The organism is Novosphingobium sp. 18050 (assembly GCF_902706195.1).
In the GTDB taxonomy this organism is placed as follows: domain Bacteria; phylum Pseudomonadota; class Alphaproteobacteria; order Sphingomonadales; family Sphingomonadaceae; genus Novosphingobium.
This window is the reverse complement of record NZ_CACSJO010000021.1, coordinates 1-56379: the sequence shown is the minus strand read 5'-3', so window position 1 is coordinate 56379 and position 56379 is coordinate 1. Positions and strand designations below refer to the sequence as shown.

55 protein-coding genes and 2 pseudogenes (1 of these 57 only partly in view) are annotated in these 56379 nt (G+C 63.4%); 36 read left to right on the top strand and 21 right to left on the bottom strand.

Annotation, left to right across the window (positions count from 1 at the left end; all coding sequences use genetic code 11):
- The 3 genes from GVL61_RS18420 to GVL61_RS18410 form a co-directional block, all read right to left on the bottom strand.
- Nucleotides 1-482: the beginning of a DUF2279 domain-containing protein gene (locus GVL61_RS18420; RefSeq protein ID WP_159982115.1), read on the bottom strand. The gene continues 652 nt to the left of window position 1, outside the view; only the first 482 of its 1134 coding nucleotides appear in the window; its start codon is at nucleotides 480-482; the stop codon falls past the left edge of the window.
- A 219-nt stretch (nucleotides 483-701) separates the two neighbouring features.
- Nucleotides 702-1481, bottom strand: coding sequence for an aspartyl/asparaginyl beta-hydroxylase domain-containing protein (locus GVL61_RS18415; RefSeq protein WP_159982114.1), 780 nt, complete (start codon nucleotides 1479-1481; stop codon nucleotides 702-704).
- A gap of 27 nt (nucleotides 1482-1508) precedes the next feature.
- Entirely contained in the window at nucleotides 1509-2012 is a 504-nt protein-coding gene (locus GVL61_RS18410; RefSeq protein WP_235037785.1) for a sterol desaturase family protein, read from the bottom strand.
- A gap of 202 nt (nucleotides 2013-2214) precedes the next feature.
- Here GVL61_RS18410 and GVL61_RS18405 point away from each other — a divergent pair, with 202 nt between their 5' ends.
- Nucleotides 2215-3012 carry an SDR family oxidoreductase gene (locus tag GVL61_RS18405; RefSeq protein WP_235037784.1) on the top strand — a complete coding sequence of 266 codons (798 nt, stop codon included), beginning with the start codon at nucleotides 2215-2217 and terminating at the stop codon, nucleotides 3010-3012.
- Nucleotides 3013-3022: 10 nt separating this feature from the next.
- Here the strand turns inward: GVL61_RS18405 and GVL61_RS18400 are convergent, their stop codons facing one another.
- Nucleotides 3023-4564: an LTA synthase family protein gene (locus GVL61_RS18400; RefSeq protein WP_235037783.1), complete on the bottom strand. Its 1542-nt coding sequence runs from the start codon at nucleotides 4562-4564 to the stop codon at nucleotides 3023-3025.
- Between the two features lie 272 nt (nucleotides 4565-4836).
- Here GVL61_RS18400 and GVL61_RS18395 point away from each other — a divergent pair, with 272 nt between their 5' ends.
- From GVL61_RS18395 to GVL61_RS18385, 3 genes are all read left to right on the top strand, one after another.
- A complete protein-coding gene (locus GVL61_RS18395) occupies nucleotides 4837-6099 on the top strand; it encodes a capsule biosynthesis protein (protein ID WP_159982112.1) in 1263 nt (420 codons plus the stop codon).
- 654 nt (nucleotides 6100-6753) lie between these two features.
- The gene (locus GVL61_RS18390) at nucleotides 6754-7587 is read left to right on the top strand and encodes a helix-turn-helix domain-containing protein (protein WP_159982111.1); all 834 of its coding nucleotides are present in this window, start codon (nucleotides 6754-6756) and stop codon (nucleotides 7585-7587) included.
- Nucleotides 7588-7834: 247 nt separating this feature from the next.
- Nucleotides 7835-8125 (top strand): hypothetical protein, encoded by a 291-nt coding sequence (locus GVL61_RS18385; protein ID WP_159982110.1) that lies wholly within the window; start codon nucleotides 7835-7837, stop codon nucleotides 8123-8125.
- An 89-nt stretch (nucleotides 8126-8214) separates the two neighbouring features.
- Here the strand turns inward: GVL61_RS18385 and GVL61_RS18380 are convergent, their stop codons facing one another.
- From GVL61_RS18380 to GVL61_RS18370, 3 genes are all read right to left on the bottom strand, one after another.
- The gene (locus GVL61_RS18380) at nucleotides 8215-8850 is read right to left on the bottom strand and encodes an outer membrane protein (protein WP_159982109.1); all 636 of its coding nucleotides are present in this window, start codon (nucleotides 8848-8850) and stop codon (nucleotides 8215-8217) included.
- 344 nt (nucleotides 8851-9194) lie between these two features.
- Nucleotides 9195-9572, bottom strand: a complete 378-nt coding sequence (locus tag GVL61_RS18375; protein ID WP_159982108.1) for a stability/partitioning determinant — start codon at nucleotides 9570-9572, stop codon at nucleotides 9195-9197.
- The gene (locus GVL61_RS18370; protein ID WP_159982107.1) at nucleotides 9569-10270 is read right to left on the bottom strand and encodes a ParA family protein; all 702 of its coding nucleotides are present in this window, start codon (nucleotides 10268-10270) and stop codon (nucleotides 9569-9571) included. The genes GVL61_RS18375 and GVL61_RS18370 overlap by 4 nt, the downstream gene beginning before the upstream one ends.
- Nucleotides 10271-10405: 135 nt before the next feature.
- Here GVL61_RS18370 and GVL61_RS18365 point away from each other — a divergent pair, with 135 nt between their 5' ends.
- The 3 genes from GVL61_RS18365 (at nucleotide 10406) to GVL61_RS18355 (ending at nucleotide 13838) form a co-directional block, all read left to right on the top strand.
- Nucleotides 10406-11749 (top strand): glycosyltransferase family 1 protein, encoded by a 1344-nt coding sequence (locus tag GVL61_RS18365; RefSeq protein ID WP_235037782.1) that lies wholly within the window; start codon nucleotides 10406-10408, stop codon nucleotides 11747-11749.
- Between the two features lie 61 nt (nucleotides 11750-11810).
- Nucleotides 11811-12632, top strand: a complete 822-nt coding sequence (locus tag GVL61_RS18360; RefSeq protein ID WP_159982106.1) for an ABC transporter permease — start codon at nucleotides 11811-11813, stop codon at nucleotides 12630-12632.
- Nucleotides 12633-12956: 324 nt separating this feature from the next.
- Nucleotides 12957-13838 (top strand): lipopolysaccharide biosynthesis protein, encoded by an 882-nt coding sequence (locus GVL61_RS18355; protein WP_200844923.1) that lies wholly within the window; start codon nucleotides 12957-12959, stop codon nucleotides 13836-13838.
- 53 nt (nucleotides 13839-13891) lie between these two features.
- Here GVL61_RS18355 and GVL61_RS18350 read toward each other — a convergent pair whose 3' ends face one another.
- Nucleotides 13892-15169, bottom strand: a complete 1278-nt coding sequence (locus tag GVL61_RS18350) for a hypothetical protein (protein ID WP_159982104.1) — start codon at nucleotides 15167-15169, stop codon at nucleotides 13892-13894.
- Nucleotides 15170-15341: 172 nt separating this feature from the next.
- On the opposite strand from GVL61_RS18350, the gene GVL61_RS18345 reads away from it, so the two are divergent.
- Nucleotides 15342-16004: an ABC transporter ATP-binding protein gene (locus GVL61_RS18345; protein WP_159982103.1), complete on the top strand. Its 663-nt coding sequence runs from the start codon at nucleotides 15342-15344 to the stop codon at nucleotides 16002-16004.
- Nucleotides 16005-16134: 130 nt separating this feature from the next.
- On the top strand, nucleotides 16135-17319 hold the full coding sequence (locus tag GVL61_RS18340; protein WP_235037781.1) for a polysaccharide biosynthesis/export family protein: 1185 nt from the start codon (nucleotides 16135-16137) through the stop codon (nucleotides 17317-17319).
- 25 nt (nucleotides 17320-17344) lie between these two features.
- On the opposite strand, the gene GVL61_RS18335 is transcribed toward GVL61_RS18340, so the two are convergent.
- The gene (locus GVL61_RS18335; RefSeq protein WP_159982102.1) at nucleotides 17345-19303 is read right to left on the bottom strand and encodes a glycosyltransferase; all 1959 of its coding nucleotides are present in this window, start codon (nucleotides 19301-19303) and stop codon (nucleotides 17345-17347) included.
- Between the two features lie 106 nt (nucleotides 19304-19409).
- On the opposite strand from GVL61_RS18335, the gene GVL61_RS18330 reads away from it, so the two are divergent.
- Nucleotides 19410-22115, top strand: coding sequence for a glycosyltransferase (locus GVL61_RS18330; RefSeq protein ID WP_159982101.1), 2706 nt, complete (start codon nucleotides 19410-19412; stop codon nucleotides 22113-22115).
- 11 nt (nucleotides 22116-22126) lie between these two features.
- Here GVL61_RS18330 and GVL61_RS18325 read toward each other — a convergent pair whose 3' ends face one another.
- Together GVL61_RS18325 and GVL61_RS18320 are read right to left on the bottom strand one after the other, a co-directional pair.
- Nucleotides 22127-23311, bottom strand: coding sequence for a DUF563 domain-containing protein (locus tag GVL61_RS18325; RefSeq protein WP_159982100.1), 1185 nt, complete (start codon nucleotides 23309-23311; stop codon nucleotides 22127-22129).
- A 102-nt stretch (nucleotides 23312-23413) separates the two neighbouring features.
- Nucleotides 23414-23626 (bottom strand): hypothetical protein, encoded by a 213-nt coding sequence (locus GVL61_RS18320; RefSeq protein WP_159982099.1) that lies wholly within the window; start codon nucleotides 23624-23626, stop codon nucleotides 23414-23416.
- A 91-nt stretch (nucleotides 23627-23717) separates the two neighbouring features.
- On the opposite strand from GVL61_RS18320, the gene GVL61_RS18315 reads away from it, so the two are divergent.
- Entirely contained in the window at nucleotides 23718-24920 is a 1203-nt protein-coding gene (locus GVL61_RS18315; protein WP_159982098.1) for a glycosyl hydrolase family 28-related protein, read from the top strand.
- Between the two features lie 9 nt (nucleotides 24921-24929).
- Here GVL61_RS18315 and GVL61_RS18310 read toward each other — a convergent pair whose 3' ends face one another.
- Nucleotides 24930-25883 (bottom strand): tyrosine-type recombinase/integrase, encoded by a 954-nt coding sequence (locus tag GVL61_RS18310; protein WP_159982097.1) that lies wholly within the window; start codon nucleotides 25881-25883, stop codon nucleotides 24930-24932.
- 161 nt (nucleotides 25884-26044) lie between these two features.
- Here GVL61_RS18310 and GVL61_RS18305 point away from each other — a divergent pair, with 161 nt between their 5' ends.
- From GVL61_RS18305 to GVL61_RS18285, 5 genes are all read left to right on the top strand, one after another.
- Nucleotides 26045-26347, top strand: a complete 303-nt coding sequence (locus GVL61_RS18305) for a type II toxin-antitoxin system HigB family toxin (protein WP_159982096.1) — start codon at nucleotides 26045-26047, stop codon at nucleotides 26345-26347.
- A gap of 17 nt (nucleotides 26348-26364) precedes the next feature.
- Complete coding sequence (locus tag GVL61_RS18300) at nucleotides 26365-26730, top strand: type II toxin-antitoxin system HigA family antitoxin (protein ID WP_159982095.1); 366 nt, start codon at nucleotides 26365-26367, stop codon at nucleotides 26728-26730.
- 53 nt (nucleotides 26731-26783) lie between these two features.
- Complete coding sequence (locus GVL61_RS18295) at nucleotides 26784-27059, top strand: type II toxin-antitoxin system ParD family antitoxin (RefSeq protein WP_368667133.1); 276 nt, start codon at nucleotides 26784-26786, stop codon at nucleotides 27057-27059.
- Nucleotides 27056-27355 carry a type II toxin-antitoxin system RelE/ParE family toxin gene (locus GVL61_RS18290; protein ID WP_159982093.1) on the top strand — a complete coding sequence of 100 codons (300 nt, stop codon included), beginning with the start codon at nucleotides 27056-27058 and terminating at the stop codon, nucleotides 27353-27355. The genes GVL61_RS18295 and GVL61_RS18290 overlap by 4 nt, the downstream gene beginning before the upstream one ends.
- 70 nt (nucleotides 27356-27425) lie before the next feature.
- Nucleotides 27426-28319, top strand: coding sequence for a replication initiator protein A (locus GVL61_RS18285; RefSeq protein ID WP_159982092.1), 894 nt, complete (start codon nucleotides 27426-27428; stop codon nucleotides 28317-28319).
- A 64-nt stretch (nucleotides 28320-28383) separates the two neighbouring features.
- Here the strand turns inward: GVL61_RS18285 and GVL61_RS18280 are convergent, their stop codons facing one another.
- Nucleotides 28384-29430: a phytanoyl-CoA dioxygenase family protein gene (locus GVL61_RS18280; protein WP_235037780.1), complete on the bottom strand. Its 1047-nt coding sequence runs from the start codon at nucleotides 29428-29430 to the stop codon at nucleotides 28384-28386.
- A gap of 60 nt (nucleotides 29431-29490) precedes the next feature.
- On the bottom strand, nucleotides 29491-30318 hold the full coding sequence (gene kdsA / locus GVL61_RS18275; protein WP_159982090.1) for a 3-deoxy-8-phosphooctulonate synthase: 828 nt from the start codon (nucleotides 30316-30318) through the stop codon (nucleotides 29491-29493).
- 225 nt (nucleotides 30319-30543) lie between these two features.
- Between kdsA and GVL61_RS18270 the strand changes: the two genes are divergently transcribed.
- From GVL61_RS18270 to GVL61_RS18250, 5 genes are all read left to right on the top strand, one after another.
- Complete coding sequence (locus GVL61_RS18270) at nucleotides 30544-31530, top strand: SIS domain-containing protein (protein ID WP_159982089.1); 987 nt, start codon at nucleotides 30544-30546, stop codon at nucleotides 31528-31530.
- 112 nt (nucleotides 31531-31642) lie between these two features.
- Nucleotides 31643-32449 carry a 3-deoxy-manno-octulosonate cytidylyltransferase gene (locus GVL61_RS18265; protein WP_159982088.1) on the top strand — a complete coding sequence of 269 codons (807 nt, stop codon included), beginning with the start codon at nucleotides 31643-31645 and terminating at the stop codon, nucleotides 32447-32449.
- Nucleotides 32450-32461: 12 nt separating this feature from the next.
- Nucleotides 32462-33061: a histidine phosphatase family protein gene (locus GVL61_RS18260; RefSeq protein ID WP_159982087.1), complete on the top strand. Its 600-nt coding sequence runs from the start codon at nucleotides 32462-32464 to the stop codon at nucleotides 33059-33061.
- Complete coding sequence (locus GVL61_RS18255) at nucleotides 33058-34752, top strand: beta-3-deoxy-D-manno-oct-2-ulosonic acid transferase (protein WP_159982086.1); 1695 nt, start codon at nucleotides 33058-33060, stop codon at nucleotides 34750-34752. The genes GVL61_RS18260 and GVL61_RS18255 overlap by 4 nt, the downstream gene beginning before the upstream one ends.
- Complete coding sequence (locus GVL61_RS18250; RefSeq protein ID WP_159982085.1) at nucleotides 34749-35963, top strand: glycosyltransferase family 1 protein; 1215 nt, start codon at nucleotides 34749-34751, stop codon at nucleotides 35961-35963. Before GVL61_RS18255 ends, GVL61_RS18250 begins: the two co-directional genes overlap by 4 nt.
- 85 nt (nucleotides 35964-36048) lie before the next feature.
- Here GVL61_RS18250 and GVL61_RS18245 read toward each other — a convergent pair whose 3' ends face one another.
- Complete coding sequence (locus GVL61_RS18245; protein ID WP_159982084.1) at nucleotides 36049-39018, bottom strand: Tn3 family transposase; 2970 nt, start codon at nucleotides 39016-39018, stop codon at nucleotides 36049-36051.
- 138 nt (nucleotides 39019-39156) lie between these two features.
- Here GVL61_RS18245 and GVL61_RS18240 point away from each other — a divergent pair, with 138 nt between their 5' ends.
- From GVL61_RS18240 to GVL61_RS18215, 6 genes are all read left to right on the top strand, one after another.
- Nucleotides 39157-39789 (top strand): recombinase family protein, encoded by a 633-nt coding sequence (locus GVL61_RS18240; protein WP_159982083.1) that lies wholly within the window; start codon nucleotides 39157-39159, stop codon nucleotides 39787-39789.
- Between the two features lie 204 nt (nucleotides 39790-39993).
- Nucleotides 39994-40953, top strand: coding sequence for a hypothetical protein (locus GVL61_RS18235; RefSeq protein ID WP_159982082.1), 960 nt, complete (start codon nucleotides 39994-39996; stop codon nucleotides 40951-40953).
- 662 nt (nucleotides 40954-41615) lie between these two features.
- Nucleotides 41616-43103, top strand: coding sequence for a catalase (locus GVL61_RS18230; protein ID WP_159982081.1), 1488 nt, complete (start codon nucleotides 41616-41618; stop codon nucleotides 43101-43103).
- 71 nt (nucleotides 43104-43174) lie between these two features.
- On the top strand, nucleotides 43175-43747 hold the full coding sequence (locus GVL61_RS18225) for an NADPH-dependent FMN reductase (protein ID WP_159982080.1): 573 nt from the start codon (nucleotides 43175-43177) through the stop codon (nucleotides 43745-43747).
- 18 nt (nucleotides 43748-43765) lie between these two features.
- Complete coding sequence (locus GVL61_RS18220) at nucleotides 43766-45037, top strand: M20 family metallopeptidase (protein WP_159982079.1); 1272 nt, start codon at nucleotides 43766-43768, stop codon at nucleotides 45035-45037.
- Between the two features lie 24 nt (nucleotides 45038-45061).
- A complete protein-coding gene (locus GVL61_RS18215) occupies nucleotides 45062-45730 on the top strand; it encodes a trimeric intracellular cation channel family protein (protein WP_159982078.1) in 669 nt (222 codons plus the stop codon).
- Nucleotides 45731-45781: 51 nt separating this feature from the next.
- Here the strand turns inward: GVL61_RS18215 and GVL61_RS25470 are convergent.
- From GVL61_RS25470 to GVL61_RS18195, 4 genes and pseudogenes are all read right to left on the bottom strand, one after another.
- Nucleotides 45782-45850, bottom strand: a pseudogene (locus tag GVL61_RS25470) (CDGSH iron-sulfur domain-containing protein); the annotation flags it as partial.
- Nucleotides 45851-46086: 236 nt separating this feature from the next.
- The gene (locus GVL61_RS18205) at nucleotides 46087-46383 is read right to left on the bottom strand and encodes a plasmid stabilization protein (protein ID WP_159982077.1); all 297 of its coding nucleotides are present in this window, start codon (nucleotides 46381-46383) and stop codon (nucleotides 46087-46089) included.
- A gap of 161 nt (nucleotides 46384-46544) precedes the next feature.
- On the bottom strand, nucleotides 46545-46985 hold the full coding sequence (locus tag GVL61_RS18200; protein WP_235037779.1) for a hypothetical protein: 441 nt from the start codon (nucleotides 46983-46985) through the stop codon (nucleotides 46545-46547).
- 42 nt (nucleotides 46986-47027) lie between these two features.
- Nucleotides 47028-47636, bottom strand: coding sequence for a flavodoxin family protein (locus tag GVL61_RS18195; protein WP_159982076.1), 609 nt, complete (start codon nucleotides 47634-47636; stop codon nucleotides 47028-47030).
- A gap of 105 nt (nucleotides 47637-47741) precedes the next feature.
- Between GVL61_RS18195 and GVL61_RS18190 the strand changes: the two genes are divergently transcribed.
- Nucleotides 47742-48593 (top strand): SDR family oxidoreductase, encoded by an 852-nt coding sequence (locus GVL61_RS18190; protein WP_159982075.1) that lies wholly within the window; start codon nucleotides 47742-47744, stop codon nucleotides 48591-48593.
- Nucleotides 48594-48706: 113 nt separating this feature from the next.
- Nucleotides 48707-48973 (top strand): DUF2171 domain-containing protein, encoded by a 267-nt coding sequence (locus tag GVL61_RS18185; protein ID WP_159982074.1) that lies wholly within the window; start codon nucleotides 48707-48709, stop codon nucleotides 48971-48973.
- 46 nt (nucleotides 48974-49019) lie between these two features.
- Here the strand turns inward: GVL61_RS18185 and GVL61_RS18180 are convergent, their stop codons facing one another.
- A complete protein-coding gene (locus GVL61_RS18180) occupies nucleotides 49020-49250 on the bottom strand; it encodes a hypothetical protein (RefSeq protein WP_368667132.1) in 231 nt (76 codons plus the stop codon).
- A 6-nt stretch (nucleotides 49251-49256) separates the two neighbouring features.
- Here GVL61_RS18180 and GVL61_RS18175 point away from each other — a divergent pair.
- Both GVL61_RS18175 and GVL61_RS25465 read left to right on the top strand, forming a co-directional pair.
- Nucleotides 49257-49729: pseudogene (locus tag GVL61_RS18175) on the top strand (DUF4158 domain-containing protein); the annotation flags it as partial.
- Nucleotides 49725-49874 (top strand): Tn3 family transposase, encoded by a 150-nt coding sequence (locus GVL61_RS25465; RefSeq protein WP_159982073.1) that lies wholly within the window; start codon nucleotides 49725-49727, stop codon nucleotides 49872-49874. The pseudogene GVL61_RS18175 and the gene GVL61_RS25465, both read left to right, overlap by 5 nt.
- Before the next feature lie 4 nt (nucleotides 49875-49878).
- Here the strand turns inward: GVL61_RS25465 and GVL61_RS18165 are convergent, their stop codons facing one another.
- The gene (locus tag GVL61_RS18165; protein ID WP_159982072.1) at nucleotides 49879-52776 is read right to left on the bottom strand and encodes a Tn3 family transposase; all 2898 of its coding nucleotides are present in this window, start codon (nucleotides 52774-52776) and stop codon (nucleotides 49879-49881) included.
- 95 nt (nucleotides 52777-52871) lie between these two features.
- On the opposite strand from GVL61_RS18165, the gene GVL61_RS18160 reads away from it, so the two are divergent.
- The 5 genes from GVL61_RS18160 (at nucleotide 52872) to GVL61_RS18140 (ending at nucleotide 56256) form a co-directional block, all read left to right on the top strand.
- Nucleotides 52872-53501, top strand: a complete 630-nt coding sequence (locus GVL61_RS18160) for a recombinase family protein (RefSeq protein WP_004213007.1) — start codon at nucleotides 52872-52874, stop codon at nucleotides 53499-53501.
- Complete coding sequence (locus GVL61_RS18155) at nucleotides 53498-54055, top strand: hypothetical protein (protein ID WP_004213004.1); 558 nt, start codon at nucleotides 53498-53500, stop codon at nucleotides 54053-54055. Before GVL61_RS18160 ends, GVL61_RS18155 begins: the two co-directional genes overlap by 4 nt.
- 230 nt (nucleotides 54056-54285) lie before the next feature.
- The gene (locus GVL61_RS18150; protein ID WP_159982071.1) at nucleotides 54286-55206 is read left to right on the top strand and encodes a flagellin; all 921 of its coding nucleotides are present in this window, start codon (nucleotides 54286-54288) and stop codon (nucleotides 55204-55206) included.
- A 168-nt stretch (nucleotides 55207-55374) separates the two neighbouring features.
- Nucleotides 55375-55800 (top strand): flagellar biosynthesis repressor FlbT, encoded by a 426-nt coding sequence (locus GVL61_RS18145; RefSeq protein WP_159982070.1) that lies wholly within the window; start codon nucleotides 55375-55377, stop codon nucleotides 55798-55800.
- Nucleotides 55801-55908: 108 nt separating this feature from the next.
- Nucleotides 55909-56256 (top strand): hypothetical protein, encoded by a 348-nt coding sequence (locus GVL61_RS18140; RefSeq protein WP_235037778.1) that lies wholly within the window; start codon nucleotides 55909-55911, stop codon nucleotides 56254-56256.
- Nucleotides 56257-56379 lie beyond the last annotated feature (123 nt).

The following is a 56379-nucleotide window of genomic DNA, read 5'->3' as shown; positions in this document are numbered from 1 at the left end:
TCGTCCTTGAAATGGAAGCCGGTGGTCGGCTTGAACAGCTTGGGGATGCCCTGGGCCAGGACGTAGCCCGATAGCAGCGCGATTTCGGTGGTGGAACTGCCCGCCTGCTCGAAGAAGCCGTGATGCGAGGCGAATTCGCGCGGGACGTGGCCCGAAGGGTCGAGCGGCGCGGGCGGTCCGGCGGCGGGTTCGGGAGATGCGGCGGGCACCGCATCGGCCGCCGGGCCGTAGCGGGCGGGATCCTGCGGCAGGGATGACGGCAGGGCGGCCAGCAAGGTCGGCTGCTCGGTGGCAGCGCCGATTTCGGCCAGGTTCCAGTCTGCCGGGATATCAGGCGCCGTACCGGGGAATGACGCGCCTAGGCCGTCCGCCGGGGCTGCCTGCACTTCCGGAAAGTCGGTTGCCGAAGCACCCCAGGCCGGCGTGCAGGGCAGGCATGTGACCAATACCAGGGCCACCTGGCAGCGATACCTGTTCCTCATCGAACTCCCTGCCGCGAACGCCTGGCGAGCTTGCGAAAGAAGGTCCGTTGCGGAACAATCCCTTCGCCTGCACCGCAGAAGAAGCGCCCGCCCCCTCGGATTAAGTATTCGTACTAATTCGCGATTAGCCGCCGGCAGGTCAAGCATTCGTCGCAAAAATGCATTTTTCTGTCATATTCAGAATCAGGGGACTGCCCTCGGATCGAGGGAGGGCGCCGCTCAGGCCGGGTTATCGCCCGTGTTGTTCCCGGCCCGCTCGATCGCCTTCCTGATGTCCGCCACGAAGCGCGAGTGGCGCACGCCGGTCAGGAAGGTGTTCTGGATCAGGTTGCCCACGAAGCGGCAGGGACGCTTGATCTGGATGAGCAGGATGTAGCGGTCCTCGTCCGTCTCGTTCCAGACCTCGTGGTTGAACATGTCGTCGAACAGGAAGGACTCCCCGTCCTGCCAGGTCATCACGTGCAGCGCGTCCGGGCCCTCGATGTGCATTCGGCACCTCTCGCGCTCTTTCGGGGCTTTCAGGGCGAGGTGGTAGGTCAGCATGCCTTTGGTCATGCCCCAGTGGCGCGGAATATGGCCGCCGGCCTCCAGGACGGAGAAGTTCGCCGTCACCAGCCCCGGCACTTTCTCGATCAGCGCGGCGGTTATCGGTGCCCGGGCGGCATTGCCCGGCATCCGGTAGCCGTAGCCCTTGAGGAAGAATGCGCGCCAGCGGCGGTCGGCGCCGATGCGGCCGTGGTCGAACGAGATTTCGCCCAGTGAGGGGATGTCCTCGGCGCGGATGCGCACCGCCTCGCCCCGGATCGCTTCCCAGTGGCGTTCCAGTTCGGCGATCCAGGGGAAGAAGGCCTTGTCCTGCACCGCCGCGTCCGGGATCAGCGAATTGCGCATGATCACCCGGTCGATCTTGGGGCGCAGTTCCTTGCCGATCTGGAACACCGATTTGCCGGTGAAAGGTACTTTCCACCCGCGAGAATTGAGAGTTTTCTGCCAGCTCATGCGTATCGGTCAGTCAGCGCCGCGCTTTTACCGCTTGAGTGTGCCGATCCTGGAACCGAACACGCGGTCCAGGAAGATCGCCGTGATCGCGAAGTTGCTGTCCTCGTCGACATAGTGGTGGCGCATGTGGTGGCGCTTGAGCGCCTTGCCAAGCCTGCCGCGCATGGGAAACTGGTGGCAGGCGAAATGGACCGCGTCGTACAAAACGTAGCCGGTCATGAAGCCCAGCAGCATCCACGTTCCGGCGGGGCCGAGCAGCGCGACGAAGGATAACCAGACCAGCGAGCCGATCGAGACGCTGACCGGCAGCGGCATCAGTCCGCGCAGGGCATCGTTCGGATTGTCGTGGTGGTTGCCGTGGATCAGGAACACCAGCCAGCGCACCACCGCCACGTCGCTTTCGAGGTGGAACAGGTAGCGGTGCATCGCATATTCGAACAGGGTCCACACCACCATACCGGCGGCAAAAAGGCCGAAGCCCTCGATCGGACTGGCCGATCCCCACCCGGTCCAGGCGATGAGCGGAAGCATGACAGCCCAACTCAACGCGAAAGTTCGCGGTGAAATCAGCGTAAGCTTTTCCAAGCGCTCGCTTTTGAACAACCTGACGCGTTGCGAACTGAAAACCGGAGCGGGCATTGACTGGAATCCTCGACAGTAGGGATGATTGGCTGTCAAGACGAAATGCCTCCAAGCGAGATGAACTTGTGACAAGAAGCGAGGAAATACGTACGTGTCGGACGAAACCAGAGTGAAGACGGAATCGTTCCGGCCCAACCGTATTCTAATAACCGGAGCATCCGGTGGGCTGGGCGGAGCATTGGCCCGCCATTATGCCGGAAACGGCGCATCCCTGAGCCTTTGGGGCCGTGATGCGGGCCGCCTTGCGGCAGTGGCCGAGGCCTGCCGGGCGGCGGGCGCGGTGGTTTCGGTGCGCTCGCTCGACCTTGCCGATGTCGGTTCGGCGCTGGCGGCGCTGGCGGCGGAGGATGAAACGGAAGCCTTCGATCTGGCTCTTTTCGCCTCGGGACGGGGCGATGTGCGGGCGGCGGGGGATCTCGTCGAGGATGCGGGCCTGGTGGCGATGCTGGGCGCGATCAACTTCACCGCCCCTGCCGCCATGGCGGCGGCGCTGGCGGCGCGCATGGCGCAAAGGGGGCGTGGGCGCATCGTGCTGGTGGGCTCTGCGGCGGGTTTCCACGCCCTGCCCTTCGCCGCTGCTTATTCCGGGACAAAGGCCGGGCTGGCGCGCTTTGCCGATGCGCTGCGCCTGTCGGTGCGGGGCCACGGGGTGCGCGTAACGCTGGTTTCGCCCGGCTTCATCGACACGGCGGCGGGGCGCAAGGTGCCCGGACCCAAGCCGATGCTGATGAAGGTGGATGCGGTGGCGCAGCGGATCGCGGCGGCCGCGGCGGCCGGCAAGGCGCACCTCGTGCTGCCCTGGCCCTTCAAGGCGCTGCGCTGGCTGGACCGTCTGCTGCCCGCCCCCTTGCGCGACCGGGTGCTGGCAGGGCTTACCCCGCCGGCCTGAGGGGCTGCTTCTACAGCGGCGCGCCCAGCACCATGTCCAGCACGGCATGGTGGAGCGCCGCCGGGGTCAGGTCGGCGCGGCGCCCCTCGCCCGGCACGATCCGGCCCTCTGCGTCCATGCGGACCATCACGTAAGGCGTATGCCTGCCGGGGGCGGCTCCGGGGGCGGGCTCGGCAGCGGGCGGCGCGGTGGCGCCCGGAATGCTGGGGCGGTGGTCACCGAAGAAGACCAGCAGCGCGGGGCGTTTCAGCGCGCTCAGCCGCTCTGTCAGCGTGGTCAGCATGGCGTCGCTGTTGCGCACGAGGCGCAGGTAGCCGTTCATCAGGTCGGTGCCGCCCGGTGTGCCGTCGGAGGCCCATGGGCCGTGGTTTTCGATCGTCACGGCGTAGAGCAGGCTCGGCTCCCGGGCGGCCTGCGCCAGCGCCGTGATCTCGTCCGCCATCGCCGCGTCGGTGACATAGCGGCCCTCTCCCGGCCCCGGCGGAGCGAAGCAGTCCTCGCCCACCAGCTCGGCGAAACCACCCTCCGGCATGATCCGGTCGCGTCCGTAGAAGCGCATGTCGTGGGGGTGGATGAACAGGCTGCGCCAGCCTTTGAGCCGCGCCGGCAGGGCATAGGAGCCCTCGCCCAGCGCGGTCAGGAACGGGTCGTAGCGGCGAAAGCCCAGCGCTTCTTCCTCGCGCCCGAACAGCACGCCGTATTCGGTGCGCATGGTATAGGCGCCGAAGCCGCTGACCTGAAGGTCGCCCCACTGGCAGGCGTTCTTGCGCGCGAAGGCAAGGCCGGGCAGCGCGGCGGCGGGATCGCCGAACAGCTCGACCGGGTCGGCGAAGCTCTCGCACTGGATGACGACGACGATTTCGGGCGCGTCCTGCGGGGGCTGCCGCGCCGGTTCGGGGCAAGGCGGCGGGTCGCGGCTCTCGCGCCAGCGCAGCCAGTAAAGCAGCAGTGTAGGGTAAAGGCCAAGGCGGCGAGTGTCGCCGTGGGCGTCGGGGACACGGGCAAGGAGCCGGTACGGCCCGCTGCGCAGCGACAGCGCCAGCACCGTCAGCGCGCCCGCCAGCAGCGCCGCTCCGGCAAGGTGCGGCGCGGGGTCTGCCACGAAAAGCCAGCCCAGCACCGCGAGGAGCCCGGCCGCCACGATCGCCGCGACGATACGCTGCCACATGGCGACGGCGGAAAGATAGAACTGGGGATGGCGGAATATCGCGCCGATCAGTGCAAGGTCGGAAAACAGCAGCGGCTCGCCCAGCATCGCATGCTTGGCATTGGAGGCGACCGCCAGCAGGGCCTGCACCGCCAGGGTAAGCGCGGCGGCCACCGGGACATTGCCGCAGAGCATCAGGAACAGGCCCAGCAGCGCCGCCGTCATTAAGGCCAGCAGCCACAGCCCGGCCGCACCGCGCATCCGGTTACCGGCAGGAATCCGGGGCCGCACCAGCGCATCGAGCGCGGCACTGGCGGCGAGCAGGGCCGCCGATGCCCCTGCGCCCGATATCAGACCGTCCACCGTCACCGCCTTGGTAAGCACCACCGCTTGCGCGCCGCGCAAGGGCTCCTGCGCGGGGATGGGCACATAGCCGGGGCGGCCAAGGCTGTCATCAGGCGTCTACGTCCTGATAACAGGTACGCCCAGGTAACAGGAGGTGCGGCATTCCAGTGCGCCGACACGAGGGTTTGCGAACAGTCTTCCCGGCGCTGCGGCTTGCCGCAAGTCTGGGGTGACACTAACGGTCTGAAATACATGTCCGGCAAGGCGGGCGGCGTAAGTATCGACGAACTTGCGCGCAGCTTGCGGACAGCATGGAGCACGTCTTTTTTCGGATGCCAGAATTGCCAACCGCCACGCATGACCGGGAACAGCCTGCCGGAACCCCGCGCACGGTGCTGCTGCTGCAGGGCCTTATGGGCCGCCTGTTCCGCCGCCTCGGCCAGGGGCTGATCGCGGCCGGGCACACGGTCCACAAGATCAACTTCAACGGCGGCGACCGCCTGTTCTGGCGCCTGCCGAACGGGATCGAGTACCGCGGCACGCTGGCCGACTGGCCGCAGTGGTTTGCGCAGGTCCTGCAGGACAAGGGCATCACCGACGTCGTCCTGTTCGGCGACTGCCGCGACCATCACATGCCCGCGATCCGCATCGCCCGCGATATGGGTGTGCCGGTCCACGTCTTCGAGGAAGGCTATATCCGGCCCGACTGGGTGACGCTGGAGCTGGGCGGGGTCAACGGCCACTCCTCGCTGCCGCGCGATCCGGTGTGGTACCGTGAGACTGCCGCCGCGCTGGCGCCGGTGGCCCCTCACGCGAAAGTCACCGCCTCGTTCCGCCGCCGCGCCGCCGAGGGCCTCGCCTACAACTTCGCCGATGTGCTGACCCGCTGGCACTATCCGGGCTGGAGCAACCACCGCCCTTGGCACCCGGTGGTCGAAGGTATGGGCTGGTGGCGCAAGCTGTCGCGCCGCAAGGTGCGCGAAGCCGCCTCGGGCCAGCTGATGGCACGGCTGGAAAGCACGGGCGATCCGTATTTCCTGTTCCCGCTCCAGCTCGATTCCGATGCGCAGATCCGCCTGCACTCGCCTTTCGCCGGGATCGCTCACGCGCTCAGGCTGGTGATCGGCTCGTTTGCCGCCCACGCCCCCGCAGGCACGCGCCTGGTGGTCAAGGAGCACCCGCTCGACAACGGCGTGCGCGACTGGCAGCAGGTGACCGCCGACACCGCCGCGCTGTTCGGCGTGGGCGACCGGGTCGACTATCTTGCCACGGGCGATATCGTGGCGGTGACGCAAGGTTCGCTGGGCGTCGTCACTATCAACAGCACCAGCGGCACTTTCGCGCTGGCGGCGGGCCTGCCGGTGGTGGTGCTGGGCCATGCGGTCTACAACGTGCCCGATATCACCTATCAGGGCGGCATCGATGCCTTCTGGCAGGACCCGGTGGCACCAGACCCGGAAACCTTCGCCGCTTTCCGCCGCGTGCTGATCGAACGCTGCCTGATCCCCGGTGGCTTCTTCTCGGATGAGGGGCTGGACAAGGTGGTACGCCACGCCGTCGCCCGGCTCGAAGGACGCCCGCTCGCACCGGAGTAAGTGGCGTCGGAGCGAGTGGCAGGGCAGCGCGGTGGGCCTCGCCGACCCGTGCATCCTGACGATCGCGGCTCCAACCTTCGCGGGGATGACGCCCCTCTGACAGGGCCGACAGACTGCGCCGTCTGGCGGCTTCATGCATCTTCGCCGCATTTTTAAAACGGCGCCGAAGGTGATTCGCGCGTGATTCGAAAAAGCGGGCAATTCCTACTCGAAAGCACGAATCCAGCGGCGCAATTTCTACTCGATAGCACGAATTGGCGGGTGAATTTCTACGTGAAAGCACGAATGCGCAGGGTAATTTCTACTCGATAGCACGAACGATTTTTCGTTTTCCTACTCGATAGCACGAACGGTATTGGGTTTCGCGGACGCACAATTGCTGCGAGTTTCATGAACCGGTGAGACCGGTCGACTGGCCCGACGATTTCGGGCCATGTTTTCGAGGAATAAGGGACCGGCCGTGACCACATAAAAGAAAGCCCGGCACGAAGGCCGGGCATCCTGATGAGGTAAGGAAGAGCGTCGCCAAACGCTCGACGAAACAACAAAACTTAGTTCGTCTTCCTTACCCCATCCCGAACCCGTTTTCAAGGATGCGCGCTTCGCGCCACGCCATCTTTTTGTCTGGATGACGGCCCTCCCATGGAGGGACGAATGGGAACGCATACCCTGGGAACGGCGCTGGCCGCCGCACTTGGCGGCGCAAAGGGCGCGCGCAAGGTTCGCTCCGGCGCACCGCACCGCACCGGTGCGCGGGTGCTGCGCGGCAGCGTCGAGGCGGGGACTTTCGAACATGTCTTCTTCGCCCCTCCCGCCAAGGGAGAGACCGACCACCTGCTGCGTGCGGCCCGCCGCATCCTCGATGCCGGGCGCCAGCTGCGCAGCGAGGCGCGCGCCGGCACCCGCAGCCTCACTCCGGCGGAAGGTCTGCTGACCACGCTGACCGCCGCCAGCGTGCGCGTGTTCGAGGAGCTGCTGACGCTTTCGCGGCTCAACAGGGGCCAGGTCTTTCCCAGCTACGACCACCTCGCGCAGGCGACCAGCCTTGGCCGCGCCACCGTGGCGCGCGCCCTGCGCATTCTGGAGGGCATCGGCTTTCTGGTGCGGCAGCGCCGCTTCAAGCGGATCGAGGACGCGGAGGGCCCCGGGCCGCGCTACGAGCAGACCTCGAACGCCTACCGCACTTTCCTGCCCCGGATCGTCGCGGACTATCTGCCGCGCTGGATGCGCCCTGCCCCGCTTCCCCAGGACGTGACCCACCGCGAGGAAACCCACGCCGAGGATATGGCGCTGATGGTGAAATCGCTGAGTTGCCGGGAGCTGGCCGAAGCCCATGTCGGCGGCGCTCTGGGCAAGGTTCTCGCTCGTCTCGGAGCTGCCCTCGACAGGCAGGAGCGCGAGTCTCAGACAGATACGCAACCGCTACCTGATTCATATATAACAAGACCATATGGAGCTGGCCTAGACGGCCAGCCGCCTTTCGCCTGACGGCGCCCATACCGAACCCACCCTTCCCTGCCGCAAAACCAGTTGAACCGGAAAGTCCGGCCGCACCGCGATGCGGTGCGGGTGCTCCCGGGAGGAGCAGGCCGCTTGTCCATCTCGCGAAACGGCCCCCGCGCCTGCGGTCTTCGCCGTGTTTCCAAAGGAATGGTACCCAACGGATATCGGATAGCTACCCAGTATCCTTCATAACCGACCGCAGCCGGTTCCGGGTCCATGCGTTGCCTGAGGCATGATCTACTTCGAGCACATCGTGCTGGCTCTTGCCATCCAGGCGGCAGTGGGTTTCCTCACCGGCAACTGGTGGGCGGGCGCGGGTCTGGCCTCGGCCTATTTCATCGGGCGCGAGGCAGCGCAGGCCGAATATCGCTGGATCGAACTCTACGGCGAAGGGCTGCGCGCCAATATGCCGTGGTGGGGGCCCTTCGACCTCAGGGTCTGGACCAAACTCGACCAGTTGGTCGACTGCCTCGGCCCGCTGGTCGTCACTTGCGCGCTTGCGCTGGGTAAGACGCGGCGCTGATACGGCAGCGGGCCGGACCAGCGCCGTAAAGCGCCGATCCGGCCCGCCCTTGTCTCGTGTGTCGCTGGCCGGTTTTTCCGACCTGCGGCTTACTTGAAGCGCACGCCGATGCCGGCCATCAGGCGCTGGCGGCCGGTGTCACCGTGGTAATTCGAGTAGACGTACTGTGCGTTCACATAGACCGGCAGGCGGCCCTGCGGCATCACGGTGTACTCGACGCCGCCGCCGACCTGGTAGCCGTCGGCACGGTAGTGGTCATAGACCAGGGTATCGCCGGTCGGACCTTCGATGCGCTTGCGCTGTTCGCCGTTGACGTAACCGGCCTTGCCGAAGACCAGCATCTGCGGGGTCACAAGATAGCCGGCACGCACCGCAGCGCCCCATTCCTCGAATGCCTTATGGTCGACGCTGTAACCGCCGCCCAGGTTGGTGGAGTTCTCGTTACCCTTGCCGGGCGTCCAGTAGCTGCCTTCAGCGCCGATCACGATACGCTCGCCAATCGTACCGTCGAAGCCGACGGTGCCGCCGTAGCCGAATTTGTCGTTATGGTTGCCTTCCGACTGGAAGCGGTCGCCGCCCAGGTTGCCCTCGACGCGGATGCCGCGGAAGCCGGTGCCATTGGAGGAGACTTCGGTACCGGTCGGCGTCGCGTCCTGCGCGAAAGCCGGCTGGGCCGCGATCCCGGCCGCAATCACGGCCGTGAGAGTGATCGCCTTGATATTCATAAAACGTCCTTTGGTGTGTTAGTCAGATGAACAAACCGCAAGAAGGGGACGGGGTTTCCGTAAAACAGGAAAGCATTAGGGATTGCGACGAGGGTGTGACCTTGGAGCAACAATGGTATCAAGATGATACCGAAGGATATCTAGTTGGTATCCTTTTTGGTATCTCAAGCGGGCGCGTGGCAGATCTTGCGCGCTTCCATGATGTATTCATCAATGGATCCCCGCGCAGATCTGGCAGAGCCGGACGTATCGGTCAGGAGGCTCGCATTTGGGAGATATCCAACGGTATCTGAAAGGTATCTTTGAGATACCAATCAGATACCCGTGCAGCTTTTCCGCTGCGGTTATCCTTCGGAAACGACTGTGCCTTTCAGCGCCTCAAGCGCGCGTTCCAGCACTGCGCCGAGCGGCAGGTCGAGGTCGTCGGCGATACGGTAGAGTTCGGCGATCGTTTCTTCGGTTGCCTTGATGTTGATCTGGCGGTTGCGCCCGGTGGTGCGGCGGCGCTGGACGCGGGCAGGCGGGGCAGGAGCTTTCGCCGGTTCGGATGCAGGAGCCTCTGCGGGTTCGGCCCGGGCCTTGCGGCTCGGGAAGCCGCTGTGCCTGGCGATCTCTTCGATTGCGGCGGCGGGAACCGGCTTGGGTGCGCCTTGGGCGGCGAAGTCATCGAGGTCGCCAAAGGGATTGGCGCGGGGCGGGGAGGGGGGGGGAGCGGCGCTCATCGTGCCGCCTCCACTTCACCGGCAGGGGCACTTTTGCGGCTTTCGCGCAGACGGGCGATCACTTCGGCGGCGAACTGCTCGGCATTGGCCTGCGCCTTGTCGAGGTTGGATACTTCGCGCGGATCGAGGTTTCCCAGCGTCTGCTGGAACGAGAACACCGCACGGAACGCCTCGCGCTCGTTGAGCTGGGCATCGAACACCGGCACCCCGGCATCAAGCAGGCCGCCCTGGATGTGGCCCATGGTGCGGGTGCGGATGATCGGGCTGGTGCGCGTCAGCAGCACGCCGAAGGGCACTGCGCGCCCAGTCATCTTCTCGTGCTGCTTCAGTACGCGGATGGCCCGGCTTGCCTGCTCGGCGTCGAGCTGCGAGCCCTGCATCGGGATCACCACCAGATCGGCCTGGCTTACCGCCAGCAGCACGATCTTGGCGGCAGTGCCCTCAAGATCGACGACGACGAAGGGCGTTTTCGCAGCGGCCTCCTCAATCCTGTCGATGATGCTATCCTCATCGACATCGGCGAGGACCGAAAGGGTTTCGGGCAGGGCGGCACCCCTGGCCCAGGCGGCGATTGGATGGTTGGGATCGGCATCGACCACGGTTACCGGCGCTGCGCGCGCCAGTTCCGAGGCGAGGAGCAGTGCAGCAGTGGTCTTGCCCACACCGCCCTTGGGACTGACGAAAACGATGGTGGGCATGGACGATTCTCCCTCTTCCACCATGTTAATAGCTATCTGGTAGCTACCATGTCAATTATAGTACCAAGTAGATACTACTGGCACTATCTTGATTTTCGGCAGCCACCTGTTGCCAGTCACAATACAGGCCCGTACTTGACCCGCAAAGGAGCCGATGTGCAGCACTTCAGGATCGGTATCGATGGTTATAATCTCGCCATGCCTAAAGGGACCGGCATTGCCACTTATGGCCTGAATCTGGCACGCACACTGCAATCGGCCGGTCACGAGGTGACGGGCGTTTTTGGTCTTCACGTAGGCCGCGATCCAGCACTACGCGAGACGCTGTTCTTCGATCGGGTGGGCCAGGTTCAGACCGGCCGCGTGGTCTTCGGTGGCCGCTGGCACCGGCGTTTCGGCATGCTGCGCGCGACGCTCGACCGCAAGCTGAGCCCCGAGGCGGTCGATGTGCCGCTGACCGTCAACGTGGATAAGGAGACTTTCGCCGAAAGCTTGCCGGCTTTTGACCGCCTTACCAGCGCGGCAGGCTTGTTTCCCGTGGCGCAGCGCCACTTCGCCACGACCGGCCGCTTCCTGACATTGCGCATGGAGCGCCCGCCGGAGATCATGCACTGGACTTATCCGGTGCCGGTGCGGATAGAAGGCGCGCGCAACATCTACACCGTGCACGATCTGGTGCCTTTGCGGCTGCCCTATACCACGCTGACCGACAAGCCGCGCTTCACACGCCTGTTGCGCCGCTGCGTGGCCGAGGCAGATCATTTGTGCACGGTGTCGGAATTCAGCCGGAAGGACATTATCGCGCAATGTGGCATCGATCCCGCACGCATCTCTAATACATACCAGACAGCATTCCTTCCCGAAGAGGTGAAGCGCGAGAGTTTTGAACAAAGCGCCCGTCAGGTAAAGGGGTTGTTCAGCCTTGATCCGCGCGGTTACTTCCTGTTTTTCGGTGCGCTGGAACCCAAGAAGAACCTTGGCCGGCTGATCGAGGCCTACCTGGGCCTGGACATTCAGACGCCGCTGGTTCTGGTCGGTGCGCGGGCCTGGATGAGCGAGGGCGAACTCAGCCTGTTGCCCGCCAATGACAGGCGGATCGTCAGGCTGGATTACCTTGGCAGGAACGCGCTGCTGCGGTTGACCCGGGCGGCCCGGGCTGTGCTGTTTCCTTCGATCTTTGAAGGCTTCGGGCTTCCAGTGCTCGAGGCCATGCAACTGGGGACGCCGGTACTCACTTCACAGCGCAGTTCGCTGCCCGAAGTGGCGGGAGATGCTGCGTTGCTGGTCGATCCGTACAACACGGCATCTATCGCGGAAGGGATCGCCCGCCTCGATGGCGATGCAGCGCTGCGCGAACACCTGAGCCTTGCCGGGGCGGAGCAGGCGGGCAAATTTTCCGAAGCGGTTTACCGCGAAAGGCTTCAGACCATGTATGCTGGCGTGCTGGCTACACCAGCGGCAGGGCAGGGTGCGGTATAATAGAAAAGCTGGGAACAAGCCGGTAGGAAACGCGCAGACAAAGTGATAAGCGGCCTGCACAATGGCACAGGTTCCTTCAGTACACTCCGCAGCTCTTGCAGGCCGGCGCCGTGCTTCTCTCGGTGAATGCTTGGCGATCCAGGCGAGAGTCATCGGCGCAGTTATCATGCGGGAACTGCATACCCGCTATGGCCGCGACAATATCGGTTACCTGTGGCTGATCGCCGAACCCCTGATGCTGGGCACGATCATTTCGGTGCTTCATTCCGGAAGCGGTGAACATGGCATCAACCCGGTTGCCTTCACGGTGACGGGTTATTGCAACTTCATCATGTTTCGGGGCATCGTTAACCGCGCGGAAGGCTCGGTGCACAACAATCTGCCACTGCTGTATCACCGCATGGTAACGGTTCTCGACATCACGCTCGGCCGTGCTTTGCTCGAGGCGGCAGGCACAATTGCCGCCTTCACGATCCTGCTGACATTTTGTGTGGCTCTCGATTACACCGATCCGCCGGCACGGCCGCTCTATCTCTTTATCGGGGTAGGATATATTTTCTGGTTCTCGTTTGCGTTGAGCATGATCATTGCCGGAGAGACCCACGAGCGCAGTTTCTGCGAGCGCCTGATCCATCCTTTTTCCTATTTTATGATCCCGTTGTCCGGGGCATTCTACATGGTTTCATGGATACCGCAGCCTTACCGGGATTATCTTCTGTATAATCCTTTCCCACATATGTTCGAAGTCATTCGATACGGCGTATTCATGGACACAAACCTCGAATATGTGGATTTCGGTTATGTGAATGCCGTATGTGCATTGTTGACCTTGTGGGGATTGACGGCAGTGCGCACGGTGAAATCCCGCATCCACCTGTCCTGATAATTACGACTTAATCCAGGCATAGAAATCCTTATGAACAGCCATTCTTGGTTCGAAGCATCGGCGCAGGAGCCCGAAACTGAGCAGAAGGGACTGCTGCGAGGTTTTTGGGACCGCGCTGCGGCATGGCGCTGGCCATTCATTTTCGTCGCTTTGCCTACGTTGCTTGTGGCAGGATATTATTACCTGGTCGCCGCGGATCAGTATGAATCCGAGGCTCATTTCATCGTCAGTTCGAACAGTTCGCCTGGAATTTCAACCGGCGGCCTCGGCTCGCTTTTCGGTATTTCCGGAATGGGCGGCTCGCAGGGGCAGGTTTCGGCGGTGACCGATTATCTGGAATCGCACGGCGCTGTTGCAGCACTGCGCAAGGAAATCGATCTCGTGGCGATATTCCGCAGGCCGGAAGCAGACGTTGTGAGCAGGCTCGGTTCGGAAACGCCGTCCCCCGAAGAACTCGTCAAATACTTCCGGGGAATGGTGAAGGTCCACAACGACCGCGACAACGGTATCACAACCCTGACCGTTCATGCGTTCCGGGCCGAGGATGCGCAGGTGATCGCCAATCGTCTGCTGGCGCTAGGTGAGGCACAGGTGAACCGGATGAACGAACGCCGCTACCGCGATGCCGTATCCGCCGCGCAGAAGCAGGTGGCTCTTGCCGAAGCGCGCGTCTCACAGGTTCAGTCCCGGATGACCGCGTTCCGCCAGTCCGTTCAGGATATTAATCCGGAAGTGACCGGCCAAGCGCAGATCGGCCTTGTCTCCAACCTGAAGGCGCAGCTTGCAGGTGCCCAGGCATCGCTTGCCAGCATGGGCGGGGTGATTTCTCCTTCCAGCCCTCAATACATCGCCACGCAGCGGCAGGTCCGTGCGCTCCAGGGGCAGATTGCAGCCCAGTCCGGTGAGCTGACCGGTAGATCGCCCAAGGCCGTCGCGTCCAATCTGGGCGATTACGAAGACTTGCGCGTGCAGCAGGAATTTGCCGGCAAAAGTTACACCGCAGCTGCGGCCTCCCTCATTTCGGCACAACAGGAAGCGACGCGGCAGCAGCTCTACGTCGATCGCGTGGTGGAACCCAATCTTGCGGTGAAGTCGCTGTTTCCCCAGCGCGCGCGGATCGTGCTGATCACGTTTCTTGCTCTCTGTGTCGCTTACGGGATCGGTTGGCTGATCCTTGCAGGTGTACGCGAACACGCAGCCTGATCGCGGCGGGGGCGGCGGTGTTCCGCAGCCCCCGCTTTGCAGGCACGCCGCATTCAGCCGCCGCCGCGGCGTATCACGATGCCAAAGGGCAGCACTTGCGCTGTGTCAGGGGTTACAAAGGACGGCGGCGTCGCCTCGCGCTGAAAGCGTAATCTGGCCACTTCGTTGAAATGCGAAAGCGCCATTGTCGTCATGCGTTCGATATTGTTGCGGGTGAGGCAATTGGTGTCCGTGGCGTTCACGTCCTCCACGTAATCGAAAACATGGATCGCAACGCCGCCCGGCTTGGCACTGCTGAGGCCGTTGACGACAAAATTAGCGAAATCATGAGGCGTCATCACCCGGTTGGCGCCGATAGACCAGATGATGTCGAACTGATCGCGAAAGCTGGGGGGTGGGTAACGGATGTCGCCTGCCGTGAAATGGGCGTGTGCGAAGAATTCGTCTTCTTCGCAAAGCTCGGGAATGAACAGGTTCAGCAATTCCGCGCCCGGATCGGGTTTTTCCGCGTCCGAAGGGCTGGAACGCATGGCAAGGACCTCGCATTGCCTTGCGGCGAAATACGAGATCAGGGGCATCGGTCCATCGCCGATATACCCCAGCATATTGCAGTCTGTCTTGCGGGGAGCGAAACGGTCGATGGCCCTCAGGAGATAGGCGAGGGACCAATTCTCGAAGCTGGGCTTCGCCGGCCGATGCAGGGCCTCCATGGCTGAAGCGAACGCTGGCTGGCGGCACTGATTGGGCGAACCGACTTGCGATGAAGGCTCCTCCAGCGTAGGTGGAATTAGGTCCTTCAGCAGCCGCTGGATCATCGCCTCGTCAGGCCCGGACGCTGACGCAGTAAGGGGGGTGGATCGCCATCCCCAGTCCTTGCCATGCTGTTCTGACGTTGCCCGCTGATCGACCGAAATGCTGATATGCGAGGCGGTTGCATCCGTTTCATCGTTGATGCTGCCGGCAATCGCATAAAGTGCGTTGCGGAAACTATCGAAGCCGACTTCCACGATGCCGCCGGTTCTGGCGAGCTCGGCGATGTCGAATACTTTCGTTTCCAGCGCTACGCTGTCGGCGCCGGGAAATGCGGAGCGCGCCAGAACCTGGACGACTAGGGTGCCATGTGTCGCTGAAAGTTCGGAAAAGCATATCGTTGCCCGAACCCGTGTGATCGCGGGCCGGCAATGCAGCGTCTGAAAGACGTAGGACGGATCGGCGGATGGCTCGTGCCCGCCCAATCCCGGGAGTCTGCTTGCCCGGCCCGGATGGCTTCCGAAAGGATCCAGGTGCAGAGGTTCGGCCAAATGGGCCGTCACGTCCAGAGTATCGTTCATCGCGGATTTTCCTACCAGTTTCCGGTAGGGAAGCAATGTTCGGAGAGCCGGCTGAAGCGCGGCTGTGCCTCAACCGGCGGAGGCTATGGAAAATCCACCCGGCTTGCTTTAAGGTGTTGTCTTTCGGGGGCGGGAGCTGTTTGCGCGTCAGACAGGCAGAGGAACGTTTCAAGTGATACGCTTCGAGAATGTCGGCAAGACCTACCACGGTCGCAAGTTCGAAAAGACGGTCTTTTCCGATCTCAATTTCACCATTTCCAAAGGCGAAGCGATCGGCATCTGCGGCGCTAATGGCGCAGGCAAATCCACTTTGATGCGCCTGATTTCGGGGGTCGAGCAACCGACCGTCGGGAAGGTTACCCGCTCGATGACGACGTCTTGGCCGATAGGTTATGCTAACGCCTTCCAGAGCAGCCTGACAGGCGCCGACAACGCGCGGTTCATCGCGCGCGTCTATAAAAAACCCGAGCAGGAACTGCTCGATTACGTGGAAGACTTCGCACAGCTCGGCGTATATTTTCGCCAGCCTGTCAAAACCTATTCCGCCGGCATGAACGCACGCCTCGCCTTCGGCATCAGTCTGGCGATCGACTTCGACTGTTACTTGGTGGACGAGATCACCGGCGCCGGCGACGAGCGGTTCCGTGCCCGTTCGGAAGCGGCGCTGGCGGCCCGGCGTGCGCGCGGCACCCTGATCATGACCTCGCACGATCCGGGCACCCTGAAAGCCTACTGCACGCGAGGAGCCGTGCTTTTCGGCGGATCGCTTGTTCATTTCGACGATGTCGCCGAGGCTTGCGACGTTCATAGCCGGCTGCAGATGCGCGGCATCTGATCGCGGCGTTTCCCACCTGAATTTTGTAGCTTGGAAATTGGACGGGCTCCTTTAATGGCTCCCTGTCCGGCTCGCTGGGCTCCTTCCCTGAGTATTGCCCATGTTGTCTTCTTTGAGTCCGGTTTTACCAATGACCATTATCACGAAGTCCCAGGATGCGTGCCGGGGGAAGATGTCCCGCAAGGCGATGCTTGCGCTCCCGCTTCTGGCCGGAATCATGCTGTCCGGCTGCGCCACGCTGCCATCCAGCGGACCTACGGCCGGACAGATCGTTAAGCGGGCGGAAGACAGGCAAAGCGAGTTTCAGTTCGATATCGTGCCGCTGGACAGCACGGCGGTCGACGCGCTGAACAGTGCGCAGAAGGCCCGCTCGGCAGCGACGATGTCGCTGGCCTTGCTGGAGGCACCGGCAGGTATGGACATACTGGGGCCGGGTGATGTCCTGAACATCAGCATCTATGAAGTCGGCGTGTCGTTGTTTGCGCGCACCGGGCCTTCGCGTGGTGACGGGTTCGACCCCTCTGCCCATAGCGAGAGGTTCCCGCAGGTGGTGGTCAACAACGAGGGCATGATTGCGCTGCCTTACGTGGGAACGCTGCAGGTGCAGGGGCTTACTCCCGGGCAGGTCGAAGCGCAGATCAACCGCAAGCTGGGCGGTCTTTCGCAGCGGCCCCAGACTATAGTCACCATCGCGCAGAACCTGTCGAACACGGTGATCATGGCGGGCAACGTGCGCAAGCCGGGTCGTTACGACCTGACGTTCAACCGTGAGCGCCTGCTCGACGTCATTGCCCTGGCGGGCGGCGCCGGCGCTTCGTCCGAGGATACGCTGGTCCGTTTCGAACGCGATGGCCGCATCATCGAGCAAAGGCTGGATGCCATTCCCGCATCGTCGCGCGATGACCTGGTGTTGAGGCCCAAGGATCATATCGAGCTGGTCCAGCGGCCCAGAAGCTTCACGGTATTCGGTGCGACGGGTAAGGTTTCGCAGGTTTCGTTCGATACCGGCTCAGTGTCGCTGGCAGAGGCGCTTGCCCGCGTGCAGGGGCCGCTGGATTCCATGGCGGACCCAACGGCGGTCTTCGTTTTTCGCTATGACGATTCAATCACGCCCGGATCGGGCGCAAAGCCCGTCATCTACCGGCTGAACCTGATGCAGCCCGCGTCCTACTTCCTGGCCCAGCGCGTCAGTATGCAGGACAAGGACGTGATCTATATTGCCAATGCTTCGGCCAATCAGCCGAGCAAGCTGGTAGGCATCATCAACCAGCTCTTCTCGCCGTTGATCACGGCACAGGCGCTAACGAAGAACTGATCGCAGCGCTGCTATCGGCATGGCGCTAACCGTCGATTGACCAAGGTTGCGGGCGGGCGCTGGCTGCGATCCATGCGTCCAGTGCCTCCTGGGTGGGCATGGAAATGCCGTCGAAGGGGGGCCCGGTCCTGACCCAGTGCGGATTGTAGGCCGGGTCCAGATCGAGCGCTCCGCCCCAGCGGTCCCTGAGCCAGGACCAGTGGGCATGTTCCCGCGCTTGTTCGGCCGGGGCCGAGGTGACGCCGCGCGTGGCGGATTCCCGGTGCACCGCCGCAATATCCGATGCCTGGACGACCAGAAGGTTCGCCGCGCGGCAGCGCAGGCAGAAATCGATGTCGTTGAAGGCGACCGGCAGACGTTCCTCGAAACCGCCGACGGCATCGAACAGGCTGCGGGTCGTCGCCAGCACGGCGCCGGTCACGGCTGCGGCAAGGCGTGGTCTGCTCCACCTGTCGCAAGGACCGCTCGGCGGCGGGCCGAGGCCTTTGCCCACCCCTTCATGAACTGGCCCGCCCGGTTCTCCTGCGGCGGAGCTCATGCCGAAGATCACGCCGCCGTGCTGGATGAGCCGGTCGGGATAGAGCAGCTGCGCGCCCACGATACCCACGTCGGTCCGGGCCAGGTAGCGGCGAAGCGCATCGTCCCAGTTCGGCGTTTCCATTTCTACATCGTTGTTCAGGAATAGGATGATGGGGGCACTTCCCATCTGGACTGCAAGATTGTTGGCGCGCGCCCAGTTGAAATCCTCGTCGTGCGGCAGGGTGCGGGCGATGCCTTGGTCTGCCCATCTGGCCAGCAGGGCGGCGGTTTCAGGCAGGACACTGCGATTGTTCACGATCAGCACGTCGAGCAGATCAGGCCGAGAGGCTGTGCGCCACAGACTGTTGACGCAGCGATCCAGCATGCTGGGCGCGTCGCGGGTCTGGATGATTACCTGGATCGAAGGATGCTCGGTTTCAGGCAGCCGTACGGTGGTCGCCGTAGCAGCGGGAGCGGGTGTGAGGCCCGCCTGCCGACTGGCGAGAACCAGTGGAACGTGGGAGCAGGGGCCGGGGAGGGCCGTGGGAGCGACAAATATGTCGTCCCAGTGATCACGGCTCAGCGCGGTGTCGCGCGTGACGATCATGCAGGGCGGACGGACGTCCTCATGCGCGAACCAGAAGGGATCCGACATCGGCTGAAAGCAGGGGGTGTGCCGAACCGGAACCTGCTTTCCGGCACTGTCTTCCCGAAGGGTCCAGTGGTCATGATCGCCATAGGCCACTTTCGCGCCGGTACGATCGAGCGCATTGGCCAGCCGGGTAACGGCGTCATGCTCGATCCGGGTGCCGGCTTCGACCAGGAGTAGACAGGTAACGGTGGAACCGAGCGTTTCGCGGATCCGCTTGCTGCCGTCATGGACGATATGGCAAGCCCGATCTCCAAGGCTTGCGCAGGTAGCCGCGATAGACGCTTCGGACGCGGCGCGGGCATCGATCACTGCCAGAACCTCATCGCCCGCGGGAAGGCAATGAGGTCTTTCGGATGCGGCGAGGAAGGCCCCGTAACGGGCGAGGGCATAAGTGCCGGTGCGCGTTTCCAGGGCCGTCTGTATATCGAGAGGGAGGAGATCACGCCCGCCCATTCCCAGCATTGTCTCGATCAACGCATCGCCGGCAATGCCAATAACGTCGATTCCTTGCTTTAAGACCATGATGGCAGCCGGCAAGCCGCTGAGCCGCCGTTCGAGATGGGCTGCATGTATCCATGCGTCTTCATCCGCCGGGTTTTCGCGGGTAGCGCGGTGGTAGGCTTCGGCAGCCTCTTTCAGCCTGCCAAGTTCTTTGAGGCTGTGTCCCGACTGGACCCAGCTTGGCGCATCGTGTGGATGCCGGCGCAGGTGCCTGGCATAGGCTGTCGCAGCTTCGGCCCATTTTTGTGATCGTGCGGCGCGGCGGGCCCGCTTCAGCGGCAATCCCCAAAAATCGGCAAGTAAACGCTTCAAGGATTCCTCGGTCCGCTTGGGGAGATTTGGCATATGGGGCTGGCCCAAGACGTCAATCAGGTTTAACGAAGATTGCCCCGATGGCATGTGCCGGAGAATAGCTTCCTTGTTCCGAATTCCAACGCCTTCGAAAGCGTCGCGTCGCTTTCGTACCCGGTTCAGCGCCGAAGGCAATAAGGCGAGAGATCAACGGGCATGGAACGAAGCGGCGGATCACTACCGCAGCCACCTGCTGCTGGTTCCGGGTGATGCCGCGATCTGGGTGCAACTTGGTCACATGCTGAAAGAGGCCGGCGACAAAGCCGATGCGCTGGCGGCCTATCGCAATGCCTGGCAGCTGCGCCCTGATGACGGCGACGGGCTGCTGCATTACGGGCATGCGCTCCTTTCCTCCGGTAAGAAGAAGGACGGACTGACCCGCCTACGCGAAAGCGCGGCAGCGGGGAACAGCCAGGCAGGCCGGGATCTCGGCGAACTGGGCGAGCCTTTCATGGGGCAGGGCATGTCCGCAGCAGGACCTGCAGCGAGCAAGACGCTAGCCACCTTGAGCGCGCTTGCGCCAGACCTGCGCGCTACAGATTTTTTTGGCCTTGAGCTTCTCCAGAATGAAATCCGCTCCACCTCCAACGATCCCTGGATCGTCTTCGAGTGGGAGGCCGGCCTGTGCCCGACATCGCAGCTTGCCCTGCTGACCATCGAGATGGCGCCGCTCGCCCAGACGGCAGAGCTGCAGGGGCAGATCTATGCCGACTTGGGAGAAGGTTTCGCCGAGCGCCGCAGCACGCAGTTCCTGTTCGAGGACGGCAAGGCGCAGATACTGCTGGTCGAGCCGCAGAAGATAAAGCGCCTCCGGTTCGATCCGGGCCAGGATGAGGGCCTGCTGCCTTGCCCGAAGCTGTCGGTCGCTTCGGTCGACAACTGGGCGCAATTCGAACCGCTAGTGCGCGCATGCGGTCTGCCGGACGATGACCTGAACGAGTTTCTGCGTCTGCTGCGCGAGGTCCATGAGGATGGCCCCGGCCTGCGGCCCCTGCCGCCCGCTGTCGCACTTACCTCCGATCTCGCCGGCAGCATCGATTTCGGGCACGACTATCACTACTGGCTGTTGAAGAACGCCGCGCCGGACGAAGCCGATTACCGGCGCATCAGGAAAATGGACGCAGCGCTGACCGTACGGCCGCGCTTCTCCTTCGTGATGCCGACTTACGACACGCCTGACGATCTGCTGCGTGAATGCATCGACAGCCTGCTGGCGCAGACTTACGAAGATTTCGAAATCTGCATCGCGGACGATAATTCGCCCAGTCCCACTGTGGTGGCGACGCTGGCGGAATATGCCGCCAGGGATGCGCGGGTTAAGTTCGTGAAGCGCCCTGTAAACGGGCACATCTCGGCTGCCAGCAACTCCGCGCTGGAACTGGCGACGGGCGACTTCGTCGTGCTGGTGGACCACGACGACCTCATCCCCGATTACACGCTTTCGGTCGTGGCGCAGTACCTTGCCCGGACTCCCGGCGCCGATATCCTGTTCTCGGACGAGGACAAGATCACCACGCGGCAGTACCGTCTGGCCCCCTATTTCAAGGGCGTGTTCAATCGGCACCTCATGTACGGGCACAACATGGTGAGCCATCTGGGTGTCTATCGGCGTGCGCTCGTCGAGCAGGTGGGGGGCTTCCGCCTCGGCCTTGAGGGCAGCCAGGATTACGATCTTTTCCTGCGGTGTTTCGAAAAGAGCGACGAGAGCCGGGTGGTGCATATTCCACACGTTCTCTACCACTGGCGCATCATTCCGGGTTCGACGGCGATGTCTTCCGATCAGAAGAGCTATGCTGTCATCGCCGCGCAAAGCGCCATCAACGGGCATTTCGAGCGACAGGGCATTCCGCTACGCTCGGTCGACGGGTTCGCGCCGGGCTGCACTGCCGTACGGCCTTCGCGTACGTTCAAGACGTCGGTGTCGATCATCATCCCCACGCGCAACGGCCTGGATGTTCTGCAGCCCTGCGTGGAATCGATCTTCGCCCGTGATCATGCAAACGCCGAGGTCATCATCGTGGACAACGGCTCCGACGATGCGGAGACGCTGGCCTATCTCCGTCAGATCGGCCAGCGCGAGAATGTTCGTGTTCTGACCGATCCGGGCGAGTTCAACTTCTCGCGCATCAACAACGAGGCCGCTGCCGTCGCCCGCGGCGAAATCCTGTGCTTCCTGAACAACGATACCGAAGTGATCTCTGCGGACTGGCTGAACCGCGCTCGGACCTTCCTCAGCATGGACGATATCGGCATGGTCGGCGCACGCCTGCTGTTCCCTGACGGCGCCCTGCAGCATTTCGGCATCGCGCTGGGCATGGGGGAGCATAACGTCGCCGGCACGCCTCATCTGGGCATCGACAGCAACTGGCCCGGATACTTCAGCAAGGCCCGGCTGCTGCAGGAAGTCTCTGCCGTCACGGCCGCCTGCATGTTCATGCGCAAGGCCGATTTCGAGGCCGCTGGAGGGTTCGAGGAAGCGCTGCGCGTGGCCTACAACGATGTGGACCTGTGCCTGAAGGTCCGGGAACGCGGCCTGAAGATCGTGGTAGACCCCGATATACTGCTTACGCACAAGGAAAGCCGGACGCGAGGAAGCGACCGGACCGGCGCAAAGGCGCAGCGGCTGAATGAGGAAGCTGCCTGGATGCGCGATCGCTGGGCAGGCGTTCTGGACAATGACCCCTACTATTCACCGAACCACGATCTCACACGTGCGGATTTCGGCTATGCCGCAAAGCCGCGCGCGCCTTGGCCCTGGCAGGATAGCTGGTAGCTATCCTGGGGTTACAGGACGCCCATGTAGTTGAGGCGGCGGGAGAGCTGGTCCACCGACACGCTGAAGTCGGCCATGTGGATCGGCCCGTCCGTCATGGTGGGGCCTGACAGCACGTTGTAATGCTGGCCCGCGATAGCCGCGAGATCCACGTAGAACGGTTCCGGCCAGCCCGAGGGCAAAAGATAGATGAGTGTCGTGGCGGGACGGCAGAACAACGTGTTGGTCATCGCTGCACCCATCTGGCCAACGACGATGCCGGCATTTCGAAACAGCCGGACCTGGTCAGCGAAATCGAGCTGTTCCGCTTCGACGAGTTCAAATCCTCGCGCCTGAAGAAAAGGCCACAATTCATCATAGTTGACGATGGCGCGGCTGATGGGAGGCTTGCGGGCAACGAATAACCGGCGGCCTTCCGGCCCGGCCGTCTCCGGTAGGCATTGGTCCGCGCGCGTGCGCAGGAAGTGAATGGCCGACGGATTCTTGCTGCGTGGGTGGAAGCTTACCGGCGACGCATAGTACAGGCCAGCGATGCGGCATGGCTGGTTGTTGGCGATGAACTGGACTTCGACTGCGGGATCGATCAGCACCTGCAACGTACGCACCCGCACCGCATCCATCTGCGGGCTGTGCGAGGGCAGGATGAACACGCAGGTCACGCCCTCGCGCTGCCGCAGTTTCATCCAGGCCTTCGCCCGGGGCAGGTCGTCAACCAGCCAATGCCCGTAATTGAACGAGCCGACGGATCCGAGATAGAAGTAAGAGCAACCGGGGCGTTGAAACGCCGCAAACGGCACGTCGCCCGTCGCTGCGGTCGAGAACGGCACTGCGGCCCGATCGGGGCTGCGGAACGTTTCGTAGAGGATCGAAACCCGATCGTTTGCGCGGCAATAGACAACCGAATGATCGATGGTCGCATCTTCGATCTGCACCACCACGCTGGCGGCGCTGTGGCAATGCTTGTCGGCGTTGTAGCTGTCGAGGAGCGGCGCGCTCCAGGGGTCTGCGGAATCGACGATCATGTCCGGATTTGCGGTGTGCCGATAATATTCCGCAGGAAAGATTTCAAACAGGAACCGGATGCCGGCTGCTTCGGTACGCGCGGCGTCGGTTATCTGATGATGTTCGAGCAAACTGCCAGGAAGGGCATAAATTTCCGCAGGAGCCGCAGAAACCATCAAATCGTCAAAATTCATTTGAAAATCCTGCGTGTCCCAAGGCGCGCGCTATGCGCTGACAGTTTCGGGTTAGGCAAAAGGTTTTCGCCATCCGCCGATGTTCCGGAAAGACCGGGAGAATTACGAAGGCGGCTCGTTTTCGCGCTGCTCGGTCGCCGCCGTATGCTCGCCGCCGAATTTCTGCTCGATCTTGGCCATCCGGCGCTCGAACGCTTCGTCTTCTTGCGCCGAGGCTGGTTGGTTGTCATCCCCGCGTAGCTTACGCATTGCCGTCGTCAACAGCACGGCCAGTGCCACTACAAACAGGAAATAGAACGGAAGCGTCAGTGCCATGACGGATATATTGTTCGCGAGAGAGGATCATTCAACATTGCGCGCGAGTTTGTGCACCGCTGCCGCCTGCTGCATGCGCTGGACAGGTGCGATGCTTATCGTGGCGCTGGCCGCGCTGGCGGGCACAGCCATGTCCGTAGCAGCCGAGCCGGCTGCGGTTTCCGTAAAAACACGGTGCATCGATATTCTCGACCACGGTGGTGATGCGGCCGGCAGCAGGGATAACGCAGCAGCATTTCGCTCTGCCATGGCGGTTGCCGCCCCCCGTGCAGCCTGCATATATTTTCCCGCCGGATCCTACCGTTTTGCCTCCAGTCCCACTGCAGCGCTGCCCTCGTCTCCGGAATATGGAGGCGCGGCGATCTCGATCAGGGGCGATGGCTCGGGGCTGAGCAGGTTACTGCCGGACGCTGGGGTGGATGGCCTGACGATCCGCCTGACCGGGCCGCAGCAGAGCTTTCATATCCGCGATCTTTCGGTGCTGGCAGGCCAGGGGAGCGCCGCTGCGACGGGCATCGTCATCATACAGGACAATGCGCCGCTCCCCAACCCGGCGCAAAGCGACATTACCGGCGTTTCGGTCCATGGTAGCGACGGGATCGGCATGGCGAACCGCTTTGCGCGCGGGCTGAACTTGTATCAGGTCTCGAATGTCAGCCTGAGCAATGTGTCCATCGTCGGCAGCCCCGGCGGTAAGCCCTACGCGGCGGAAGGCATCTGTCTCGTCGCCGAAGGGACGGCAGAGCAGATCCCGGTGCAGATCAACATCGTGGCCAGCCAGTTCAATTACTGTGGCACCGGGATCGAGTATGGCGCCCATGTCCAGGGTATCCAGATCGTGGCCTCCAATTTCGTGGGCAACCGGACGGCGATCCACCAGTCCGCCGACAATCGCGGCAACGACCAGCTCTCGATCAGTGCCAGCCAGTTCAATAGCGGGCTGCGCAACATTTTTCTGGAAGCGCCGATCGACGGCGTATCAATCGCCGCCAGCGACTTCTACCTGTCACCGGAAGGCGCGGTCTCGGTCGAACTGCCGGGGGTGCAGTTCGCCATCCAGGGCAATACTTTCATCCAGCTTGGCAAGGCGCGCACGACCGCGCTTGCGGTGGGGCCCTACATGCTGGACGCGGGGGTGGTGACGGGGAACAGTTTCGACAACTTCCACACCGCGATCGCCCTGCGTGCCGGGTCCCGCATGGTGAACGTGCAGAGCAACGCCTATTCGAACATTGCCGCCAGTCCTGTGCGGGATGAGGGGACTGGCAACAGGGTGGGAGGTGGCTCATCCTGATCCTTACCCTTACAGCCGCACCCGCTCCACTTCCGCTAGCGTGATTTCGTCGCGCCTTCGGTCGTAGATCTGGGTTGTGCGGGTGGAGGCATGGCCGGCCATCGCGGCGGCGTTTTCCAGCGAGCCGCCGTTCTTCAGGTACGTGGTGATCCCGGTCGCGCGGAAGGTGTGGTTGCCGATCTTCGTTGCGATCCCCGCTGTCTGCGCGCGGCGGCGCACCATTGCGAAGGCGTCGCCCTGGGTGAGGGGGGCTTCTTCCAATCGCTTCGTGGTGCGCGACAGGGCGCGGAACAGCGGGGTCTTCGCCGGCACCGGGCCGAGTGCCTCGATATAGGCGGTCAGGTATTCGTCCAGCAGGTGGTGGCAGGGCATCTCATGCCGCTTGCCGCCTTTCTCGTGCAGGCGCACCCACAGGCGGCGGCCCTGCACGAATACGTCCTCATGCCGCATCGACAGCGCTGCACCGACGCGGGCGAAAGTATAGACCATCAGGCCGATCAGCGCCCGGTCGCGCAGGCCCGTGGGGCTGGTCAGGTCGATGCCGTCGATCAGTGCGCGCGCTTCCTCCGGCTCCAGCACAGGGGTGCGGCCGGTGCGCGCCGAATGGGCCGGGCCGCGCACCGAGGAGGCGGGGTTGAACGGCATCACCTGCCCGGTCACCAGCCAGTCGAACAGATGGCGCACTGCTGCAAGGCGCTGCTTGACGGTTGGGGCGGAGAGGCTGGCGCCCAGTTCCTCGATCCAGCCCGCGACGTGGATCGGGGTGATCGCCGCGAGATCGTGCACGCCATGTTCGAAGCACCAGGTCAGGAAGTCGGTGCAGGATTTGGCATAGGCGCGGCGCGTGTTGGGATTGCGGATGGCGGCGGCGAAGAATTCCAGGAAGCGCGTGCGGGCATGGGCGCTTGCTTGGGCGATGATCGGGACCGGGGCAGGTGCAGGCCGAAGGGCGGCAAGGGGCATCGCAGGTGTCCGTCATGTCGGGTCGGGTGTCGTTCGGATCGGGGTCTGAGTGCCACGAGTTTATTCCATGATAAAGGATATTATCATAGAATAAAGGGCAAACTTCCCGTCATGGGAATTTTCGCCTTGTTTCCCGCCATGGGAAGCGATAGAATGGCGCCATGAGAATCATCGCGAGGAACCGGCTTGTCGCCTTCTGGGAACGGCATCCGGGAACCGAGCGATCCTTGCGGCACTGGTTCGAAGTGGCGGAGGCGGCGAACTGGAACACGCCGCTCGATATCATGGCCGACTTCTCGAAGGTGAAAGTGCTCAACGGCGAGCGGGTGCGCTTCGAGGTGGCCGGGGGTGACTATCGCATGGTGGTTGCGTTCGACTGGCGGCGGCGGATCGCCTTCATCAAGTTTCTGGGCTCCCATGCCGAATACGACAGGATCGACGCCCTGACCGTGAGCCTGTTTTGAACTCAGGAGACAATCGGATGCACATCCGGCCCATCAAGACCGATGCCGACCACGAAGCCGCCCTGCGCTGCATCGAGGAGCTGTGGGGCGCCGACGAAGGCACCGAGCAGGGCGACCAGCTCGACGTGCTGGTCACGCTGGTCGAGGCTTACGAGCGCGGGCGCTGGCCGATCGCGCCGCTCGACCCGGTGGGCGCGATCGAGGCGGCGATGGCGATGAACGGCCATAGCCGCGCCGATCTGGCCGCCCTGCTTGGCCAGTCGCGCGCGACCGAGATCCTTGGGCGCAAGCGCGCGCTGACGCTGCCGATGATCCGCAAGATCGCGCGGGCCTGGCACGTGCCGGAAAAGGTCCTTGTCCAGGAATATGCGCTGAACGGATGAGGGCCCGCGTGGACCACGATGGCAATTTATGTCATCGTGGTCCTATGGCATCCATGAACATTTCGCTGCCGGACCCGATGCGGGCCTGGGTTCAGTCGCGGATCGACAGCGGGCATTACGCCAGCGCCAGCGACTATGTGCGCGATCTTATCCGGCGCGACAGCGTCGAGGCCGGGGACGAGGCGCGGTGGGTCGAGGCGCTCGACCGTTCCATCGGCCTGGGGCTTGAGGACGTGAAGGCGGGCCGGGTGCGCGATCTCGATACGGTCTGTGCCGAGCTTGAGGCGGAAATCGCCGCAACGATACCGGATGCGCGGCCTGCTCAGTGACGGCGCTCCTGACGCCTGCGGCGCGGGCGGAGTTGAGGACCATCGCGCTGGACATCGCGCGGGGCAATCCGCCCCGGGCACTGTCCTTCGTGGTCGAACTGGGCGAGGTTGTCGCCCGGCTTGCGGAGATGCCGCAGGCTTTCCCGCTGGTCCCGCGCTACGAGGCGCGCGGTATCCGGCGGCGGTCTTGGCGCGGCTATGGCCTGCTTTATGCGGCGGCGGAGAGCGGAGGCATCGTGCTCCACCGTATCCTCGGGCCGGGGCAGGGCCACGACCGCGCCCTGCATCTTTCGTAGGAAAGTGCAAATTCGTGCTTTCGAGTAGAAATTATCCTGCAGGCCGTTTGGCAGGCGAGACGGAACGAAAATGACCCAGAAACCCCTTTCCAGCCCGGCGACCATTCCGCAGGGCGAACTGTTCCAGCTCGACAGCCCGCTGACCGGCGAAATCCGGGGTGAACGCTCGCTGATGGCGTTCCCTTTTTTCGCGCTGTCGAAGAATGCGTGGATGAAGCCGCTGGCCTATGCCACGCCCGAAGTATCGATCGAGGTCAGGCCCAGTGCGCGCGGCGTGGCGACGATCTACGACAAGGAAATTGTCCTTTATATTGCAAGCCTTATGGCGACCAAGATCGACGAGGGCGCGGGCGTTTCGCAGGATTTCATCTTCACCGCGCACGATTTGTTCAGCGTTACGGGATCGAACCATTCGGCGCGCTCGTATTCGCGCCTCGCCGATGCGCTGGAACGGCTGCAGGGCACCCAGATCCGCACCAATATCGAGGCCGGGGGCGAGGGCGAGGAAGGGTTCTTCTCATGGCTCTCCGAAGCCCGGCTGCAATATGCGCGTTCGGGCAAGAAGGGCGAAAAACGGCTGAAAGCCGTCAAAGTCCGGCTCTGCGACTGGCTGTTTCGTGCCATTCTGCGCGACCGGCAGGTGCTGGACTATGCCGGGACCTATTTCCAGCTCGGGCCCATCGAGCGGCGCATCTACGAAGTGGCGCGCAGCACCTGCGAGGGCGAGAAGCTGGAGATCGACATCAAAACCTTCCGTCTTCAGATCGGCTTCCAGAACCAGCTTTCCAATTTCCGCGCGGCGATGCGGCAGATCGTCGCGGAAAACGCCATTCCCGACTATCACGTGGATATGGTGGAGGAAGAGGATGATGCTGAAAACGCAGGGAAACGTGGCCGGAAATCGATGAAGGCCAAGATCGTCATCCGGCCCCGGGCAGCCTCGCCGGCACTGGGGCAGGGTTAACCTTGAGCCGGGCTGGCGGGGCCCGGGATGACGAAATTTTAATTCCTACTCGAAAGCACGAATTTCAAGGCTGGTCGCGATCGGCTCCGTCATCCATCGCGGTGCGCGTGCCGACGGGGCGCCAGGGCTGGCCGATGCGCTTCTCCAGCCTGTCGCGCAGGGCCCAGAGCCAGTTCACGCGGCGCTCGGCAATGCCCGGCAGGCTGAGCAGGTCGCCGCCCAGCCACGGCAGGAACGGATTGCGCCGGGCATAGGACCAGATTTCCACCCGCTCGCCCGGACGCACCGAGAGGCCGCGCGCGTGGAAACCCAAGGTATCGGCCACCACCAGCGTATTGCCGGGCACCGCCAGCGCCTCGGCCGCGCCCAGCTTCATTGCCGCCAGATCATCGGCCGAAACCCGGGGCGAACCGCGCGCCGAAAGCCGGTCGATCGTGCGCGGTTCGGGCAGCGAGCGGCGATGTTCCCATGCAAGCCGTTCGGGCGTGAAACGGTGCGAGCCGCGCACGTAGGTGAACGGCCCTTCGTCCTCGGCCACCGGGTTGAGGAATAGCCAGGCCTTGAGCGAGGAATGGAAACTGTCGGCGTGCAGGGTTTCCTGCGGGTCCGGCTCGTTGCCTTCGAAATGGCTGACGATGGTCTGGACGTAATGCAGCGGCGTGGTGCGGAAGCTGGCGACGTAGTGGAACAGCGCGGTGATGTCCCTGCGCTCCAGCAGGCCGCGCAGGGCCGGGATCGCGGCGAGCATCGCCGGGTCGATCGCCATCCTGCGGGTGATCGCATCGCCCTGCCGCATTTCGCGAGCGGGCGCGCGGTAGGCGAGCATCGCCTCGCGCAGCGCGGGGAACTGCGCGGGCGGCACCACATCATGGATGGCTACGAAGCCATCGCGGTCGAACGCCTCGCGCCAGTCGGGACGGACTTTGGAGGCGAGGCGCCGCCGCCGCCATGCCGCCATGCCCGCCGCCAGCTTCACCCGGCCCACATGCAGCCCGCGCGCGTTCAGGCGCTGCGACCCGATCAGCGGATTGTCGAGGAAGCTCTTCGCGCCGGTGAGCAGTTGCAGGGCCCAGAGCGGCGCGAGCAGTACTGTCCCGATCTTCTGTTTCATTTTGCCGGTAGAGGCCATTGAGGGCATTTCGGACAAGGCAGTCAGGGATGCAAGCCCCCGTCAGCCCTTCACCACCGCATCGATCGCCATGAGCTTTGCCCAGAGCGGCTCGAACTGCTCCAGCGGCAGGGCGTTGGGGCCGTCGGACAGGGCCTTGTCGGGATCGGGGTGGGTTTCCATGAACACACCCGCGACGCCCGCCGCCACCGCCGCGCGGGCCAGAAGGGGCACGTATTCGCGCTGGCCGCCCGAACGTTCGCCCAGGCCGCCGGGCTGCTGCACCGAGTGGGTCGCGTCGAACACCACGGGGCAGCCGGTTTCGGCCATGATCGAAAGGCCGCGCATGTCCGAGACGAGGGTGTTGTAGCCGAACGAGGTGCCGCGCTCGCACAGCAGGAAGCTGTCCGGTTCATGCCCCGCCGCCGTCGCCGCATTGCGGGCCTTGGCGACGACCTGCTTCATGTCGCCAGGGGCCATGAACTGCGCCTTCTTGATGTTCACCGGCTTGCCCGAGGCGGCCACCGCCGCGATGAAATCGGTCTGCCGCGCGAGGAACGCGGGCGTCTGCAGCACGTCGACGACCGAGGCCACCGCCGCGACCTGCGCCGCTTCATGAACGTCGGTAATCACCGGCAGGCCGGTTTGCGCCCGTACCTTGTCGAGGATGCGCAGCCCCTCGTCCATGCCGAGCCCGCGGAAGGATTTGTCCGAGCTGCGGTTCGCCTTGTCGAACGAGGCCTTGAAGATCAGCACCAGACCCAGCCTTTGCGCCGCCCCGGCCAGCGTTTCGGCGATGCTGAGGGTCAGTTCCTCGCTTTCGATGACGCAGGGCCCCGCAATCGCGAATAAAGGGGTGGTTGCGTCGATCTTGTGTCCACAAAGGATCATGTGTGCCTGCCGGTTAAATGTCTGCAACCTATTGGGACGCCGAGCCGTTTCGCAGCTGCGAAGGGCCCGGTTCAGGCCCTGTCAGGGTCCTGCTCGCCTCCAAATCGAAGTGGCTGGTTTCCTTGGCGGGGAATGAAACGGCTGGCAATCCCTCGCGGCTTCAAATAACGCCCCTCTTATACAACGGCCTGCAACACGTTGAATAAACATAAAGTCCAGGGTGATATGAAAATAGAAAGCCTCCCGACGCGGCATCGCGCGTCCACGCTCAAGACGCTCGAAATAGAGATGCAGGCGCTCGCAACTCTCAAGACCGCACTGGAAGGTCATACTCTTGGCCGGCAGGTAGACCGGGCGGTCAAGGCGCTTGCCGCTACGAAGGGCCGCGTAATTGTCACCGGTATGGGTAAAAGTGGACACATAGCGCGCAAGATCGCCGCGACCATGCGTTCAACCGGCACTTCGGCGCTCTATCTCCACCCCGGCGAGGCCAGCCACGGCGACCTTGGCGTCATCACCAAGCAGGACGTGGTGCTGGCCATCACCTGGTCGGGCGAGACGGCCGAGCTGGGCGACATCCTGCACTACTGCAACCATTACGGCGTGACGCTGATCGTCGCGACTTCGCATGCAGACAGCACTGCGGGCCGCGCTGCGAACATCTGCCTGGCCATGCCCGCTGTGAAGGAAGCCTGCCCCAACGAACTGGCGCCCACGTCCTCCACCACGTTGCAGCTGGTGCTGGGTGATGCGCTGGCAGTGGCGCTGATCGAGGCGCGCGGTTTCACCTCTTCCGATTTCCGCGTTTTCCACCCCGGCGGCAAACTGGGCGCGCAGCTCTCCACGGTGGCAGAGATCATGGGCGTGGACGATGCGATCCCGCGCGTGGGCGGCGACGCCTCGCTGACCAGCGCGACGATCGAGATGAGCGCCAAGCGCTATGGCTGCACCGCCGTGGTGGACGAAGCCGGCAGGCTGGTGGGCGCCTTCACAGATGGCGACCTGCGCCGCTGCATCGCCGTCCACGACCTGGCCGACAACATCGGCCTGCACATGTCCCCAAGGCCGGTGACCGTGACCGGCGAGACGCTGGCATCGGAAGCCCTGCGCATCCTCAACGAAAACGCCGTCTCGGTGCTGTTCGTGGTGGATGGCGAAACGCTGGTGGGCATCGTCCACATGCACGATCTGGTCCGCGCCGGCGTAGCCTGAGCGCGCGGCGACGACGGTAAAGGGGTCTGGGGCAATGGCCCCAGGTCTTCCCGCTTTCCTTAAAGCTGGTAGCTATCAGCTACCATAAAGATATCACGGATACCCGCAGCCCATGGACCTGATCGTCGTCCCGGCCCGCTACGGCTCGACCCGCCTGCCGGGCAAGCCGCTGCTGCAGATCGCCGGGCGCTCCCTGCTAGAGCGGGTAACCGCCGTGGCCCGCGCCGCCGCCGACCTTGCGGGGAACTGCGAGGTCGTGGTGGCGACCGACGACGAGCGTATCGCCGAGCACGCCCGGCAGATCGGCGCGGAAGCGGTGATGACCGCGCCGGACCTCGATTCCGGCTCCTCGCGCGCCTGCGCCGCAGCGCGCCAGCGGGCGCAGAAGCCGGGTCTGGTCATCAACCTGCAGGGCGATGCGCCGTTCATCCCGCCCGCCATCGTCGCCGGGCTGGTCGCGGCGCTGCGCGAAGGCACGGCGGACGTGGCGACGCCGGTCTACCGGCTCGACTGGGCAAGGCTCGACCGTTTGCGCACGCACAAGCTGACCGCCCCCTTCAGCGGCACCACCTGCATTCGCGCAGAGGACGGGCGCGCGCTGTGGTTCTCCAAGACGATCATCCCGGCCCTGCGCGGCGAGGCTGCCTTGCGCGAAGCCGGTCCGCTTTCGCCGGTCTGGCAGCACCTTGGCCTCTACGGCTACCGCATGGCCGCGCTGGAGTGGTTCGCCGATGCGGCGCCGGGCCATTACGAGACGCTGGAGGGGTTGGAGCAGCTGCGCTTCCTCGAAGCCGGGCGCACGGTCGCCACGGTGGAGGTCGATCCGCCTTCGCATGTGATGTCGGGGATCGACACGCCGGAAGACCTTGCCCTGGCCGAGGATACGATCGCGCGGCTAGGCGATCCCTTCGCGGGCTGATACCGCGCGCCGATGCCCGCGCCTGCTTTCATCATCGTCCGACACGGCAACACCTTCGAGGCCGGAGAGCCGCCGCGCCGGATCGGTGCGCGCACCGACCTGCCGCTGACGGCGGCGGGCACGGTGCAGGCCCATGCGCTGGGCGCGCATTTCGCCGCGCAGGGCTGGCATTTCGCGCGGGTGCTGGCCTCGCCGCTGGTTCGCACGCGGGCGACGGCAGCTGCGATCCTCAGCCACCTGCCCGCCTCTCCCCAGCCCGAGCCGTGCGACTGGCTGCGCGAGATCGACCACGGCCCGGACGAGGACATGCCCGAAGACGTGGTGCTCGCCCGCATTGGCACAGGTGCGCTGGCGGCATGGGACGAACGCGCCGTAGCCCCGCCGGGCTGGACCGTCGACGCCGAGGCGCGTCTTGCAGGCTGGCGCGCGCTGTTCGCGCAAAGTGAAGGCCCGGTCCTGCTCGTCACCAGCAACGGCGCGGCGCGTTTTGCGCTGATGGCGGCCGGGTTGGATGCTCCGGGTAGCCTGAAGCTCGCGACCGGCTCCTACGGCGCGATCCGGCGCAGCGCAGGCGGCGCGCTGGACGTGGCCGAGTGGGGCCGCCGTCCATGAGCGCCCCCCTTCCTCTGCTGCGCGCACCGCCCTTCCCCTGGGCCGATGCTGCCGTTTCGCACTTTGCCCCCGTTTCGCCTTTTGCCGAGCATGCGGCGCAGGTCGCCGATCCCGCCGCCCTTTTCGCGGCTGTGCGCGAGGCGCGCGTCGGCGGGCGGTTCTGGGCCGATCCCGCGCGTCTTGCCGGTCCGGCCGGGACCGTGCTGCGCCCCCGTTCCATCGCTGAAATCGGCACGTTGCGGCGCGCGGACGCGGTGTGGATCACGCCTGCCACAGGCCGGGACTGGACCCGCGCGCTGGCCGCCGAGACATGGCGCGGCGATGTCGATCCATGGTCGGTGCTGCCCGGCGCGCAGGCTCTCGCCGCGCATGGCGACGACGAATGGATCGTGCTGGCCCGTGTGCTGGGCGTGTCGGTGGAGGTGCTTTCTCCCGGCCGTTTCGGCGCGCCCGACGATGACGGCGCCGCGCTGGACCAAGTTGCCGCGCAGGCGCTGGGGGCCGCGATCTGGCGCGACCCCTTCACCGGCGGACCTTCCACGATGGCGGCGGCGTTGGAACTGCTGGGCTTGTGGCGCACGGTCCTCGACGCCAACCGGCCGATTGTGACGGCCTGCGGCATGGCATGGTGGAAACGCAAGGAAATCCGCCATTTCCTATGGCACCCGCAGCGGCCCCTGCGGATTGTATCGGCCCCGGCGCGGGCGCTGAAGATCGCGCGCAAGGCTGATGGCGGGACGGGCGGCGCCGTGGCGATCTGGCCTTCGCGCGTTTCCTCCGCACTGATCCGAAACGCCCGCGCACAAGGCACCGCGCTGGTGCGGGTGGAGGATGGTTTCGTGCGCTCGGTGGGCCTCGGCGTCGATCTGGTGCCGCCTTCCTCGGTGGTGGTGGACGCCTCGGGCATTCATTTCGACCCGGCAGGCCCGAGCGACCTGGAAACGGTCCTGAACACCGCCGAGATGCCGCCAAGGCTGCTCGAACGCGCCAAAACCCTGCGCAAGACGATCGTCGCGGCGGGCATCAGCAAGTATTCGGCCGGAACCGCATCCACGGTCCCCGAACGACACCCCGGCCCCCTCGGCGATCGGCGCCTGATCCTCGTCCCCGCGCAGGTCGCTGACGATATGTCGGTAATGGCAGGCGGCGGCGAGCTGGTCGCGCGCGCCGGGCTAGGCGCCAACCTCGAACTGCTGCGCCGGGTGCGTGCGGCCGAGCCTGACGCCGAGATCTGGTTTCGCCCCCACCCCGATGTCGACGCCGGGCACCGCAAGGGCGCCGTTCCCGACGCCGAGGTCCTGGCTTTCGCCGACCGCATCGTGCGCGGCGGCGGCATGGCGCCGTTGCTGGACGCGGTGGACGCGGTGCATGTGCTGACCTCCCTCACCGGATTCGAGGCGCTGATGCGCGGGCGTGAAGTCATCTGCCACGGCGCCCCGTTCTACGCAGGCTGGGGCCTGACCCGCGACCTTGGCGAAGTGCCCGCGCGCCGCATCCGCAGGCTCACCCTCGACGCGCTGGTGGCGGGCGTGCTGATCCTCTACCCGCGCTATCTCGACCCGGTGACCGGCCTGCCCTGCCCGCCCGAAGTGCTGGTGGGCCGCATGGCCAGCGCCAGCGCGGCAAACCGCCTTGGCTGGATCGCCCCGCTGCGCCGCTGGCAAGGCAAGCTGATGAGCGCTTTTCGATGACGCAAGTAATCCTCGACATCTCGCGCCTGATCTCGCGGCTGCGCTATTCCACCCCCTCGGGCGTGGACCGGGTGGAGATGGCCTATGCGCGCGGACTTCTGGCCCATTACGGCGATGCACTGGCCTTTGCCGCCGTGCATCCCTCCGGCCTTTACGGACGCCTGAAAACGGGGGCCGCGCTGGCCTATCTGGGCGAACTGGAACGCCGCTGGTCGAGCGAAGAGGATGCCCCGCGCCAGCGCTCGCTGCCTTCAGTCCTGCCATGGCTGGCGCGGCTGCTGCCCACCGGCAGGGGCGTGGGATCTTCCCCCGGCGCGGTCTACGTGCAGGCATCGCCGCACCACCTGACCAATGCCGCCAAAGTGCATGCTATCCTCGCGCGGGAGCGGGCGAAGTTCCTGTGCCTGATCCATGACCTGATCCCGATCGAGTTTCCCGAATATGCCCGCCCCTCCGGCGCGGCGCTGCACCGCCGCCGCATCGAGACGGTAGCCAGCGCCATCGCCCGGACGGGCGGCGCGGCGATCGTCAATTCCGCCGCGACGGGCCGCTCGCTGGCGCCGTGGCTGAAGCCGGGCACTCCGATCCACGTCGCCCTGCTGGGCACCGAAAGCCTGCCTCCCGCAGCGCCCGAGGCAGGGCCGGACGGGCGCCCCTACTTCGTGTGCCTGGGCACGATCGAGCCACGCAAGAACCACCTCCTCCTGCTCAACCTGTGGCGCCACCTCGCCGAAACGCTGCCGCCGGAGCAAGTGCCGCGCCTGATCGTCATCGGCCGCCGGGGCTGGGAGAACGAGCAGGTCGTCGACATGCTGGAGCGCTGCCCTTCCCTTGTCGGCCATGTCGAGGAACTGGGCGGCTGCCCCGATGCGCGTCTTTCCGCCCTGCTGCGCGGTGCCCGCGCGCTGGTCATGCCCTCGTTCGCGGAAGGCTACGGCATGCCGGTGGCCGAGGCGCTGTCGGTAGGCACGCCGGTGATCTGCAGCGACCTGCCAGCTTTACGCGAAGTGGGCGGCGCGGTGCCTGATTACCTCGACCCGCTCGACGGGCCGGGCTGGAAGGCGGCAGTGCTGGATCACGGCGCACGCGGGCCCCTTTACGCCGCGCAGATGCAGCGTCTGCCGATCTGGCACGATCCGACCTGGGCCGAGCATATCGCCATCGTCGCGGAGGGGGTCGAAAAACTGCGGGCGGCAGGACCTTCCTCGTAGCCCGCGCTCAGTTCCCGAACCGCCCCGTACTGTCGTAGCGCAGCGAGGTATAGGGGGCATCGCAGAATCTGGTCGTAAACGTACGCTAAGCGCCTGACCGGCTGTTTTGCGTGCGTAGTGGGCGATATCCATCCTCGGGCAATTTCATGTCGCTCCAGAGATAATCGCCGGTAAGACTGATGTGCTCCCAGCCCAGTGGTGCCGCATGGCTCAAGAGCTCACCCTCGATGACGCGGCCTTGCTGGCGCAGATAATCGGCCGCCCGCCCGAGATAGACGGTATTCCAAAGGATTATCGCGGCCGACACGAGGTTAAGCCCCGACGCCCGGTGCCGCTGGTTCTCGAATGTGCGATCCCGCAACTCGCCAAGCCGGTTGAAAAATACAGCGCGGGCCAAGGCGTTGCGTGCCTCGCCCTTGTTGAGATTAGCGTTGGTGCGGCGACGTAGGTCAATGTCATCGAGCCAATCCAGCATGAACAACGATCTTTCAACCCGACCAATCTCCCGCAGCGCCCGCGACAGCGAGTTCTGACGCGAATAGCCCGCCAGCTTCTTGAGCATGACGGAGGCGCTGACTGTGCCAGTGCGGATCGATGCAGCGAGGTGCAGCACCTCTGCCCAGTCATCCTCGATGGCTTTCACGTTGACGGCACCCCCGATCAATTGATCGAGGGCGGCAAATTCGGTGCCCTGGGCAAGCGTGTAGAGCCGCCTCTCGCTGAGGTCGCGAATGCGCGGAGCAAACCGGAAACCAAGCAAATGGCACAGGGCGAACACATGATCGACCGCGCCGGCAGTGTCGGTGGCATGCTCCTGGATCTCCAGTTGGCTCTCATGATTGAGCAGCCCGTCGATCACATGGGCGGCCTCGCCGGCGTTGGCGGCGATGACTTTGTTGTAGAACGGGGCGTAGCGATCCGACACGTGCGTGTAGAAAAGCACGCCGGACTCCGAGCCGTATTTGGCATTATAATCCGCCCGGCCCTCGCCTTTGGCGCCTGCTCGATAAAACTGCCCATCGGACGATGATCCCGTTCCCGGCCCCCAAATTGCCGAATGGGGTAACGCGTGATGATGCTCGACGATGGCTGCCAGGGCTGCGGAATAGGTTTCGTCGCGGATGTGCCATTGTGCGGTCCATATCAGGCGTGCGTGGGTCAAACCTTGCGAGCTTTCCGCCATGCGGCCCAGTCCCAGATTGGTGGCATCGGCCAAAATGGCGGCCATCAGCGCTTGCCCATCGTGGGACGGCGCCCCGTTTCGTACGTGCGTGAAACAATCGGCAAACCCTGTCCATACCCCCACTTCGGCCAGCAAATCGGTGATGCGTATGCGGGGAAGCAGGCCGTATAGCTGTGCCTTGAGGTTCTCGGCCTCATCAGGGACCGCGTTACGGAGCGGAGAAATCTTGAGACCGCCGTCGTCAAGGATCACATCAGGCAATTCGCCCTTCAGTGCCTTCGAGTTGACCTCTGCCATCCGGGCAGCGAGCCTCTCGCGCCGATCGTCGAGCCAGGCAGGGAACGAGGTGTCGATGGCGACGGGAACTCTTTGCTCGAGCAGCATGGTTTCGAAAGTGGGCTTTGGCAACAGATAGTCGGCCAGAGTTCGATAGGCCCTGCTGCCTTCAACCCAGATCGCGCCCGACCCCAGTCGTTCCCGCAAATGCACAATGACCGCGATCTCGTATGCACGGCGATCCACCTTCCCGTCCTGGAGGACAAGCTTGCGCCAGCGCACTCGCAGAAAACCAAGCGGCACCACGGGCGGGAGAGTGCGCCGGTTCGATCGATACAATTCGATGAGGACCGCCACTGCCGCCAGAACCGGATCGTTCGACTTTGCCGCCTTGAACGTGAATGCCCCCAAAAACTGCGGTGCAAATCTTCGTACCATGGGATACCGTTCCAGCACATCCGCCAATCCGTGCTCGCTCCCGCGGGTAAGAAGCTCGGTTTCCTCAACGCTTCGCTCGATATTCGGCCAGCCAATTTCCCGTTCGATCGCGTCCCTGGGATCCTCCTGCTTCCAGCGCCCTTCGATCAGCAACCGCCCGAGCGCCGCGTAAATTTTGCCGATTTCCTTCAGGCGACCCGCTTCTTCGACCAGTCGTGCAGAACGGGACCGTTCCGCGCGGCGGAATAGCGATCCAACCATCTTTTCCATCATGAATACGGCGGCGTCGGTCAACGTCACTTCCATTTCGATGACGAACGCGCAGAGCGTGGCAGTACGTCGTACCTCGTCCAGCCTGGAGAGGTGCTGCGCGCTCATGATCGCCGCCTCGCGAGACATGACGGCGTAGCGATTGGCGTGAATGGTGCGCGCGCGGGCCGGGTCGATGACCAACCCTCGCACAACGCTCAGTCTTTCGATTACAGCGGCGAGATTGCTGGCGCTGGGTGCTTCTGGATATTCACGCAGCCATGCCAGCGTGGTCCGACCGAGGGCAGGGTCTGTTGCCAGCAGTCGTACTAGATTGTGGCTTTGTTGGGCGGACAGCTCGCTGACGATTCCGGCATACGCAGATTTTCGCGCACGCGCGCGCGCAACCAAAGCGATACGTTCGAACGTGTCACTGGCGGGCAATGTCACATTGTTGTCCCGAAGGGCCTGGACCATCGCTGCGACAATTGCCCCACCCCGATCGGTTGAAGTCGCCACTTCAACTGCGATGTCGAAAAGGGCACGCCGATCTGCAGTCATGAAAGGGCGCATGCCCAGCCAGGCTTCGGCTTGGGCGCGGTGTTCCCGCAGCGTCGGCAGCCGATCGGCGTAGAGGGCAAAATCGCTGACGGCGCATGCAAGCTGTTCGGCGAGCAACGCCAACATCGGCATCGGCGGAATTTCATCGGCACGCAGGGGGCGGCCTGGCGCGCGCAGGTAGCAAAGCTGGACGGCAAAACCGATCCGGTTGGCAGGGCGACGTCTGCGGAAAATTTCTGCGAGTTCGTTGCTGCCGAGTGTGTAGAGCCGCTCGACGATGTCGGGTTCCGTCGGCGGATCGAACAGGGCGTCTCGCTGACCGGGGGTGAGGATCGTTTTGCCCGCCATATGCGCTTCCCGATTTTAAGGTGTCACTTATCCATATTGAACACCGTTTATCGATCATAGACAGCATGACGGATTATGTGACATCCTCGGCTATGGCAGCAGGCAGTCGGCTGCTGCGCTCCATAAACGGACGTATATGTGACAACTCAGATTGGTTACGCGCGGGTGTCCAAGGCGGACGGTAGCCAGGTCCATGACCTCCAGCGCGACGCGCTGGTCGCGGCCGGCGTCGATCCCGAGCATATCTATGAGGATGCCGCGTCGGGCCGGCTCGACAAGCGACCGGGGTTGGACGCGTGCCTGAAGGCGCTGCGCCGCGACGACACGCTCGTGATCTGGAAGCTCGACCGGCTCGGTCGCGATCTGCGCCACCTCGTCAACACGGTTGGGGATCTGACCAAGCGCGGTGTCGGCCTCAAGGTGCTGGCGGGTGAAGGCGCGTCGATCGACACCACCACCGCCAATGGACGGCTGATCTTCGCGATCTTCGCCGGCCTCGCCGAGTTCGAGCGCGAACTGATCGTCGAACGCACCAAGGCGGGGTTAGCCGCCGCGCGGGCACGGGGCAGAAAAGGCGGCCGGCCATTCAAGATGACCTTGGCAAAGCTACGCCTTGCTCAGGCCGCTATGGGCAAGCCCGAAACCGTGGTCGCTGATCTTTGCGCGGAAATGGGCGTGACACGCCAGACTCTCTACCGCTTCGTGGATCCAACCGGAGCATTGCGCCCAGACGGCCAGCGCCTTTTCGATCGTGGACGACAGCTCCGTTAAGCAGCTTCCGCCCCCCATCCCGAAATTCCGCTCACGTCCCGTTGCGGAAATTCAATCGGGCGTTTTGTGGGAAAGGACTTTAGGCCCAACGATTCCTTGCCTCCGCTCTGGAACGCGCTCACTCGTTGCCTCATGCAAGCGACAGACCTTCCTCATTCTACCGTGCACCTGCCGCCGTTACCCTCTGGTTGGCAGGTAGTAACGATGACGGTGCTGCCTGATGGATCGCTGGGCTTGCTGGGCACGAATGTTGATCTCGCAGGCGCTTGGGCGCGGGTGAGGCGACAGGTGACCGAGCCGCTTGCGGCTGACTCGCCGGAGCGGCCACAGCCGGTGGCGGCGCATGGTACCGCCCGTCTGTGGCGATTCGACGGCTTAACTCTTCATGACGGGCCGATGGTGCCGCTTGAACGCCCTTCGCTCGAACTCGCCGGGTTTCCGGATGGCCGCTGGTTGATCGCTGACACGAACGGCGGCGCCGAGCCAAACGGCCGGTTGTTTGCTCCCGATGGCATGCTGCTAGCACGGCTCCATCTCGGCGATGCTATCGAATATCTAGGTGTCGATCTCGCCGACCGTGTTTGGGTAGGCTGGTTCGACGAGGGTCTTTCCAGCAACTGGGATCGCCTTGCCGAGAATATCGATCAGACGGCAGTGGTCGCGGCCTGCTTTGCTGCTGACGGCGAGATGCTGCCGGTCGGACCAGTGCCAGACGCTGCCGGTTTTTTGGCGGACGTCTGCGCTATGACGGTAACTGAGGATGGTGCGTGGGTATGCCCTTACACCGAATTTCCACTGCTTCACCTGCGCGCCGGCCAACCGGTCCGGTGGTGGCGCAACAAGCTACTTGGAATTAATGCGATTGCCACGGACGGCCGCCATGCGTTGCTCACGGGCGGCTATAGAGATGATGCTGCGCGAATTGCGCTGGTTGAGTTAGGTGGCGACGGTCAAGGTGAAGAGGTACTGATGCTCGCTTCATGGCGATTGCCACTCGTCAAGCGTGTTCCGCCGGAACACGAGCTTCCGTCGGTTGCCGAGCATCTGGTGTGGGATTCACCGGCGCTGGTCGCCGGGAGGGGCGACATGCTGCACCTCGTTCAGGATGATATTTGGTATAGCTGGCGGATTGGAGATGCGGTCGAGGCTCTTGGCCGGACGTAGCGTCATGTTCGCAATCCACCCGAAAGCGATATTCCGCGCCCGGCAGCTTGCGCCCCCTTGCGGACATCGCGGACGGGGTGCAGTTTCCGGTTATGAGCGTCCCTTCCATCCTTCTTGCTGTCTTAGCGCTAAGTTGGAGTGCATCGTCCTCCCAAGCTCCACTAGACGAGGCTGCTTTTTATGGCGCTTCAGTCACGTTTCGAGATGGTGAGTGTTGGTTCTGGACAGGTGATGTTGGATTAACCGCCCGGCAATTTCAGGATGATTTAGCGGCAAGGTTTGATCGAAAACTAGGTCTTGTTCTATCATATTCCGGAGATACACCGGCGCGGTGTGTTAAACTGGCTCGTCGCGCCGCAACGGGAGCCGGGTTTAAGACGATCAAAGTTGCGGTCCGGGCAGATGCTGGCCCAGTCGGACCACCGCTGAACGGCAGCTAACCACCAGAATCCGCCGTTCAAAGGGAACGGATGACGCGTCGCAAATTACCGTTCGCTCATCCCTTTTGGGCTTAGCGTACGTTTACGACTAGATTCTGCGATGCCCCCGAAATTGACGCCGGAGCCTGGAAGAGATTGATGATAGAGTTCAACGGGTGCCGACCAGAGACATCACAACGCATTTATTAAGTGTGCCGTAATCCGGCGAATGAGGAGGATGCCATGAGCAAGACACCGACCGGCTCGACGATGAGCACCGGCGCGCCGGCTGCCAGCGACCGCAATTCGCTGACGATCGGCCCGGATGGTCCCATCCTGCTCCATGATGTGCATTTCCTGGAGCAGATGGCGCATTTCAATCGCGAGAAGGTGCCCGAGCGGCAGCCGCACGCCAAGGGTTCGGGCGCGTTCGGCGTTCTGGAGGTCACCGAGGACGTCTCCGCCTATACCAAGGCCGCGCTGTTCCAGAAGGGCGCGAAGACCGACATGCTGGCGCGCTTCTCCACTGTGGCGGGTGAACAGGGCAGCCCGGATACCTGGCGCGACGTGCGCGGGTTCAGTCTCAAATTCTATACCGACGAGGGCAATTACGATCTCGTCGGCAACAACACGCCGGTCTTCTTCGTGCGCGATCCGATGAAATTCCCGCATTTCATCCGCAGCCAGAAGCGACTTCCGGATTCAGGCCTGCGCGACAATCACATGCAGTGGGATTTCTGGACCAACAATCCCGAAACCGCGCATCAGGTAACCTACCTCATGGGTGAGCGAGGCCTGCCGCGCACCTGGCGCCACATGAACGGCTATGGCTCGCACACCTATATGTGGGTCAACGCCGCCGGCGAGAAATTCTGGGTCAAATATCATTTCCACACCCGTCAGGGCGTGGCATTTTTCAGCAACGCCGAAGCGGCGGCGATGGCCGGGGCGGATGCCGATTTCCACCGCCGTGACCTGTTCGAGGCGATCACGCGCGGCGAGCATCCGGTGTGGGACGTGTCGGTGCAGATCATGCCCTATGCCGAGGCGAAGGCCTATCGCGTCAATCCGTTCGACCTGACCAAGACCTTGTCGCACAAGGACTATCCGCTGATTCCCGTGGGTACGATGACGCTCAACCGCAACCCGGAAAACTTCTTCGCCCAGATCGAACAGGCGGCGTTCTCGCCGGGGAATGTCGTTCCGGGCATCGGTCTGTCGCCCGATAAGATGCTGCTCGGCCGCGCGTTCGCCTACGCCGACGCCCAGCGGAACCGCATTGGCACCAATTTCCACCAGTTGCCGGTCAACAAGCCGAAGGTGCCGGTCAATACCTATATGTTCGACGGCCAGATGGCCTACGAGCATAGCGGCAACGCTGCGGTTTATGTGCCGAACAGCAGCGGGCGGTCATGGGCCGACGAAGAGGGACCGGCGGCCGATGGCTGGGAAGCCGACGGCGACATGGTGCGTAGCGCCTACACGCTCCATGCTGAGGATGACGATTTCACCCAGCCGGGCCTATTGGTACGCGAGGTGTTCAACGACGACCAGCGCGCGAAGTTGGTCGACCAGGTCGCGGGTAGCCTGCTCGGTGGGGTACGCGAGCCGGTGCTAAGCCGTGCCTTCGCCTACTGGAAGAGCATCGATGCCGATGTCGGCCAGAAGATCGAGGCCAAGGTCCGCGCTGGCGCCGCTCCACAGCCCGCCGAAGGCATGGGCGAAGGCTGACATTGTCAAGAAGAGCGGCTGCGGGGCCTCCGCAGCAGCCTCCCTCGATCCCACAAATGAAAGGACGCACCATGAAGCACTATAAAGTCGGCTACCTCATCGGCAGCCTCGCCAAGGAGTCCATCAACCGCAAGCTGGCGGGTGCCCTCATCCGCCTGGCCCCCGAAAATCTCACCTTCACCGAGATCTCGTTCGCCGAGTTGCCGCTCTACAGCTATGATTATGACGCGGATTTCCCGCCGGCAGCGCGCGCGTTCAAGGATGCGCTCAAGGCGGTCGATGCGCTGTTGTTCGTGACGCCGGAATATAATCGTTCGATCCCGGGCGGCCTCAAGAACGCCATCGACTGGGCGAGCCGGCCCTATGGCACCAACAGCTTCACACACAAACCGTCGGCCGTCATCGGCACCTCGCCCGGCGCGATCGGCACCGCCATCGCCCAGCAGAGCCTGCGCAGCGTGCTGGGTTTCTGCAATTCACCCCAGATGAACGCGCCTGAAGCCTATATCCAGTTCACGCCCGGTCTGATCAGCGACAGCGGCGAGGTGACGGTCGAATCCACCGAGGCGTTCCTGCGGGGCTATATGGAGGAGTTCCACACCTTCATCGCCAGGGTGCTGTCGGTGCTGCCGAAAGACGCTTGAACTGCAGGAGTGCTTTCCATGAACGATGCTCAAACCGATTCGCTGACGCGCCTTCTGGCCAGTCTCCCTGATCTGCTACCAACGCTGGAGACGACCTACAAGGACGTCCACGCCCACCCCGAACTTTCGATGCAGGAAACCCGCACCGCCGGAATCGCAGCCAAACATCTGGCGGACAACGGCTATGAGGTGACGACCGGCGTTGGGAAAACCGGCGTCGTCGGCCTGCTGCGTAACGGCGACGGCCCGACCGTCATGCTGCGCGCCGACATGGACGCCTTGCCGGTACAAGAAGCGACCGGGCTCGATTATGCCAGCACGGTTTCGGCGACCGATCCCACCGGCAAGACGGTGCCGGTGGCCCATGCCTGCGGGCATGACATGCATGTGGCGTGGCTGATGGGAGCGAGCGCCTTGTTCGCCCGCACCCGCGATGCCTGGCGAGGCACACTGATCGTGCTGTTCCAGCCAGGCGAGGAAACCGCACAGGGCGCGCGAGCGATGATCGATGACGGCTTGGTTACTCGCTTTCCCAAGCCCGATGTGGTGCTGGGCCAGCACGTCATGGTCGGCCCGGCTGGGACGGTCGCCGGGAGCGCCGGGCCAATCACCTCGGCGGCGGACAGCTTGCAGATCCGTCTGTTCGGGCGCGGCGCGCATGGCTCGATGCCGCAGGCCAGCATCGATCCGGTGGTCATGGCGGCCTCGGTTGTCCTGCGTTTGCAGACCATCGTCTCACGCGAGGTCGCGGCAACCGAGGCCGCCGTCGTCACGGTCGGCGTGCTCCAGGCCGGCACCAAGGAGAATGTCATCCCGGATGAAGCGCTCATCAAGCTGAATGTCCGCACGTTTGACGAGGGGGTGCGCAAGCGGGTGCTCGCGGCGATCACGCGGATCGTGAACGCCGAGGCCGAGGCGTCGGGCGCCCCCCGGCCGCCGGAGATCACGTCGCTCGATAGCTATCCGCTCAACGTCAACGACAAAGCGTCGAGCGACCGAATTGCCGAGGCGTTTCGCGCGCATTTCTCTGCCGAACGCGTCCATCATACCGGCCCGGCCCCTGCGAGCGAGGATTTCGGATGCTTCGGCACGGAATGGCATGCGCCCTCGGTCTTCTGGTTCGTCGGCGGCACCGATCCCGCGCTTTATGCCAAGGCCAAGGCGGACGGGCGGCTGAACGAACTGCCGGTCAACCACAGCCCGAAGTTCGCGCCGGTACTGCACCCGACGCTAGCAACCGGAGTGGAAGCGATGGTCGCGGCGGCGCTGGCATGGAACGCGGCTCGATGATCGTTTTTCAGGTTCCCCGCAACGATGATTGACGCGCGGGCGACGGACGAACTGCTGCGGACGCTCGTGCTCGTGCTCGATCTTGGCGGGACGTTCGCCTTTGCGCTCAGCGGCGCGATGGCGGGGGTCAGGCGGCGACTGGATATATTCGGGATCCTCGTGCTGTCCTTCGCGGCCTCCACCTCCGGCGGGATCGCCCGCGATCTGCTAATCGGCGCGGCGCCGCCCGCGGCGCTGAAAGATTGGCGCTATCTGGCGGTGTCACTCGCGGCGGGGCTGCTATGCTTTTCCTGGTCCCCCCTGATTGAGAAGTTGCGCAATCCGGTCCGTATGCTCGATGCTGCGGGCCTGGCCCTGTTCGCCGTCGCAGGGACGGAAAAGGCGCAAGCCTATGGTTTGAACCCGGTCATGGCCGCACTGCTGGGGATGTTGACCGGCATTGGCGGCGGCGTCGCCCGTGACGTGCTGCTCGCCGAAATTCCGGTCGTGCTTCGCTCTGACCTCTATGCGGTGGCAGCGTTGGCCGGCGCGGCGGTCGTGGTGGGCGGCAGCTTGCTGCATCTACCGATCATCGTCACCGCGCTCGGCGGAGGCCTCGTCTGCTTCTGGCTGCGGATGATGGCGATCCGTCGGGGATGGCACCTGCCGGTCGCGCATGAAAGAGATGTCCCAACATCTCCCGACGAGCAGTGATGGAGCCCGTGGATCGTCGATGCGAGAGCCTGATGGCTTCGCACACATCGGTTATTCGCGGAATTTCATCTGGGCATGTGTCCCGTCACAAAATGGTTTATTGCGCGATGCGGCACAGCGTTACGCGGTCACGGATTTCATATTCAAAGCCGTCGGATGACACGAGCGCAACTCCACTCCGCAGCCAGAGTGAACCACTGCATTGCTCCACCGGATCCTCTATGAGGCCGATCGAGACAGGCAGGTAGGGCAATTGCCAACCTGGCGGATGACGGTGACCCGGATGTCAGGTTTCTCAGTGTCCGCGACCTGGCGCCAGACCTGTACGCCGCCGAGCTTGGCCGGGTGGATCCACATCAGGAATTTCCCTTGCGTCGGCGGGTTTCCCAGCCCTTTTTCGCAGCCGCAGAGCGCTTTTCCGCGCTCTGGCCCGATCCGCCCTTGCGGCCACCTTTGCGCGAACTCTCGTGGTTTTCGTTCTTGCCCCGGCCGGAGCCAGATTTGTTTCCGCCCCCGGACTCCTTGTTGACCGTCGCCCAGGCGCGCCTCTCTGCTTCCTCCTTGCCTACACCGCGGTCCTCATAGCCCTCCTCGATATGCTCGGCCTTGCGCTTCTGCTTGTCGGTGTAGCTCGACTTGTCTCCGCGAGGCATGATCCTTCTCCTTGTTAGTAACCCCCGCCAATCCTTTGAACGCGGCAGTTGCCAATTCGTCCCGATCTGTTTTGATCCGTTGGCTGCAATATCCTGATTGCTAGAAATCGCGCTTTGGCCCGTCCTATACGGGATCGAAGTCCACCCGGGCCGCATAGCGTCTATTGGCTGGATATGACCTGAAGCCCGGCAATTTTCGGGGCTTTAAACGGACTGGCCGCCCAATAAAGATGACAGGGCGGTATGTTGCACCATTCAAGGTCTCGCCGCACCTGGGCAAAATTGCGGTCGATGAGATGGCGGATGGCAGTACGCATCTGATATGCCGCAAGAACACCGGTCGGCCTTAGCGCAAGGGCGGTCTCGTGCATGATAATCTCCGCCTCTGCATCGCCCAGCGTCGAGAACGGCAGGCAGGCCGGTAAGAATGCAGTCGGCTGTGCCGCAAGCTCCTGCGCCGATATAGCTAGGGCCTTGATTTTAGACCAGTCCAACGGGGCCAGCATGCGGCGCACCATTCGGGCGCTTGCGGGAAAGGCCGAGCCGACCATTGACGGATGTCGCACGAACTCCGCTGCGGCAATCCATCCTGTATCTTTCACGAAGCTTTCTCCATGGATGCTGATCGGAGCTAGGATGTCGGCTTAGCCAGGATAGGGGTTTTTCTGCAGCAAACCGGCCAGATGCGCAGCGTTGCCAGCCACCATCTTTGCAGTCTCCGTCACCTTGTCCGGCGTCGTCGCCAAATCCTTGAAATCCGTAGACGCCATAGCCTCTCCGACCCAGTAGCATCCCGCGACCGCTGGAATGGTCCAGCCTACATCATTCAGAGCCTGGAAAAGCTGGGCGGATGAAAAATGCGCGCCGTCCTCGTTGCCAACGCTCGCCGCCACCGCAACTTTCCCGTAGCTCGGCATGCGGCCCTGATCGTCTGTCTCCGAGAGAAAAGCGTCCATCCGTTCGAGCACGCGCTTGGCGATGCTGGATATCTGCCCCATCCAGATCGGGCCGCCGAAGATGAGGATGTCGTGCGCGAGTATTTTCTCGCGCAGCGCAGGCCAGGCATCGCCGTCACCTTCGTCGGATGTCACTCCGGCTTTGATATCGAGCGCTGCCACCCGCACCGTCTCTGTGATCGTAACCTGACGCTCGGAAAATGCGTGTTTCAGCACCGCGATCATCACGTCGGTTGAGCTTGCCTCGTTCGCGTCGCTCTTGAGCGTGCAATTGAGAGCCAGGGCCTTGAGTGGCATCGATCATCTCCTTTGGTGTCGGCTGACGCATGCGTGCGATCATCCGTTCACAGACAGGAGAACTCATCGGCGGGAAAAGAGTTCTGCCTTCAAAGGAGATGCGCAATGACCGAGACCGCCCAGATGATCCACGAAGATGCGCTTCCCGGGCATGAAAGCAAACTCGACCCAAAGCCCGAATGGCAGCCTCGCTATAAGGGTTCCGAGCGTCTCAAGGACAAGGTAGCGATCATCACTGGCGCCGACAGCGGCATCGGACGCGCCGTAGCGGCGCTTTATGCTTGTGAGGGCGCTAACATCGCTATCGTCTATCTGCTCGAAGATGACGATGCCGTCGAAACAAAGCGGATCGTCGAGGCCGAAGGCCGCAAGGCGATCACCATCCGCGGCGATATAGGCGGGAAAGAGTTTAGCGATGAGATCGTACGCAAGACGCTCGATGCTTTCGGCAGGATCGACATTCTCGTCAACAACGCTGGCGAGCAGCATCCCGATGAGGACATCACAGACATAACCGAGGAACAGCTGCGTCGGACTTTCCAAACCAACATATTCGGAATGTTCTTCCTGACGCAGGCCGCGCTTCCACACCTCAAGCCGGGCGCGGTGGTCGTCAATTGCACGAGCGTCACCATGTACCAGGGCAGCAAGGATTTGCTCGACTATAGCTCGACTAAGGGCGCGATTACGGCCTTTACTCGGTCATTGTCGGAAAATCTGGTCGGCGATGGCATTCGCGTGAATGCGGTCGCACCAGGACCGATCTGGACCCCGCTTAATCCATGCGGCGGCGCGAAACCGGAAAAGCTGGAGCATTTTGGCAAGAGCACGCCCATGGGGCGGCCGGGACAGCCCAATGAAGTCGCGCCCGCCTTCCTGTTCCTCGCCTGCGAGGATTCCAGCTACATGTCCGGGCAGGTGCTCCATCCAAATGGCGGAATCATCGTGAACGGTTAGAGCGCTTTTTCCGCTGTCAGCGAGACATCGCGCATCCCAAGTGTCCAGCGTCGGACAAATCGAGCCCTGCCTGGCAAATGATACAGCATTTTCACCGAATGGAAGGAACTGAGATGACGGACCTGAGCCAAATCAAGGAGCATATGGAAATCATCGGCGCAGATGGCGTTCATATCGGCACGGTCGACAAGGTCGAGGGCGATCGCATCAAAATGACGAAGGCCGACAGCGGCTCGCATGCCGATCATCATCACTATTTCTCCGGAGGGCTGGTGGCCGCTGTCGAAGGCAATCAGGTTCGTCTGTCTGCAGCCGGTTCGGCAGCCGTTCTGCTGGAAGAGGAGGAAAGCGGCGAGGCGCTCAGCGATAAGTCGTCCTAAGCGCGAAAAAGTAGCCGGCCCCTACGGGCCGGCCACTTCTGCCTAATCAGTAGGGGTAGTTGATGCCGTAATAGCCATATATCTCTCGCCCGTAGTTGCGATCGAAAGCCGGCTCGCTGTCGCTTGCGTAGCGGGGCGCCTTTTCCAGCACGCTCTTGTCGAGATTAACGACATAGCCGCCCTGATCGGTGTCATAGGTGAGTACGTCCCAGGGTAGCGGATAATAATCGCTCCCCAGCCCGAACAGGCCGCCGAACTGAAGTACGGCATATTCCACCTTGCCCGAGCGCTCGGCACCTTTCTCGAAGATCCGGCACTGACACCGGCATCGGTCACACGATTTGTCGGCAGCCAGTTGGGGATCGACGGAACGGCCGAACTGATGGCGCGATATTGCGCAACCAAGGGGCGATGGCGGCATGGTCCGCGCGTCCGCGACCATTATGGCTACCGGGTCCTGTCCGATCCCAGCGTCGCGTTTCGACTGCACCGTTTCATATATGCCCTTTGCTGGACGGGCACCGATCGCCCTTCGATGCTGTTTGACGCAGCAGTGATATGGCTGCTTGTATCCAAGGTGCTGCTGCCGGGCCTTTCCGTCCTCGAGCGCGATATCGCACGGGTCCGCACGCGGGTCGCCGCGCACGTCCATCGCCGTCTGGTCGCTAGGCTGACGCCAGAGCAACGCACCGGCTCGATACGCTCGTCGCGGTTACCGGCGACGGACGGCAAAGTCCGTTGGATCGCTTACGTGACAGGCCATCGCGTTGGCCAGGAGGACCAGCTTGGCGCGCTCGGGCTAGTCGTCAATCTGATCGTGCTCTGGAATACGATCTACATCGACGCCGCCCTCGACCAGCTTCGCGCTGAAGGGGGTCGGTTCCGGCTGAGGGCGGAATGACACCCTAAGCGCCGGCGTCCTTGGGCCAAAGGTATTCGCCAGTGAGGAGGATGTGTGCCCATCCGAGCGGCGAAATATGGGCGAGAAGATGGTCGGGGGTATCGAGCCCTTCGCGGCGCCGGGCCTCAACGGCATGGCCAAGGTGCAGGGTGTTCCAGTAGACGATGATGGCGGTGAGCAGGTTGAGGCCGGCGATCCGGTAATGCTGACCCTCCGTCGTGCGGTCGCGGATTTCGCCCTGACGGCCGATGCGCAGGGCATTTTTCAGCGCATGATGTGCCTCGCCCTTGTTGAGGCCGACCTGTGCACGGCGCTGCATGCCGACGTCGAGTATCCATTCGATGATGAACAGCGTCCGCTCGATCCGGCCCACCTCGCGCAGCGCGGAGGCAAGATCGTTCTGGCGCGGATAGGAGGCGAGCTTGCGCAAGATGCTGCTCGGCGCGACCTGTCCAGCGCTCATCGTGGCGGCGCAGCGGAACAGATCGGGCCAGTTGGAAACGATCAGCGCCTCACGGACCTTGCCGCCCACCAGCGGGCGCAGCTCGCTTGGAGTGGTGGCAGGGTCGAATACGTACAGACGCTTGGATGGGAGGTCGCGGATGCGCAGTACAAGGCGGTAGCCGAGCATGGCGCCGATCCCGAACAGATGATCGGTGAACCCGCCGGTGTCGGCGTATTGCTCTTCGATCCGTCGCCCTGCCTCATTCATCGTCAACCCGTCGAGGAGGTAAGGTGCTTCGCTGACTGTGGCTGGAATAGTCCGCGATGCAAACGGCGCGAAGCGGTCGTTAACGTGAGTATAGGCCTTGATGCCGGGATCGTTGCCGTAGCGGGCGTTGATCGTATTCATCGCCTCGCCCTGCCGTGCGGCGGGGAAGAACTGGCCATCGGCCGATGCGGCTCTACCCATACCCCAGACCTGGGCCATCGGCAGCGCCCCTTGCGCCGCGACCACGTTGGCCAGCGCCTGGTCGATCGCCTCGCTTTCGACGTGCCAGCGCGCGAGACGGGAGAGTTGCCAATAGTCGTGAGTGTTGGAAGCCTCTGCCATCTTACGCAGGCCCAAATTCAGGCCCTCGGCGAGCAGGACGTTGAGCAGCCCGATCCGGTCGCCGCACGGCACGCCGGTGCGCAGATGTGTGAAGGCATCGGTGAAACCCAGCGCGGTATCGACTTCGAGCAGCAGATCGGTGATGCGGACGGGCGGCAGCCGGCGATACAGATCTAGCACCAGATCCTCGATCCCATCCGGCGCGTCGGCGGTGAGCCGATCAATGCGCAGCGTGCCGTCCTCGATGCTGCCTTTCGGAATTGTACCGCTGCGCGCGGCGCGACCGAGCCGGGCAAGGCCATCGGCGAGACGCACCTTGCGGTCGGCCAGCCAGACCTGCGGGTCGGACGGGACCGCCAGTTTCGCGGCATGCGCGACCGCCATCGGCACGAGGACGTGGCGCAGGTCACCATACCGATGCGAGCGGTCAAGCCATATGTCGCCCGAGCGCAGCGCGTCGCGCAAGTGGAACATGACCGCGACTTCCCGGAGGCGGGCATCATCATCGCCCTTCGCCCGCAACTGTCGTCGCCATTTGGAATGCGGGCGCAAGAAATCGTCGGCCGCCGGAACTGCGCCCTTGGTAGCGATGACGGTAGCCGCGTCCAGCAAAGGCCGTGCAACCGCCGCAGCTTTGAGATCGAGGCATCGCAGCATGCGCGGGGCATACCGACGGAAGCGGTGATACCCCTGATCAACATGGGCCAGCGGATCGTCGCCCAAGGTGTCCGTCAACGTCTTGGCCGTAGCGACGAGGCTCGTGAGCCGTTCCCATCCCGCCCCGCGCGCGACCGCATCTTCCAGCGACGCGCCGTCGCCATGCGCTTCGAGCAATGATTGACCGAGTGCAGTGAAGCCGTTCAAAGTCGCAGTGGTAGCGCCTCTGGTTTCTACGACCCGCGCGTCATGCAGTTGCTTCGCGTCGCGCCAGGTGCGGCCAACGATCCGGTCATGTGTTTCGATCACCGCATCCGCCATCGCAGTGACCCATTCAATGACGCAGACCGCCATGATAGCGCGGCGCCGATCGGCGCCGAGGTCGCGCAGGCCATCGGCGAAGTAGCGCTCGCCCTGCCGGCGTAGCCGGGCGACGCGATGCGGTGGAACACCGGCAAGTAAACCATCATTGAGGTTCATCGCGCGCAGGAACTCGAGTCGGTCGAGCAGCCGGTTCGCCGCGGCGGAGTTGTTGCCCGGCTCAATCCGGCGCAGCCAGATGAAGCGGCTGATCGCCCCCGGCAGCATCTCGGTAGTCAGTCTGTCGAGCCCATCACAGGCGACGGGATCGAGACGGGCCGCGATCCGCTTCTCGATCCGACGTTCGGCGGCGACGAGCGCGTCCGCGCACAAACGCTCGATTGTCGTGATCGCCGGCAGGATGGTCATGGTTTCACGGCAGCGGGCAATGAAGCGCCGGGCAAGGTCGTCGTTTGAGCGTGCCTGCTCGGCTTCGGCGAGAAGCCAATCGCGGAAAGCCCTGGCATACGGTCCCCGTCCGGGGAACATTCTGTATCCGTAGATACGGCGCAGCGCCTCCATGTGCTGGTGGCGGGTTTGGCGTCGAACGGCATAGGCCGCGAGTGTCTCGCCAGCGATGCCAAGCTGGGCGCCTAGAAAGGCAGATACGGTGTGGGGGATCAGTTCGCCGGGAGCAAGGGTCCGGCCTGGATATCGCAGCGCGCACAACTGCAGGGCGAACCCGATGCGGTTCTCCGGTCGGCGACGCCGGTCGATATGAATCAGGTCATCGTCTGCCAGAATATAATGGCGCAGCAGCGCCGCTTCGTCAGTCGGTAGGTCGAGTAGGGCCGAACGCTGTCGGGCGCTGAGGATATGGCGTCTCGGCATGCACGGCTTGTCCCCATTGAACAGAAGTCTGTTTTGGACAACACTGACCCCACGCAAATCAAGGCTTTTCGAGGCCTAATTCCAGAAGGGTTCAATTGGGACAGCGCGCCGCCATCTACGCCAGGGTTTCGACAGCCGACCAGTCGTGCGAACGGCAGCTCCGCGACTTGGCCGGCTTTGCCGAGCGTGGCGGCTATGAAGTGGTCGAGGTCTTCCGCGAAACCGCGTCGGGCATGAAGGCAAACCGTTCGGCGCGGGCTGAGGTGATGAAGCTGGCGCAGGCACGCCATATCGATGCGATCCTCGTTACCGAACTCAGTCGCTGGGGGCGTTCGACCCAGGACCTGCTCGATACACTCAACCGGCTGTCGGGCTGGCGCGTGTCGGTGGTCGCGATGAGCGGCATGACGTTCGAGGTCGATACGCCGCATGGGCGGATGATGGCGACGATGCTCGCAGGTATAGCCCAGTTCGAGCGCGACATGCTGAGCGAGCGGGTCCGCTCTGGCCTTGCTGCAGCGCGGGCACGTGGCCGCAAACTCGGCCGGCAACTGGGGGAGCGACCCAAGTCGGACCGCCTCGCGCCCAAAGTGTTGGCGCATATCGCCGAGGGGCGGAGCTATCGCTGGATCGCTCGCGACCTGGGACTCAGCAAGAACACGGTCGCCGGGATCGTGGCTCGCGCACGGGGTAACGTGAGCCCTGATGTCACGGTGACGACATGACCGGGGCGTCTGGACGGCTGCGTCCCGATCCCCGGCGCAAGGCGCGGTTTCGCGAAATCGCCCGAGGCATTGTCGCCAAGGATCGCTACAATCGGAAGTACGGGATCGCCGTCGACACTGCTGGCGCCATCGCGCAGGCGCTAGAGCGCGCGTACCGCGATGGAGTCCGGGACGACCCGGCCGCAGCCGTTCAAGCGCCCGAACAGGATGATGCCGGCCCGCTGGAATGGGCGTTGATCCCACCACGACCGCGAGATGCCTTCTGGAGTATCTGCCTATACACCCTGGGCCGCGATACCGATCTCCCACGTGACGGCCATCTCGCTCCGGCTATTACCGAACGCGGAACGCCCGGATGGACACTCGTGGCAGGAGGGTACACCCCTGACAGGGTGATCAGCGATAGGAGCATTGGCCCGCTTGTCCGCCTCGGCCTTATCGCGCTCGCAGTCGATTTACCGGTTCGCATGATCGTAACCGCACAGGGGAAGGAAACATGGGCTCTCTTCTGCCAGCGCGGTGGGATGTACCCTGAGGATCTCACTGACATTTGATCCATTTGATCGACATCCATCCGGCGGAATGGTGAAGGGCAGCATCCGCCCCATTCAGGACAGAAGCAGGCAGTTCCAGCTTCGTGCGAGAAATCGCTCGCGGTGCGCGACCGCGTTGATGATTCCTGTCCTAGAATGCTTTTGCACCCGTTTATTTCGGGATTGCACGGACGGCAGCGTTTTTGCCGTCAGGCCGTAGAAACGGCCTGTAACCTAGAAGGAAACTTGAAATGGCGTTTTCGGTAAACACCAATGCTGGTGCCATGGCTGCTCTCCAGAGCCTCAATGCCACCAACCGTTCGATGGAAACCACCCAGAGCCGTATCACCACGGGTCTGAACGTGGCGTCCACGAAGGACGACTCGGCGAAGTACACCGTCGCCCAGACGCTCCGCGGCGACCTCGGCAAGCTGGGCGCAGTCACAAGCTCGCTCAACAACGCCAAGAGCGTCACGGACGTGGCCGTCGCCGGTGCCGAACAGATCTCCGACCTCGTCAACCAGATGAAGTCGAAAGCGCTCGAGGCATCGGATGCCGGTCTGGACCAAGAAAGCCGCAAGGCGATCTCCAACGACCTCGTTGCGCTCAAGAAGCAGATCAACACCGTAATCGAAGGTTCGAACTTCAACGGTACCAACCTGCTGAAGGGCACGGCTGCGGTCGGGGGCGGTACCCCCGTCGCCGCCACTGGCGACAAGGTCAGCGCGCTGCAATCGATCGGGGGCGGCGATACGCTCACGATCGGCAACCAGGCGCTGAGCGAGGCGGCCGGGACCGCGTTCGGGGCTTCCGGCACCGACGCGGACATTACGAACCTGGCGCTGGCCGATGATTCGACCTCCACCACCACCGCGGCGGCGACCGGTTCGGGCGCGGCGAAGACGCTCGGGGCCAAGCTCGACACCTTCTTCGACAAGGTGAAGACGAGTCTCAGCGAGCTCGGAGCCGGTTCGCGCCAGATCGACGGCCAGCTTGCCTTCAACAGCAACCTGTCCGACGTGGTGACGAGCGGCATCGGCAACCTCGTCGATGCAGACCTCGCCAAGGAGTCTGCGAGCCTTCAAGCCCTTCAGGTTCAGCAGCAGCTGGGCGTGCAGGCCCTGTCGATCGCCAACCAGGCACCGCAGACGCTCCTGTCGCTCTTCCGGTAAGCGGAACGAACGACTGGCCTTTCCGGCTCGCCGGAGGGGGATTTCGGAAAGGCCGGGACGATCCGTCGTCCCGGCCTTTTTATTTCTGATCAAACCGGCAAATTCGTCTCGTGGGACAAACGGTGGCGATCCTTCTATGATATAATTTCTTCTAAAGGACCTTTTGGCATGACGCTTCGTATTTCGCTTCGCAACCGTGAGCCAGTTATTGTGAATGGTGCGGTGCTGCGCGCGGTCGGGCGAACAGATCTTGTCTTAGAAAACGCAGCAACCATTCTGCGAGGGAGGGATGTGATGAAGCCGGAGGATGCCGATAGCCCGGCAAAGCAGCTCTATTTCGCATGCATGATGGCTTATATCGACCCAGCCAACCTAATCCGTCACCAGCATGCGCTGCTGGAACGCTTGGAAGAGCTGATGAGTGCGCTGCAGTCGCCCGAGGCGAAGTCTGCGTGTGTACGCTTTGCCGACAACGTCGGCGTAGGGCAGTTCTATCAAGCGCTCGCAGAATGTCGCTGGTTGATCAGGTACGAAGACAATGCGCTGGCTGGTATCCCGACGACGGTAGAAATCGAAGATACCAACTGCCGCTGACACTCGACAAAGCGGATGATCGCATACAGCAGATAAAGTCTGCTTCCCACCACTTCTTGCCGTTTCGCTTAGGGTGTCATTTCGCCCTCAGCCGGAACCGACCCCAAGATGACCCTGCTGGCGGGTTTGGTGGCGATGATGGTGGATGGCACAGTGTTCGCGGGCGGTTGCCCGTCTGATCGACACCACCAGTTTGAGCAGATCGCTAAGGCGTCGGCAGTCGATATCGCCGATCGGTGGTCGGCCCCCATCGCGGTATTTGACCGCATGAAGCGGGCTTCCCTCGTTACCCTTCTGCGTGAGGAAGTGGGCGATGCCAGCGCCGACAATTGCGCGACCATCAAGAAGAAGGCGGACCTTGCCGTCAACGTGTCGGGCCGCCTTCCCGGTAACTGGCTCCCCTCCCCCATGCGGATCGGTGCGTTTGATAAGCCCCAAGCGGCCGAGGATGGGTAACCGTCCGGGCGTTACCGCGGCGTTTGGGCCTTGAAGCGGGCGGCGAGCTCGGGATCATCGAGGAAGTCATCGAGGAAGCCGTGCCAGGTCTCGGTGGTGCGGCGTGCATCTCTGAGCATGTCG

Coding starts and splice junctions, on each gene's coding strand:
- GVL61_RS18415 (WP_159982114.1), bottom strand. CDS start 1,481: ATGAGCTGGCAGAAAACTCTCAATTCTCGCGGGTGGAAAGTACCTTTC.
- GVL61_RS18410 (WP_235037785.1), bottom strand. CDS start 2,012: ATGCTTCCGCTCATCGCCTGGACCGGGTGGGGATCGGCCAGTCCGATC.
- GVL61_RS18395 (WP_159982112.1), top strand. CDS start 4,837: ATGCCAGAATTGCCAACCGCCACGCATGACCGGGAACAGCCTGCCGGA.
- GVL61_RS18390 (WP_159982111.1), top strand. CDS start 6,754: ATGGGAACGCATACCCTGGGAACGGCGCTGGCCGCCGCACTTGGCGGC.
- GVL61_RS18385 (WP_159982110.1), top strand. CDS start 7,835: ATGATCTACTTCGAGCACATCGTGCTGGCTCTTGCCATCCAGGCGGCA.
- GVL61_RS18380 (WP_159982109.1), bottom strand. CDS start 8,850: ATGAATATCAAGGCGATCACTCTCACGGCCGTGATTGCGGCCGGGATC.
- GVL61_RS18375 (WP_159982108.1), bottom strand. CDS start 9,572: ATGAGCGCCGCTCCCCCCCCCTCCCCGCCCCGCGCCAATCCCTTTGGC.
- GVL61_RS18370 (WP_159982107.1), bottom strand. CDS start 10,270: ATGCCCACCATCGTTTTCGTCAGTCCCAAGGGCGGTGTGGGCAAGACC.
- GVL61_RS18360 (WP_159982106.1), top strand. CDS start 11,811: ATGGCACAGGTTCCTTCAGTACACTCCGCAGCTCTTGCAGGCCGGCGC.
- GVL61_RS18350 (WP_159982104.1), bottom strand. CDS start 15,169: ATGAACGATACTCTGGACGTGACGGCCCATTTGGCCGAACCTCTGCAC.
- GVL61_RS18340 (WP_235037781.1), top strand. CDS start 16,135: ATGACCATTATCACGAAGTCCCAGGATGCGTGCCGGGGGAAGATGTCC.
- GVL61_RS18325 (WP_159982100.1), bottom strand. CDS start 23,311: ATGAATTTTGACGATTTGATGGTTTCTGCGGCTCCTGCGGAAATTTAT.
- GVL61_RS18320 (WP_159982099.1), bottom strand. CDS start 23,626: ATGGCACTGACGCTTCCGTTCTATTTCCTGTTTGTAGTGGCACTGGCC.
- GVL61_RS18315 (WP_159982098.1), top strand. CDS start 23,718: ATGCTTATCGTGGCGCTGGCCGCGCTGGCGGGCACAGCCATGTCCGTA.
- GVL61_RS18310 (WP_159982097.1), bottom strand. CDS start 25,883: ATGCCCCTTGCCGCCCTTCGGCCTGCACCTGCCCCGGTCCCGATCATC.
- GVL61_RS18305 (WP_159982096.1), top strand. CDS start 26,045: ATGAGAATCATCGCGAGGAACCGGCTTGTCGCCTTCTGGGAACGGCAT.
- GVL61_RS18300 (WP_159982095.1), top strand. CDS start 26,365: ATGCACATCCGGCCCATCAAGACCGATGCCGACCACGAAGCCGCCCTG.
- GVL61_RS18295 (WP_368667133.1), top strand. CDS start 26,784: ATGAACATTTCGCTGCCGGACCCGATGCGGGCCTGGGTTCAGTCGCGG.
- GVL61_RS18285 (WP_159982092.1), top strand. CDS start 27,426: ATGACCCAGAAACCCCTTTCCAGCCCGGCGACCATTCCGCAGGGCGAA.
- GVL61_RS18280 (WP_235037780.1), bottom strand. CDS start 29,430: ATGAAACAGAAGATCGGGACAGTACTGCTCGCGCCGCTCTGGGCCCTG.
- kdsA (WP_159982090.1), bottom strand. CDS start 30,318: ATGATCCTTTGTGGACACAAGATCGACGCAACCACCCCTTTATTCGCG.
- GVL61_RS18270 (WP_159982089.1), top strand. CDS start 30,544: ATGAAAATAGAAAGCCTCCCGACGCGGCATCGCGCGTCCACGCTCAAG.
- GVL61_RS18265 (WP_159982088.1), top strand. CDS start 31,643: ATGGACCTGATCGTCGTCCCGGCCCGCTACGGCTCGACCCGCCTGCCG.
- GVL61_RS18260 (WP_159982087.1), top strand. CDS start 32,462: ATGCCCGCGCCTGCTTTCATCATCGTCCGACACGGCAACACCTTCGAG.
- GVL61_RS18255 (WP_159982086.1), top strand. CDS start 33,058: ATGAGCGCCCCCCTTCCTCTGCTGCGCGCACCGCCCTTCCCCTGGGCC.
- GVL61_RS18250 (WP_159982085.1), top strand. CDS start 34,749: ATGACGCAAGTAATCCTCGACATCTCGCGCCTGATCTCGCGGCTGCGC.
- GVL61_RS18245 (WP_159982084.1), bottom strand. CDS start 39,018: ATGGCGGGCAAAACGATCCTCACCCCCGGTCAGCGAGACGCCCTGTTC.
- GVL61_RS18235 (WP_159982082.1), top strand. CDS start 39,994: ATGACGGTGCTGCCTGATGGATCGCTGGGCTTGCTGGGCACGAATGTT.
- GVL61_RS18230 (WP_159982081.1), top strand. CDS start 41,616: ATGAGCAAGACACCGACCGGCTCGACGATGAGCACCGGCGCGCCGGCT.
- GVL61_RS18225 (WP_159982080.1), top strand. CDS start 43,175: ATGAAGCACTATAAAGTCGGCTACCTCATCGGCAGCCTCGCCAAGGAG.
- GVL61_RS18220 (WP_159982079.1), top strand. CDS start 43,766: ATGAACGATGCTCAAACCGATTCGCTGACGCGCCTTCTGGCCAGTCTC.
- GVL61_RS18215 (WP_159982078.1), top strand. CDS start 45,062: ATGATTGACGCGCGGGCGACGGACGAACTGCTGCGGACGCTCGTGCTC.
- GVL61_RS18205 (WP_159982077.1), bottom strand. CDS start 46,383: ATGCCTCGCGGAGACAAGTCGAGCTACACCGACAAGCAGAAGCGCAAG.
- GVL61_RS18195 (WP_159982076.1), bottom strand. CDS start 47,636: ATGCCACTCAAGGCCCTGGCTCTCAATTGCACGCTCAAGAGCGACGCG.
- GVL61_RS18190 (WP_159982075.1), top strand. CDS start 47,742: ATGACCGAGACCGCCCAGATGATCCACGAAGATGCGCTTCCCGGGCAT.
- GVL61_RS18185 (WP_159982074.1), top strand. CDS start 48,707: ATGACGGACCTGAGCCAAATCAAGGAGCATATGGAAATCATCGGCGCA.
- GVL61_RS18165 (WP_159982072.1), bottom strand. CDS start 52,776: ATGCCGAGACGCCATATCCTCAGCGCCCGACAGCGTTCGGCCCTACTC.
- GVL61_RS18155 (WP_004213004.1), top strand. CDS start 53,498: ATGACCGGGGCGTCTGGACGGCTGCGTCCCGATCCCCGGCGCAAGGCG.
- GVL61_RS18150 (WP_159982071.1), top strand. CDS start 54,286: ATGGCGTTTTCGGTAAACACCAATGCTGGTGCCATGGCTGCTCTCCAG.
- GVL61_RS18145 (WP_159982070.1), top strand. CDS start 55,375: ATGACGCTTCGTATTTCGCTTCGCAACCGTGAGCCAGTTATTGTGAAT.
- GVL61_RS18140 (WP_235037778.1), top strand. CDS start 55,909: ATGACCCTGCTGGCGGGTTTGGTGGCGATGATGGTGGATGGCACAGTG.